This window comes from Streptomyces sp. NTD91, from assembly GCF_059510455.1.
Map to the genome: position 1 here is coordinate 228,872 of NZ_JCAJZW010000006.1, position 55,794 is coordinate 284,665.

The following is a 55,794-nucleotide window of genomic DNA, read 5'->3' on the forward strand; positions in this document are numbered from 1 at the left end:
GTCCGCGTGGACGAGGGCATCGAGGGTCTGGTCCACATCTCCGAGCTGGCCGAGCGCCACGTGGAGATCCCGGAGCAGGTCGTCCAGGTCAACGACGAGATCTTCGTCAAGGTCATCGACATCGACCTCGAGCGCCGCCGCATCAGCCTCTCGCTGAAGCAGGCCAACGAGTCCTTCGGTGCCGACCCGTCCGCGGTCGAGTTCGACCCGACCCTGTACGGCATGGCCGCGTCCTACGACGACCAGGGCAACTACATCTACCCCGAGGGCTTCGACCCGGAGACCAACGACTGGCTGCCGGGCTACGAGAAGCAGCGCGAGGAGTGGGAGCGCCAGTACGCCGAGGCGCAGACCCGCTTCGAGCAGCACCAGCAGCAGGTCATCAAGTCCCGCGAGGCCGACGCGGCTGCCGCCGCCGAGGGCGGCGAGGCCGCGGCTCCGGCCGCGACCGGCGGTTCGTACTCCTCCGAGGGTGCCGACCAGTCCGGCGCCCTGGCCTCGGACGAGGCGCTGGCCGCGCTGCGCGAGAAGCTGGCCGGCGGCCAGAGCTGAACGCTGCCGCTGAGGCCTAGCCGATAGCTGGTTCTGAGGGGCCGTACCTTTCGGGGTGCGGCCCCTCAGACGTGTTCGGGGATCTGCCGTCGTTCGGCCGCGGCTGGTCTGCGGCTGCGTGGCGCCCACGCGTCGCAGCCGCACGTCGATACGGCCCGCGCCCCCGGTGAATCGTCGCGTCCCCGCCGACGAGGCCGCCCGTGCAGGCGACCGCCCGTGAGATCCCTGATCAGCGGCGTGTCGCGGGAATGCGGTCGATCCAGGGCGCGTTGACCATGTCGAACACGAGGAGGAGCGGTCACAGTGCTTGATCCGCAGGGTTTGTACGCATGGGAGCCGAAGGGCCTCGCCGTGGTGGACATGGCGCTCGCCCAGGAGTCGGCCGGCCTTGTCATGCTCTACCACTTCGACGGATACATCGACGCGGGCGAGACCGGCGACCAGATCGTCGACCGGCTGCTCGACTCACTGCCCCACCAGCTCGTCGCCCGATTCGACCACGACCGGCTCGTGGACTACCGGGCGCGCAGGCCCCTGCTGACCTTCCAGCGGGACCGCTGGACCGACTACGAGGTCCCGGCCATCGAGGTCCGCCTCGTCCAGGACACCACGGGCGCCCCCTTCCTGCTGCTCTCGGGTCCCGAACCGGACGTGGAGTGGGAGCGTTTCGCAGCGGCCGTCCAGCAGATCGTGGAGCGGCTCGGTGTCCGCCTTTCCGTGAACTTCCACGGCATCCCCATGGGCGTACCGCACACCCGCCCGGTCGGCCTCACCCCGCACGGCAACCGCACCGACCTCGTCCCGGGCCACCGCAGCCCCTTCGAGGAGGCACAGGTGCCCGGCAGCGCCGAGTCGCTCGTGGAGTACCGCCTGATGGAGGCCGGCCACGACGTGCTGGGCGTCGCCGCGCACGTCCCGCACTACATCGCCCGCTCGCCGTACCCGGACGCCGCCCTGACTGTTCTCGAGGCCGTCACGGCCGCCACCGGGCTGGTGCTGCCGACGGTCGCGCACGCGCTGCGCGCGGACGCGTACCGCACGCAGACGGAGATCGACCGGCAGATCCGGGAGGGCGACGAGGAGCTGACCGCGCTCGTCCAGGGCCTGGAGCACCAGTACGACGCCGCCGCGGGCGCCGAGACCCGGGGCAACATGCTCGCCGAGCCCGTGGAGATCCCGTCGGCCGACGAGATCGGGCGCGAGTTCGAGCGGTTCCTGGCGGAGCGCGAGGGCGACGGCTGACCACCGCCGGGCCCGCTCTCGGTGGCAGCGCCTAAGCTGGCGCTCATGCTGAAGGTGGGCCTGACCGGTGGGATCGGCGCCGGCAAGAGCGAGGTGTCGCGGCTGCTCGTGGAGCACGGGGCCGTGCTGATCGACGCGGACCGCATCGCGCGCGAGGTCGTGGCACCGGGCACGGCCGGTCTCGCCGCCGTGGTGGCGGCCTTCGGCGAGGAAGTCCTCACCGCCGACGGCAGCCTGGACCGGCCCAAGCTCGGCTCGATCGTCTTCGCCGACCCCGAGAGACTCGCCGTCCTCAACTCGATCGTGCACCCCCTGGTCGGCGCACGTTCACGCGAGCTGGAGGAGGCCGCGGCATCCGGCGCCGTCGTGATCCACGACGTACCTCTTCTCACCGAGAACGGCCTGGCACCCCTGTACGACCTCGTGATCGTGGTGGACGCGAGCCCCGAGACCCGGCTCGACCGGCTGGTCCGGCTGCGTGGGATGACGGAGCAGGACGCACGCGCGCGTATGGCTGCGCAGGCGACCCGTGAGCAGCGCAGCAGGATCGCGGACATCGTGATCGACAACGACGTGCCGCTGGACGCCCTGCGCAAGCGCGTCGCCGAGGTGTGGGAGGACCTCGTACGGCGGGCGCGCGAGGACTCCGCGGACCCGCCGTCGGAATAGCGCCCCCCTCCGTGGGCGTTGAAACGCCGGAGCGAGGGAAGGACTCTGCCGTGCCCGAGACCAGCGGTTCCACCGGACGTACTCCGGAGACGCATGTCATCGACTTCCGCGCAGCCGAGCATCTGCTCAACTCGCGGGACCCGCGGGGCGCGGTGAAGCTGCTCGACGGAGTCATCGCCGCGTACCCGGAGAACACCGCGGCCCGGCTGCTGCGCGCGCGTGCGTTCTTCGCCGCGGCGCAACTGCGGCCCGCCGAATTGGAGTTCACGATCGTCCTGGAGCGTGAGCCGGACAACGCGTTCGCGCACTTCGCCCTGGCGCGCACATACGAACGCCAGGGCCGCCCCGACCAGGCCAAACGCCACTTCCGGCTGGCGGCCGCGCTGGATCCCAACCCGCAGTACCTGAAGGCGGCACGCTTCGACGACTGAGCCGTCACCGGCCGGGCCTCGCGCTGCGTGCCGGACCGGTCACGGATTCCGGTTCATGGTCCGGGATGCCGGACCATCGGCCCGGCCGGACCGCGATCCGCGAGCCGCCTGGGAGGCATGTCCGGAGGGCAGCGCGGCGTCACGGATGCCGGTGCCTGGGCGGGCGAGGAAAGGGCGTGTCGTCGTCCGGTGGCCGGTAGGGGGGCACGTCACGGCCCGGCTGGTAGTGCGGGCCCTGCCGGATGTGCCGGAGCACCATGGTCATGTCCGCGGTGACGACCAGCAACAGCACCCCGCAGGCCGCCGCCCAGCCGGGGCGCCCGGCCAGCGCGAACGCCGCCGTGCCGAATACCGCCCAGACCAGGCCCCACACGCACAGCCAGAACCGCGCCCGCAGCGGACTGCGCGCGGTCGCCGGCTCACTGCCCGTACGCATCGGACCATCACTCCTCCTTGCAACGTACTCTTCGAGGGCGCCGTTCACCAACGGCGCTCGTCCGCCGCTCGTCCGCCGCTCGTCGAAGGGGGAACCGGTGCTGCCGGACGCCGACGATCTGCCCGAACTGCTCCTCGACCTGGCCGTGCCGCACGAGGACATCAACGCACTGGTGGCCGGGCGGCGCCGGATGCCCGGTGACCCGGAGGTGCTGAGGCTCCTGGAGACGTGCGTCGAGGAATTGTTCCGCGTCCCGGAGGACACCGGCCGCACACCGGACCTGGCCGAACTCTTCGAGACGGCGCCGCCCGAGCTGGTCGGCATCTTCCCCGTGTACGTCTTCGTCGCGGCGGTCCCGCACACCCTCGCCCGGCACCGGGAGCGTGGCATCCCGACCGAGGTCTCCCGGCGCACCCTGGCCGACCTGGGCCGTCACATGGCGGTGCACCGCAGACGGCACGGCACGACCGGCGTGCAGTCACGGCGCTGGCTCGTCCGGCACTTCCGCGGTGAGCTGTACCAGCTGGGCCGGCTGCAGTTCGAGCGCGCGCGGCTCGGGCAGCGCACGCCGCCGGTGCTTGCGGCCGCCGGACTGGACGCGGCCCCCGGCACGCCCTGCCTCAACCTGCACATCCCCGACTTCCACGGCCCGCTGACCCCGTCCGCCTGCGACCGATCGCTGGAGTGGGCCCGTGAGTTCTTCGCCCGGCACTTCCCCGAGGAGCGGCCGGTGGCCGCGCTGTGCCATTCCTGGCTGCTGGACCCGCAGTTGAAGCGGTACCTGCCGACCGACTCCAACATCATCAGCTTCCAGGACCGGTTCCGTACCGCCCGCGAGGACACCGAGCCGTCCGACGCCGAACCCGTCCAGTTCGTCTTCGGTGACCCTGACCTGCCGGTCGCGCAGCTGCCCCGGCGCACGTCCGTGGAGCGGGCCGTGGGGGACCATCTGCGGGCGGGCGGCCACTGGTACATCGGGCACGGCTGGTTCCCGTTCCCGGGCGAACAGCGCCGCCCAGCCCCGCCTCACTCGAACGGGTGAACTCGCGGCGGAGGGGAACGGCTGTGCGGGGACCGGCCGTTGTCGGGGCATGACGGTCGAAATGCGTGAGGGCCACGAGGGCACCGGACCCGGTGCGATCACCCCGGACGGCTGCGCGGTCGAGCTGTACGAGCGGCTGCCGGTGGGCGGGGAACCGGACATCATCGCCGCGGCGGTACCGGCCGGGGCGCACATCCTGGAGTTGGGCAGCGGAGTGGGCCGGATGACCCGTCCCCTGATCGAGCGCGGCTTCACGGTGACGGCGGTGGACGAGTCCGCCGACATGCTGAGCCGGGTCCGCGGGGCACGCACGATATGCAGCCCCATTGAGCAACTGGACCTGGGCGGCGAGAGGTTCGAGGTGGTGATGCTGGCGTCGTTCCTGGTGCACGCCGGTGACGAGGAAGTGCGCAGAGGTCTGTTGCGCACCTGCGCCCGGCACGTGGCGAAGGACGGCTGCGTGCTCATCCAGCGCGAGGGCGAGGACTACCACACGAACGTGCCCAGGGAGCGGGTCGACCCGAGCGGCTTCACCGTACGGATCGTCTCGGCCGAGCCGCAGGGGAACGGGGCGAACTCGGTCCACGTCGAGTACGTCTTCCCGGACGCCCGCTGGACCCAGACGTTCCTGTCCCGGCCGCTGACCAAGGAACAGTTCGAGTCGGCACTGGAGGAGGCGGGACTGAAGGTGGACGCGTATCTGACACGCGACCGGATATGGGTGCGAGCGGTGCCGCAGGCCTGGGGTCCGCGGTCGAACCGGGTGCCCGGGGAGCGATGAGTTCCCGGACCGTGAGCCGTCTACCTCGGTGAAAGCAATCGACGATCGGCATCGCTTCCCAGGAGACCCTCATGTCCGAGTCCACCGCTCCCGTCGCCCGCACCGCTTCCGTCACCTCCGCCGGTTCTCCCAGCGGCCGTGGCCGCGCGGCCCGGATGGCGCTGCGGACCCTGCAGGTGCTGCTCGCGCTGTTCTACGGCATCGCGAGCGCGCTGCCCAAGCTCATCGCGCACCCCTCGGCCGTGGAGGCCTTCGACAGGATCGGCTGGGGCAGCGGGGCCATGTACACCATCGGCGCGCTCGAACTCGCCGGTGCGGTCGCCCTGTTGATCCCCGTGCTGCAGTCCGTCGCGGCGATCGCGCTGAGCGCGCTGATGGTGGGTGCGTTCCTCACCCAGCTCACGGTCTTCGACGGCCGGAACGCGGCGACACCGCTGATCCTCATGGCGCCGCTCGCCCTGATCGCCTGGACCCGGCGCGGGCACAACGCGGATCTGCTGCGGCTGGTCCGACGTCGCTGACCCGGCGAGCCGACACCGCCACCGCACGACGACCGGTGCTTCGCGCGACAGTGCAGGTGCCCCGGCTGACGGTGTCGGCGGGCGTCCGGCCGAGCCTTCGCTGCTCTCGGTCAGCGTCCTCGCGGGCGCCCGGTGGTGCCGCCCGAGCCGGACGCACCGCGCCTGCCGGATCCGCCGGAACCGCGGGGCCCGTCGGCTCCGCCGCGGCCACCGGACCTGGCGCGGCCGCCCGGCTCGGGGCCGCTCCGGCCCCCGGATCCACCGGGCGCGCCGGGTGCCCCGAAGCCGCCGGGGCCGCCTCCGGCAGTGCCGAACGCGGCGAAGCCGCCCGGGAGGCTCGGACCGGCGAGGCCACGGAGGCGTTCCATCTCGCGGCGGTCGCGCTTGGTGGGGCGGCCGGCGCCGCGGTCACGGACACCCGCGGGGGCGACGGCCTCGCGGGGCGGAGGCGGAGGGGAGTTGTCGATGTAGCACTGCGCGGCCACGGGCGCGCCGACCCGCTTGCGGATGAGGCGCTTGACGATCACGACCCGCTCCCGGCCCTCGTGCCGCAGGCGTACCTCGTCGCCGACGCGCACGGAGTAGGCGGGCTTGACCCGTTCGCCGTTCACATGGACGTGACCGCCCCGGCATGCGGTGGCACCCAGGGACCGCGTCTTGATCAGGCGCACGGCCCAGATCCAGCTGTCGATCCGGACCGTCTCGCCCTTGCCGGGTCCCGCGGCCTCGGCGGCGGCCACGGCGGCGGCGGTCCTCGGATCGACGGGCTGCTCGGCAAGGACCCCGGAGCCGTGGGAATCCTGGGCGTCCTGGGCGGGCTCGGGCCCGTCCGGTCCACCGTTTACCCGGGTCGCGTTCTCGTCCGCATCCTCGGAAGCCATGCCCCCGACCTTAACCCTCCGGGCGGTGTGAGCGGGGGGCGCTTTTCCCGGGGCCGGGGGATACGGCACCGCCCGCTGATCCGCGTATCCGCGCCGCCGAGGCACGGGTGCACCCCGAGCCGACGGGCATACGGTGGTCGTATGGACGACAGCAGCGCACTTGCCCGGCTCGATGGACGAGTCGCGGAGTGCCGGGCCTGTCCCCGGTTGGTCGAGTGGCGGGAGGAGGTGGCGCGGACGAAGCGGGCCGCGTTCGCCGACTGGACGTACTGGGGGCGGCCGGTGCCCGGCTTCGGTCCCGCCGACGCCCGGCTGATGATCATCGGGCTCGCCCCCGCCGCACACGGCGGCAACCGAACGGGCCGTATGTTCACCGGCGACCGCTCCGGAGACGTGCTCTACCAGGCGCTGTACGACGTGGGGCTCGCCTCGCAGCCCACCTCCGTCAGTGCCGACGACGGGCTGGAACTGTACGGCGTCCGGGTCACCGCGCCTGTGCACTGCGCCCCGCCCGCCAACAGGCCGACCCCCGGCGAACGCGACACCTGTCGGCCCTGGCTGGTGCAGGAGCTGCGGCTGCTGCGGCCGACGCTGAAGGCCGCGGTCGTGCTCGGCGCCTTCGGCTGGCAGGCCGCGCTGCCCGCGTTCGGCGAGGCGGGCTGGACCGTGCCCCGGCCCCGCCCGGCCTTCGCCCACGGTACCCGCGTCGCCCTCGACGGCCTGGACCTCTTCGGCTGTTTCCACGTCAGCCAGCGCAACACCTTCACCGGCCGCCTCACCGCGGAGATGCTCCGCGAGGTGCTGAGCACGGCGGCGCGGACGGCGGGGTTGCCGTGACGGCCTCCGGCACAGAGCACGGTTCGGTGAGAGGGCTCAGTCGTCGTCTCCCGGTTCGTCCCCGAACAGATGCCGTACCGTCGAGCGGTAGTTGGCTCGGACGTGGGCGAGGGCGTGGGTGCGGGCGCGGGTGGGGTCGCCGGAGGCGATCGCCTCGTACAGCTCGCGGTGTTCGGTGAGGAGTTGGGGCCACTCCTCGTTCCGCCGGGTGAGCCAGCGCAGACGGCCGTCGACCGGTTCCATGACCGAGATCAGCAGGCTGTTGCCTGCCAGGGCGCGGATGCGGTCGTGGAAGCGTGTGTTGACGTCCGTGATCGCCTCGGCGTCGCCCTCCTTCGTCGCCTCCGCGGCCTGGTCGAGCAGGTCCCGCAGGTCCGCCAGGGCCTCGGGGGTCACCCGGGACGCCGCCAGCCCCGCCGCGTACACCTCCAACGCCTCGCGCAGCTCGAAGAGTTCCCGGACGTCGGTCGGGGTCAGTCGGCGTACCACCGTACGGCGGGCGGACTCGAAGAGGACGAAGCCCTCGGCGACCAGTGCGCGGATCGCCTCCCGCACCGGCACCCGCGAGACGCCGAAGCGCTCGGCGAGTTCCCGTTCGACGAGCCGGTCACCAGGGGCGAGGCGCCCGGCGATGATGTCCTCCCGCAGGCTCGCCAGGACCCGTTCGCGCACCGCGCCCAGGGGTTCGATCTTCGTCATGGGCCCATCTTCGCCGACGCGAGGCGACTTTTACGGGGCCGTAACGGCAACGACATCGGTCCGAACGCTTGACGACGGCACCATGTCCGCAGTTTGGTATACCAAACGTGCCTTACTCCCCTGCCTGGCGCGCCGTTCCATCGGTCTGTCTGCCGATGGTCCGTCCGAGTTCCTGCGGAATGGCCCCTTCGTCCCCCGCTCAGGAGGCCCCGTGTCCCTCGCCGACCGCGCCGAAGCCACCGGCGCCCCCGCGTTCATCCCCGACCCCCGCCTCGTCAACGAGGACCTCGCCCCCGCGAAGCAGCGGAACTGGAAGGTCTTCGACCTCTTCGCCATGTGGATGTCCGACGTCCACAACCTCGGCAACTACACGTTCGCCGCCGGCCTGCTGGTCCTCGGCATGAACGTCTGGCAGGTCTTCACCTCCCTGCTCGTCGGCTTCGTGCTCATCTACGCGGGCATGAACCGGATGGGCCGGATCGGCCAGCGCCACGGCGTGCCCTTCCCAGTGGTCAGCCGCATCAGCTTCGGCGTCTGGGGCGCCAACATCCCCGCGCTGATCAGGGCCGTGATCGCCATCATGTGGTACGGCATCCAGACCTATCTGGCCTCCGTTGCCGTCAATGTGATGCTGCTGGCGGCCTGGCCGGGTCTGGAAGCCCTCACCCACCACTCCTTCCTCGGTCTGGACGCGCTCGGCTGGATCTCCTTCGTCTCGCTCTGGCTGCTCCAGGCGCTGATCATCAGGCAGGGCATGGAGGCCGTGCGGAAGTTCCAGGACTTCTGCGGCCCGGCGATCTGGCTCGTGATGATCGCGCTGGCGCTGTGGGTCCTCGCCAAGGCCCACTGGAGCATCTCGCTCACCTCCACCCCGCACCCGGTGTCCACGGCCGAGCAGTGGCGGCAGTGGTTCGGCGCGATCGGCCTGATCCTCGCCACCTACGGCACGCTGATGCTCAACTTCTGTGACTTCTCCCGCTTCGCCCCCGAGTACCGGACCGTCCGGCGCGGCAACTTCTGGGGCCTGCCCATCAACTCCACCGCCTTCGTCGTCGTGTCGGTGATCGTCACGGCCGGTTCGCTGAAGGCGTTCGGCCAGGCCATCACCGACCCGGCGGAACTGGTCGCCAAGGTCGGCAACACCTGGGTGCTCGTCGTCGCCGCGTTCACCTTCGCGGTCGCCACCATGGGCGTGAACATCGTCGCCAACTTCGTCTCACCGGCGTACGACCTCGCCAACGTCTGGCCGCAGAAGATCACCTTCAAGATCGGCGGCATGATCAGCACGGTGGCCGCGCTGGCCGTCACCCCGTGGAACCTCTTCTCCGACCCGACCGTCGTCGACTACTTCCTCGGCGGCCTCGGCGCCTTCCTCGGCCCGCTGTTCGGCGTGATCATGGTCGACTACTACTGGGTCAAACGCGGCAGGGTCGACGTCGACGGGCTGTTCGACGCCCGCCCGGGCACCCCGTACCACTACCGCAAGGGCGTCAACCCGAGGGCGCTGTGGGCGTTCCTGCCCTCCGCCGCGGTCGCCGCCGTGATCGCCCTGGTGAAGAGCTTCAGCGATGTCGCGCCCTACTCCTGGTTCATCGGCACTGCGCTCGCCGCCGCCCTGTACGCGCTGCTGGGCCGCCGGGAGCGCGCCACGACGGCGATGGAGGCCTGACCGGCGTGCGGATCATCGTCACCAACTGCAACACCACGCGGGAGATGACCGAGGAGATCGCCCGGGGCGCCCGGGCCGCCGCGGACCCCGGCACCATGGTGACCGGCCTGACCCCGGCCTGGGGTCCGGCGTCCGCCGAGGGCTGGCTGGACAGCTATCTCTCCGCGGCCGCCGTCCTGGACGCCCTGCGCACGTACGACGGCCCCGCGTACGACGCCGTCGTCCTGGCCGGGTTCGGTGAGCACGGCCGGGAGGGAGTAAGGGAGTTGGTGGACGTCCCGGCCGTGGACATCACGGAGGCCGCCGCCCACCTCGCCTGTCTCCTCGGCCGCCGCTACGGCGTCGTCACCACCCTCGACCGCTCGTGCGGCCAGATCGAGGACAGCCTGGAGACGGCTGGCGTGGCCCGGAACTGCGCCGCTGTCGTCGGCACCGGCCTCGGCGTCCTCGACCTTGCCGAGGATCCCGGCCGCACCGAGACGGCGTTCCTCATGGCGGCCGAGCGGGCCAGGGACGCCGGCGCCGAGGTCCTCGTCCTCGGCTGTGCCGGGATGACGGGACTGCAGGGGGCGGTGGGGGAGAAGCTCGGGCTGCCCGTGGTCGACGGCGTCGCGGCGGCGGTCAAGCTCGCCGAGTCCCTGGTCGCCCTGGGCCTGACCACCAGCCGGACGGGCAGCTACCGGCGGCCGCTCCCCAAGGAGAGGCGATGGGGTCGCCCGGCACGCTGAGCCCGCCCACCATGGCCCCCGTCCGCCACCGTGGCCGGGACGGGCCGGACCGCGGGGGCGTGCGGTCCCGCGCACACTCGGGGGGCGCCCGCGATGACGGTCACGGGCGGGCGGGGCTCACGCCCCCGTGACGGCCGCCGGCGTCAGCCGTCATTCGGGTCGGTGCGCACGGCCGCCGTGACGATCAGGGACACCAGGCATCACTCGGGCCAGGGCCCCCACCCGCCGTGACGATCAGGGACACCAGGCATCACTCGGGCCAGGGCCCCCACCCGCCGTGACGGTCACGGACGCCAGACGTACCGCACGTCCGGCTCCCGCTCCTCGTTGCCGCTGCCGTCGGTGAACTCGACGGCGGTGAAACCATGGCGCTCGTAGAAGCGGTGGGCGGGCTTGTTGACCTGGAAGGTCCACAAGGTCAGCCCGCCCGGACCGCGCTCCTTGGCCAGCGCGACGAACCGGTCGCCGACGCCGCGCCCCCGCCACTCGGGATCCAGGTACAGCTGCGACAGCAACTCCCCGTCGAGCACCATCAGTCCGACGATCGTTCCGTCATCGGCCTCGGCCACCCAGGTCTCCCGCAGCGGCACGACGACGTCCCGGATGTACTCCCGCACCTCGTCGTCGGTGCGCGGCCGGACGACGGTGGGCAGGGCGGCGCGGAAGGACCGCAGATACACATCGGCGGCGGCCGGAGCGTCCGCCGCCACGGCCCGGCGCAGCACGACGTCACCCGGCATCGCTTTCCCCCTCCCGCTCCGGCACCACGGCGGTTGCCGTGATCTCCACCAGCTGCCCGGTGTAACCGAGGCAGGCGACGCCGAGCAGCGTGGACGAATGCGGCCCCGCGCTCAGCCCGGAGGCCGCCACGACCTCCCACACCGCGGACAGCACTGCGGGCTCGCTGCTCACGACGTACACGTCCGTCGCCACCACATGGGCCAAGCCGCTCCCGACGGCGTCCAGTTGCTCTTGGAGGTTGGTGATCACCCGCTCCGCCTGCCGCACCGGGTCACCCGGACCGACGATCTCACCCTTCTCGTCCAGCGGCACGGCCCCGGCGAGAAAGGCCAGCTTCGTCCCGGCCTCGACGACCGAGGCGTGGGAGTAGGCGGGTGGCTGGAAGAGAACCGGGACGGTGACGCGCTGGATCATGAGGAGTGCTCCCCCGGGACGACAGTGAGCAACTTCCCGATGATGGCTCCCCTCCGGCCCGCCCGCATCCGAATTCTCGCGTGCTGCCCGGCGTCGGCGGATCCTCGTCCGCACCTCTCACGCGCCCGGCGGGTCGGGCCGCCGTCCGGTCGGCTGCCGCTCGCACCCCTGTGCGAGGTCCGGGTGGGCCGCGGCGGCGGCGCGGACCCGGCGGCACAGCAGATCCTCGGCCGCGGCACGTACCGTGCTCCCGTGCAGCCCGTCGAGGAGAGCGTCGTACCGAGTCGGCCGATGTCGCGGGCAGTCGCTTCCACCGGTCGAGCGCCCGGGCTGCGGACGCGGGAGTCGTCGCGTGCCCGGGTGCCTGCCACCGCCGCCGGTGCGTCCACTCCTCGGCATGCCGGGCGCGGTGCTCGATCACCCGTTCCGTGAGCCGGTGCGAGGCCGGGCGCGGCACGCCGATGGGCTCCGCCGCGATCCGCGCCACCACCTCACGCCTCCGGTGCAGCGCTGCGGCCCGCGTCGCGGCGGACCGGTGCCGCGGTTACCGAGACGGCCCGGAACTCCTCGTTCCGCTCGGCTGCCTCGACGCGAGGTGAGACAACCGGGTCGGCGGCGCCGAGGGGAGCGCGGGTTGCTCCGCCGCGGGACGGGTTCGCCGGGCGGATGCCGGACCATGCCCGGCGTCCGTCCCCGCACGCGTGGCCCAGCCGGCGAGAAAAAACGGGTGGCCCCAAGACGCCGCCGGGCGCTCCCATGAGACCCATGAACGACGACACCGATTTCCTCCGGAACGTCACCGACCGCCTCGCCGCCCTGCCCACGGTACGGGGGGTGGCCCTCGGCGGGTCCCGCGCCCAGGGCACCCACCGCCCCGACAGCGACTGGGACCTGGCGATCTACTACCGGGGCCCCTTCGCCCCGGACGATCTGCGCGCCGTCGGCTGGGAGGGCGAGGTGTCCGAGGTCGGCGGCTGGGGCGGCGGGGTCTTCAACGGCGGGGCGTGGCTGACGATCGACGGGCGCCGGGTCGACGTCCACTACCGGGACCTCGACGTGGTCGAGCACGAGCTGGCGGAGGCGGAGCGGGGCCGGTTCCGGGTGGAGCCGCTGCTCTTCCATCTGGCCGGTGTCCCCACCTACCTGGTCGTGGCCGAGCTGGCGCTCAACCAGGTACTGCGCGGCGAACTGCCCCGTCCGGCGGGCTACCCCGCCGAGCTGCGCGCCGCCGCGGCCGAGCGATGGCGCGACACCGCCCGGGCGACCCTCGCCTACGCCGCGGCCAACCACGCCCCGCACGGTCGCCTGACGGAAACCGCCGGCGCGGTCGCCACAGCCGCCGCACAGACGGCACACGCGGTGCTCGCGGCCCGCGGCGAGTGGGTGACGAACGAGAAGCGGCTGCTGGAACGGGCCGGGCTGCGGCGGATCGACGAGGTCGTCGCCACCCTGACCGCAGGGGCGGGACCGGGCCACCTGGCGCAGGCGATCGACCGGGCCCGGTCGATCCTGGATGAGACCAACGAGCCTCGGTCACCAGGGACTTGACCGGGCGTCGCACACGGGGCGCCGTGCGTCCGGTCCGCGGCCCGGCGATCGCGTTCATGAAGAATGCGGCCTTCGCGGCACCTTTCACACGGCTGAAACGTGTGCGTCCCGTTTCCCACTCGGCCTCCCCCTACCGTGGAGGCACCGCCCACCCGGCCGCCGTCGTCCGAAGGCGAGGCACACCTCGCCCGCGTACGACGGGAGGCCGGTGTCCCGGCCCGCGGCACCCCTCTGGCTCACCCATGCCCTGCGCGCCCGGCGCGCCGGCCGGATCCTGATGCTCGGCCGGCGGCTCCTGACCGGCGATGTGCTCGCCACCGTAAGGCAGTTGGAGAAGCGAGGGCACGCGCGGCGCACACCCGGTGCGGCAGCCGAGTCCCCGTAGGCTGGCCGTCATGGATCTCGCGGACGGCCTCATCACGCACCCCTACGACGTCTACCGGCGGCTGCGCGACACCGCGCCCGTGCAGCGCATCACGGGCCCCGACGGCACTCCCGCCTGGCTGGTCACCCGGTACGAGGACGTCCGGGCCGCGCTCGCCGACCCGCGGCTCTCGCTCGACAAGCGGCACGCCACCTGCGGCACCTACAAGGGTTTCTCACTGCCGCCGGCCCTCGATGCCAACCTCCTCAACATGGACCCGCCGGACCACACCCGGATCCGGCGCCTGATCGGCCGCGCCTTCACCCCGCGCCGGGTCCAGCGGCTCCGCGGGTCCGTGCGCCGTACCGCCGACCGTCTCCTGGACGCGCTCGGCCCGCACGGTGGCACCGACCTCATCGCCTCGTACGCCGCCCCGCTGCCGATCACCGTCATCTGCGACCTGCTCGGCGTGCCGGAGGAGCACCGACTGGACTTCCGAATCTGGACCGACGCCCTGATCGCACCCGATCCCGCACACCCCGAGGCCGGCCGGGAGGCGGTGGCGGCGATGGTCGGCTTCTTCACGCGCCTCCTCGCCGCCAAGCGCGCGCAGCCCGCGGACGACCTTCTCTCCGATCTGATCGCCGTCCGCGACGAGGGCGACCGGCTCAGTGAGGACGAACTGATGTCGCTGGCCTTCCTCATCCTCTTCGCGGGATACGAGAACACGGTCCAGCTCATCGGCAACGCCGTGCTCGCCCTCCTCCGGCACCCGGACCAGCTCGCCGCTCTGCGCAAGGACGTGACGCGGCTTCCGGCGGCTGTGGAGGAGCTGACCCGTTACGAGGGTCCGGCGCTGTTCGGCATCCGGCGCTTCGCGGTGGAGGACGTGACGATCTCCGGGGTCACCGTGCCGGCCGGGGAGACGGTCTGGGTGTCCCTGTCCGCCGCCAACCGCGACCCCGCCCGCTTCCCCGACCCCGACCGTCTCGACCTCTTGCGCGACCCCTCCGGCCATCTCGCCCTCGGCCACGGCATCCACTACTGCCTGGGCGCCCCGCTGGCCCGTGCCGAGACGGAGATCGCCCTCGCGGCCCTGCTGGAGCGCTTCCCCCGCCTCGCCCTCGGCGAGGGCGAGTTGCGGTGGCGGCCGTCGATGCGGGCCCGGGGGCTGCGGGCCCTGCCGGTGACCTACTGAGGGCCGTGAGGGAAAAATCTTCACGCCCGGCGATGAGTTCCGCTCCCGGCGACGGTCAGCACCACGAACCGACCGTCGGACAGGAGGGCCCATGTCGCTTCCGGAGATCGTCCGGCGCGAGCGGTGGTGCGCGGCGCGTGAGGAGTTGCTGCGCAAGGAGGAGGCGGTCAGACGGGCACGTGAGGCGCTCGGCGCGGAGCGGCGGCGGCTGCCCATGGTCGAGGTCGACACGGAGTACGTCTTCGAGGGCGGTGACGGCAAGGCCACCCTGCTGGACCTCTTCGAGGGCCGGGCCCAGCTCGTCGTCCACCACTTCGTGTTCGCCCCGGAGCGGGAGACCGGCTGCCCGTGCTGCTCGGCCTTCCTGGACCAGGTCGGTCATCTCGCCCACCTGCGCGCCCGCGACGCCTCCTTCGCGGCCGTCTCCCGGGCGCCGTTCACGAGGATCCTGCCGTTCAAGGCGCGCATGGGCTGGACGGTGCCCTGGTACTCCTCCTCCCACGGCGACTTCGACCTCGACTTCCAGGCCACCGTGGAGTCCGACGAGGGCTTGGCCGACGGGCCGGGCATCAGCTGCTTCCTGCGCGACCACGACAGCGTCTTCCACACCTACTCGGTGTACGGCGAGGGGGGCGACGGCCTGGGCGGCCCGGACGGCATCGGCACCCTCACGGGTCTGCTCGACCTCACCCCGCTCGGCCGCAACCCGTCCGGAAGTGACCGACTGCGCCTTCACGACGAGTACGACCACTGACACCCGGCGTACGGGTGTTGCCACAAAGTGAACGGATCCTCACGGTCCGCCCCGAACGGGTGTAGGTAATGTCTCAGTCCCGTCACCGAACGAGGCGTTTGGCTTCTCCAGGGCGTTAACTCCTATCGAGTACGACGCTTTCTGGAGGTGCGAGATGGTGAACGGGCGAACGGTGCTCGAACGCTTTCCCGCCGGTGGTCCGCGGGGATCCTGGCCCGCGGAGGAGTTCGCGCAGGCACGGCGTCAGGAAGGCCTGCCCGCCGAGGTCGTCATGGACCTCGCGACGGACGCGTTCCTCGTCATCGTGCGGGGGACCGAGGCCACCGAGTGACCGGCCCGGCGCCGTGGTCCGTGCTCGGGCGGGGCCCGCGTCGGCGGCCCGGTCGGTCCGCGGCAGGCACGGCCGGGCGTCGGCACCGCCCCTCGCCGACGGTTGCTCCGGACCGGACGGAGCAGCGTCAGGCGCGCCCCCCGGCGCGATCGACGAGATGAGCGCGCTGAGCACCCGGGTGTCGTAGGAGACAAGCGGGGCGCGGACCGGGCGCCGTTCTGCGCCGGTCGAGCGGTTGGGTGAAAGGCCCGCCCCTGGTCGGCTGCACGTGCGCCGCCACGGTGAGGCCCCAGCGGGGTACGGCGGCACCCAGCGGCCCTTCGCGAAACTCAGGCCGGCCGTGAAACGGACCCGGCACCCGCCACGGCGCGGTAGGACAGGCCCTACCGCGGGGGCGCTGCCCGAGACCAGTCCGGGGTCGTACCGGTCACCCGGCACAGGGCCAGGCAGAGCGGGATCGGCGGGGTGTACGGGACCGTGCCCTGCGGGCGGTGGATGAGCCGGGCGGTGCCGGTGACCAGGGCTCCGGGGGCGTAGTGTGCCGGGGCCGGCCAGGGGAGGGCGTAGTCGGAGTCCGACGGCACGATCCACCACCAGCGGGCACCGTCGGTGTACACACAGCCCAGCCGGGGCAGCCGGGGCACGACGAGCGGCCCGAGCCGGTCCGGCACGGCCACGGCGTCACAGCCGAGCGGCACGGTCATGTCCTCCGGCACCACGAGCCTGCGGGGCGCGTCCGGGGCGGTCCGGCGCCGCTGCAGCCGCACCAGGGTGTCCAGACCGAGGGGCCGCTCCGGGCCGCCCCGGCCGAAGGCACCCATGACACCGGGGGCGTGGGGCGGAGCGGGATCGGTGGAGCCGCGCCGGTCGCCGTCGAGAAGCCTCTCGGTGGCACCCGGCCGTTGGGGGTCGTGGCCGCGGGGAGCATGGCCGCCGGTCACGGGTGCTCCCCGGCGCGCGGCAGGTCGGGGAGGTGCTCCGCGGGCCGGCGCTGCTCGGGGGCGCGGTACTGCTCATGGCGGTGATCGCCGGTGTGATCCCCGGCGAGTTGCTGCTCGACGACCCAGTGCAGTTCCGGGTCGTGGTCGTCGGCGCGGTGCTGGTCAGCGGCCCGGGGTTGCTCGGGCCAGGGCTGTGCGGCCCGGTGCCGGTCGGGGACCCGGTGCTGTTCGGGCCGGTGGTCTTCCGTGCGGTGCTGATCAGGGCCCCGGTGCGCAGGCTGGTGCGCAGGCTGGTGCGGGGGGCGGTCCGGGGGGTGATGCCGGTGGGGCTCCGGTGCTGCGTGGCGGTGCGGATGCTCGGGTGCGTGATGGTGGACGCGCCCGGCAGCGCCCTGCCGGCCCTCCGGCGACTCGTCCTCGTCGGAGTCGCCCGGGCGGTCAGGCTTGGGGCGGGCGCCCCAGCCCAGGTCGCTCCGCGGAGCGGCGGTGTCGTGGGCGGGGTCCGTCCGGCGGGCCAGGTCGGCCCACACCACCAGTCCGGCGCCGTGCTCCTGGGCCCCCCAGGACAGGCACAGCGCGTCGACGAGGAGCAGTCCCCTCCCGTGCTCCTCCTCGGGGCGCTGCGGGGAGGGGTGGGGTTCGCCCGGGGCGCAGCCCTCGTCCCGTACGGCTATGCGCAAGGTGTCGTCCCGGTCGTGCAGTTCACACACGACCCGGCTGCTCACGGTGTGCACGATCGCGTTCGTGACCAGTTCCGACATGACCAGGGCCGCGCTGTCACACGTGTCCGCGCACACCGACCAGTCGGTCAGCCGGGCATGTGCGAGGCGTCTGGCCTGGGCGACGGAACCGGGATGCGCGGCCAGTTCGAAGCGGAACCGACGCTCGGCAGCGCCCCCGTCGGGGATTGCTCCCTGCCCCGTTCTCGAGCCGGCTCGCGCAGGGACACCGCCATCGGCGCCGAGACCGGAACGGTCTGCGACGGCGTCTGTTCCTAAGGGCGCGGACGGAATCACGCTTGCCACTATCTCCCTGCCGTGAACACTTGGCAAGTGTCACTCTGAAAATTGCAGAGTGCTGTGTGACGCGGTGGGGGGCCGTGGCACACTGCTCGCAACAGCACGTCGAACGGCGCCAATTGGGGGCATCGGAGACCACCCCGGTCTTCGAATGCATCTTCGAATGGCGCCGTAGGTCTGTCAGGGACGTCTGTCAGGAAACCGTTCGGTGGAGGCATCCGGTGAAGGTGAGAGCGTGAGCGAGCCGCGGTCCGCGCCGACGGTGGGCCAGGTGGTCCTCGGGCGGCGCCTGTTGGACCTGCGGGAACGCGCCGGACTGAAGCGCGAGGAGGCCGCCCGTGTGCTGCGCGTCGCGCCCGCCACCATTCGCCGCATGGAGACGGCCGAGGTCACCCTCAAGATCCCGTACCTGCAACTGCTGCTCAGGGCCTACGGCGTACCGGGCGACGAGGCCGAACTCTTCGTCAGGCTGGCAGAGGAGGCCAACAAGCCGGGCTGGTGGCAGCGTTTCCACGACATCCTGCCCGGCTGGTTCTCGATGTACGTCAGCCTCGAGGGCGCAGCCAGCCTGATCCGCTCCTACGAGCCGCACTTCGTCCCCGGCCTGCTCCAGACCGAGGACTACGCGCGTGGCGTACTCAGGTCGGGTGCCATCGGCCGGACCAGCCCGGAGGACATCGAGCGGCACGTCGCCCTGCGCATGCAACGCCAGCAGCTGCTCACCCGTCCCGACGCCCCCCGCTTCTGGGCGGTGATGGACGAGACCGCCCTGTGCCGCCCGGTCGGATCCCCGGAGGTGATGCGCGCTCAGATCGACAGGTTGCTCGAGGTCACGAAGCTTCCCCATGTGACGCTCCAGGTCGCCCCGTTCGAGAACGGGCCGCACCCGGGGACGTACGGGCCCTTCGTACTGTTCCGATTCGCCATGCCCGAGCTGCCGGACATGGTCTACAGCGAGTACCTGACCGGCGCCGTCTACCTGGACGCGCGCGCCGAGGTGGCGACCCATCTCGAGGTCATGGACCGCATGGCGGCGCGGGCCGCTACTGCACAACGCACGAAGGAGATCCTGCGCGATCTCCGCAAGGAGCTGTGAATGGATCGCATCACGCCGCACGGACTCGTCTACAACGGCATGCCCGCGCGGGAGTTGGGCAGCGAGGGCTGGCACAAACCCTGGAGCGGCGGCAACGGCGGAAACTGCCTGGAGGCGATGAAACTGGCCGACGGCCGGATCGCCGTACGCCAGTCCACCGACCCGGACGGGCCGGCGCTGATCTACACCACGGACGAGATGACCGCCTTCATCGAGGGCGCCAAGGCGGGGGAGGCCGACTTCCTGCTGTCCTGACCTCACTCGGCCGAGTGCTGCCACTCGCTCAACTTCCTTGTCCGGCCGACTTGATCATTGATTGCGTCAGACGTGCATCCAGACGTTCATGGGGTGCCGCATGACACGGGCAGGCCCCGACGGCCCTCTGATCGACACCGGCAAGCCGATCCGGCGCGGATGCACGACTGGTGTCTCGGCGGCAAGGACGACTGCCCCGTCGACGAGGACCCTCGCACCCGTAAGCCGGTGGGGGGGCCGGCGGATGCCGGCCCTCGAACCCCCGGTGCCGGTAATGGTCCGCGTCGGCCAACCGCGCGTTCATGCACCGCGCCGTCCGATGGCTCGCCCAGCGGGGCGCACGGCAGTTCCCCGGAGCCGGCACCGGGGTACCGGCGCGCCTGCGTGGTCTGCTGCGGGAACGACCCGATCGTCCTCGCCGCGCGGCGGTGCTCTGCGCGGCAACGCCGGCGGGCACGTCCGAGCATCTGCAGGCCGACGTGCGCGATCCGGACGCCGTCGTCGGCGCCCGGCGGCTCCTGGCCCTGGACCGGCCCGCCTACACCCGCATCGGCCGATCCCCCGGCGAGACCGGCGCCGGCAGCTGTGAACTCCCGGTCAGATAGCGGTCGACGGCCGCCGCCACCGCCCGCCCTTCCGCGATCGCCCAGACGATGAGCGACTGTCCGCGCGCCGCGTCACCGGCGGCGAACACCCCGGGCACGTCGGTGGCGAAATCATCGTCCCGGGCGATCGTGCCGCGCGGTTCCAGCGCCAGGCCCAACTGGCCGATCAGCCCGTCCTCCTGGTCCGGTCCGGAGAACCCGAGAGCGAGCAGTACGAGATCGGCGGGAAGCGTCCTCCCGCTGCCCGGCATCGGGCGCCGCGCCGCGTCGACCCCCACCAGATGCAGCGACCGCACCTGTCCGCCGTCGTCCCCGGTGAAGCGGAGCGTGGACGCTGCGAACAGCCGCGCGTCCGCGTCTGCCGCCGGTGCCGTACGCAGGTCACGTGCCTCCTCGTGCGCGGCCGACAGTCGGTAGAGCTTCGGGTACGTCGGCCACGGCTCGGCGTCCTCGTCGCGCTCGGCGCCCGGCTGTGCGTAGATGTCCAACTGGGTCACGGACGCGGCCCCCTCGCGCACCGCGGTTCCCAGACAGTCCGCTCCTGTGTCTCCGCCACCGACGATCACCACGTGCTTGCCGGCCGCGGAAAGCGGTGAAACCTCCAGATCCCCCTCACAGACTCGATTCGCCAGCGGCAGGTACTCCATCGCCTGGTGTATCCCCTTCAACTCCCGACCCATCACCGCGAGTTCCCGCCACGCCGTGGCCCCCGTCGCGATCACCACCGCGTCGTACCGCCCGCACAGCTCCACCGCCCCGACATCCCGCCCGACGGCGGTCGACGTACGGAACTTCGTGCCCTCGGCCCGCATCTGCCCGATCCGCCGCTCCAGATGCCGCTTCTCCATCTTGAACTCGGGGATCCCGTAGCGCATCAGCCCGCCGATCCGGTCGTCCTTCTCGTAGACGGCGACGGTGTGCCCGGCCCGGGTCAGCTGCTGCGCCGCGGCGAGTCCGGTGGGCCCGGAACCGATGACGACGACCGTCTTCCCGGACAGCCGCTCCGGCGGCGAGGCCGGGACGAAACCTTCCTCCCAGGCCCGGTCGGCGATCGCGCACTCGACGTTCTTGATGGTGACGGCAGGCTGGTTGATCGCCAGGACGCAGCCCGCCTCACAGGGTGCCGGGCACAGTCGGCCGGTGAACTCGGGGAAATTGTTCGTCGCGTGCAGCCGGTCGCTCGCCGCGCGCCAGTCCTCCCGCGAGACCAGGTCGTTCCACTCCGGGATGAGATTGCCCAGAGGACAGGTGTGGTGGCAGAACGGGATGCCGCAGTCCATGCACCGGCCGGCCTGCTTGCTGATGATGGGCAGCAGCGCTCCCGGGACGTACACCTCGTCCCAGTCCCGCACCCGCTCCCCGACGGGCCGTCGCGGCCACTCCTGGCGCGGCGTCGTCATGAACCCCTTGGGATCGGCCATGGTCGTCTTCCTCGCGTACGCAGACCATGCGGGTACCGGATGTACGACCGGCCGTATCTCATCGGGCGGCCTCCTCCGGCACCTTTTCGGCCACGATACGTCCGCGTCGACGGACCCGCAGAGTGGCTGACAGCGCTTACTGCCGGGTATGCCAGGGGCGGGGCGGGTGCGGGGACGCGTACCCGGCGGTCAGGCGAGGGCCAGCACGTAGACCAGGGCGGCTGCCGCGGAGGCGACCGTACGGACGTGGTTCCAGAACGTCCACTCCCGCACGTACGCCGGCCAGTACACGGCGGCCTCCGGCGCGCCCGGGGTCAGCCCTGCCAGCCGCTCGTTGCGCGGGACGCCGGCGACGATCGTCAGCACGAACGCGCCGAAGAGATACAGCGCGCTGCCCAGCAGCAGTTCGATCTTCCCGTCCTCCGGCCACACCACGAACGTCACCACAGCGATCATCGCGCTCAGCACCGCCGAGCCCGTGAACACCGTCATGAAGGCGGGCCGTACCGCGGCGGCGTTGATCGCGTTCATCGCGGCGACGCCCTGCGCGGGCGGCAGCGCGGCGAGCCCCCGCATCACAAAGACCGAGAAGGCACAGAACACCCCGGCCATCAGCCCGGTGCCGAGAATCCCCACCACGACCAGCACGAAGAACGGCCCGTCGATCATCTCCACGCCCCATCCTGTCTCGTCCCGCCGAGCGTCACCATCACATCTGGTGAGTGCCCGGGAACGGGTCCCGCCACGGCCCAGGAACGCGTCGGCGTACGCGAGCGTCCCTGCCCTCGTCTCCTTCTCCTGCGACTGTCTCCTTCTCCCGCAGCCAAGGTCCGTCCTCTTCCTCGGCCGGTGTGCGCTCGCTTCTCAGCCGACGTCCGCACCGGCGTTCTGCCAGGCCCGCAGCACGCTGTCCACCGCCGGGGCGACCCGCCGCCGTGCCTCGTACCGTGGTACCCCGCTCATCAGCAGATGGTCGTACGACGTGTCCACGTGCCGTACGGCCGCCACGACCGCCGAAACTACCGCTCCCTCCGAGAGCGCCCGCCCGGCCGCGCTGCGTCCGACCCGCCCGCTGCCCCGAACGGACGCGTGTGCCGCGACGGCCCGCGCGCGATCGGCGGGGCAGCCGGGAAACAGCCGCAGGATCTCGGCCGCGAACGCTCCCGCGAACCGTTCGTCCTCCAACGCCCGGCGCCGGGCGTCCCGTGCCCGTCGCCTGCGCCGCGCCTCCGCGTCCCTCAGACAGCGGGCCTCGGCCCTGGCCAGCGCCGCCTCCTCCACGAGCACACCCTGCCGCTCGTAACGGCTCTTGCGTCGGTTGAACCGGACCACCACGACCGACAGCCCGCTCTCCTCCCGCGACCTGCGGGTCAGCGCGGTGTCCCCGCGCGGCAGGAACACCAGGTGCCCGAGATCGGCGCAGTGCAGGCAGCGCGGAGCCCCGTCCTCCAGCACGAGCAGCGACAGCGGACCGCGCCGGCAAGCGGCACACCGCTTGCGCTTCTGCGCCTGGACGACGACAAGCCGGCCGGACGAACGGGGAGTCGGGGAATGCGCCATACGCGGTACTTTCCCCGCCGCCGCCCGCCTCTCCCGCACCGCGCCGACTCCTTCCTCACCGCTGCCTGCCCACGCACGGAGTCCTCGTTCCTGCCCCTCTGTCTCCTCCCACTTGTCGTCCCCGTTCCCGGGGGTCACCGGCAGCCGGCGTCACCTCATTTCCCCTCGCCCGGCATCATGGCCCTGTGCGACTCGAAGCGATCACCTGGGACCGGCTGGCGGAGTTGCTCGCCGATCGGCTGGCAGGGCTGGATCCGGCCGACGGGAGCGTCTGGCCGCGCGTCGGCTTCGACGGGGCCCCGGCGGCCCGGCCCGGCGACCTCGCCGAGCGGGTCGGGGAGGCCCTGCGGGTGCGGGGCCGGCCCTCCCTCGTGGTCGGCGCCGAGGGCTTTCTGCGTCCCGCCTCACTACGCCTGGAGCACGGGCGCCGTGACGCGGAGTCGTACTACGGCGGATGGTTCGACACCGGCGCCCTGTGGCGCGAGGTCTTCGGCCCACTCGACCCCGGCGGCAGTGGACGCGTCCTGCCCGACCTGTGGGATCCGGCCACCGACCGGGCCACCCGCAGCCCCTATGTCCAACTCCCGCCCGGCGGGATCCTGTTGCTTCATGGCCCCCTCCTGCTGCGGCACTGGTTCCCCTTCGACCTGACCGTGCACCTCCTTCTCTCGCCGGGCGCCCTGCGCCGCCGTACCCCCGAGGCCGATCACTGGACGCTCCCCGCCTTCGAGCGCTACGAAGCCGAGACCGACCCCGCCGACACGGCCGATGTGCTGGTCCGCGCCGACGACCCACGTCATCCCGCCTGGAGCGGTTGATCGAACGGCCCGGCAGGAGATGCCGGGCCCGGTGGCTCAGAGCCAGCCGTTGCGTCGGAAGCCCCGGTACAGCGCCAGGCACGCCACCGCCATGACGGCCATGACCAGGGGATAACCGAACCGCCAGTGCAACTCCGGCATGTGGTCGAAGTTCATGCCGTACACCCCGCACACCATCGTCGGCACGGCGATCACCGCGGCCCAGGCCGTGATCTTCCGCATGTCCTCGTTCTGCGCGACGGTCACCTGCGCGAGGTGGGCCTGCAGGATCGAGTTGAGCAGTTCGTCGAACGCGGCGATCTGTTCCTTGGCCCGTATCAGATGGTCGAGCACGTCACGGAAGTAGGCCTGTATCTCGGGGGCGACGACCCGTATGGGACGGGTGGCCAGGTCCTCCACCGGGCGGCCGAGCGGCACCACCGCCCGCTTCAGCTCCAGCAGTTCACGCTTCATCTGGTAGATGCGGCCGGGGTCGAGCCGTGCGCCGTTCTCCGAGAACACCTCCGTCTCGACCTGGTCGATGTCGGCCTGCACCGCGTCGGTGACGCTCAGGTAGTCGTCCACGACGTGGTCGGCTATCGCGTGCAACACCGCCGCCGGTCCCTTGGCGAGCTGATGCGGATGCGCCTCCAGCTCCTCGCGCAGCGGTCCCAGCGAGCCGTGCCGGCCGTGCCGCACCGTGATGACGAAGTCCTCACCGACGAACACCATGATCTCTCCGGTGTCGACCACCTCGCTGGTCGCCGTCAGTTGTTCGTGCTCCACGTAGCAGACGGTCTTGAACACCGCGAAGAGCGTGTCGCCGTAATGCTCCAGCTTCGGACGCTGATGGGCCTCGACCGCGTCCTCCACCGCCAGCGGATGCAGGTCGAACAGCTCCGCGATGCCTGCGAACTCACGGTCCGTCGGCTCGTGCAGCCCGAGCCAGACGAAGCCCTCGCCGGTCTTGCGTACCATACGCACGGCATCGACCAGGTCCGTGCACTGCGGCACGCGTACGCCGTCCTGGTACGTGACGCAGTTGACCACCGACGAGCCGAGCGGTGACCTGGCGGGATGACTCAGGTCCACGCGTGGCCGCCGCCGGGCCAGCCGTGCCACCTTGCGCAGGCCGCCGACCCTGCTCAGCCCCGTGACCTTCCGGAGATTCCCCGCCATGGACATCTGGATCTCCTCGTCTGGATCTCCTTGCGCGACGCTTTCGCGCCTTGCCCGGCAAGTCTGCCAGCCGAGGGCAAGCCGTGGGCAAGCCTGTGGGAACAGGATATTCCGCTTGGTTCCCGCCTGTGGACGCAGCGGTGGTGTGCGAACGGGCCACCAGGTGTGGGAGAAAGCCGGTGCGTGGGTGAGGCACAGGTTCGTGGATGGCGCATGATCGAGGCATGACCTCATCCGACGGGTACCTCCTGGACAACCGGCAGAACGAGGCCGGAGAGCGCTTCGACGCGTTCGCCACTCTCTTCGACCCCACGACCTTCCGGCACATCGAGGCGTTCGGCATCCGGCCCGGCTGGCGCTGCTGGGAGGTCGGCGCCGGCGGCACTTCCGTGGTGTCCTGGCTCGCGGAGCAGGTCGGCCCCACCGGCAAGGTCGTCGCAACCGACATCGACACCTCCCGGCTCCACTGCGCGTCCCGCCCTCCGGTGGAGGTCCGCGTGCACGACGTGGGCGCCGACGAACCGCCGGGCGAGGGTTTCGACCTGGTCCACGCCCGGCTCGTCCTCGTCCATGTACCGGACCGGGAAAGGGCGTTGCAGTCCATGATCCAGGCCCTGCGGCCCGGCGGTCGGCTGCTGGTCGAGGACGCCGACCCCGCACTCCAGCCCTTGACCTGCCCCGACGAGTACGGCCCCGAGCAGCGGCTCGCCAACCGGCTGCGCCAGGGCTTCCGCAAGCTGCTCGCCGAACGGGGCGCCGATCTCTCGTACGGTCGCAGACTCCCGCGTCTGCTCCGGGAATCCGGGCTGCGCGAGGTTCAGGCCGAGGCGTTCTTCCCGGTGACGTCACCTGCCTGCACCGCTCTCGAAGCCGCGACGGTCCGCCAGATCCGGGACCGGCTCGTCACGGCGGGGCTCGCGACCGACGAGGAGATCGACCAGCACCTGGCCAACGTCGAGGCCGGCGGCATGGACCTGGCCACCGCGCCGATGATCTCCGCGTGGGGGAGTAAGGACTAGGACAACCTGTCTGACCATTCGCGTCGTTGCCCGAAAGGCGGCCGCGGCGTCAGGTGCGTGCTCCCGGCATGCCGGCCCCCAGGCCCCTCGTACCGGACGTACCTGGGCATGGGGCCGGTGCGGCGAGTGGGGGCACCTCCCACGCCCTTGAGGCAGTGGGGGAGCGTGCACGGCGTCGCGCGGCGGACGGGAATGGTCGGACAGGCGCCGGAGGAAGGAAGGACCGGCCGGGCGCCGCCACGCCGACGCTCGTACCACCGCGGCCACGTCCGGCGCCGGTGTTGCGCGACACAGCGCGCACCGAGCCGCCGCTGCTGTTGCCTTCACGGCCGTCGGCGAGGCGCGTCGAGGGCGGCCGGGCATCGCCCCCGGATGCCGTGGTGGGGCTGAGCGCCTCCCGGGATGGGTCCAAGCCGCCCCGGGAGGCAGCGGTGGGTACAGGTGCCGCCCCGAGAAGGTTGCAGCGGTGGGTTTCAAGGTGTCGCGCCCGACCATCCGGCCCGGCAGTGCCGGGTGCCGGGTGCCGGGTGCCGGGTGCCGGGTGCCGGGTGCCGGTTCGCGGTGCTGCGGTGGGCCCGGGGATCGCGCCGGGATGCAGAGGGAGGATCCACGCGTTGCACGTGAGGCAACGGCCGAGGGCGGCATCGCCTTGGGCCTCGTCCCGGGACGCGGGGAGGGATCAACCGTCGCTCTGCGGATGCGGTGGTCTGCCGCCCAATCGTTCCACCGCCCTTGCACCCGCCCGGCAGCCGTGTGCCGCCGCCTCCTCGGGAGCCGCGCCCGCGAGCAGGGCGGCGAGGAACGCGCCGGTGAAGGCGTCACCCGCGCCCGTGGTGTCCTGGGGGACCGCCGGCGTCGCGGCGACCCGGGTCGGCGTGCCGCCGGAACGGACGACCAGCGCGCCGTCCGCCCCGGCCTTGACCACCACCAGCGGAACGAGACGGCTCAGCTTGACCGCCGCGTCCACCGGATCCGGCAGCCCCGTCAGCAGGCACGCCTCGTCGCGGCTGGGCAGCAGTACGTCCAGCTCCTCCGCGAACTCCAGGAAGCGGTCCACCCCCAGCCGTACGAGGAAGCCCGCCGACGCCGGATCCAGGCTGACCGGTACGCCACGCGCGTGTGCCGCGGCGAGTGCCGTCCGCGCCAGCTCCCGGCTCGGCTCCGTGAACAGCAGATAGCCGGACAGGTGCAGCCGGGCCACTCCGTCGAGCAACGCGTCCGACCAGTCGGCGGGTTCGAGCCGCAGCGACGCCCCGCTGTCCGTGAGGAACGTGCGCTCTGCCGCCGCGCCCGCGTCGACGAGGCAGATCACCGTCGCGGTGGCCGCCGCCTGATCGATGACCAGCCGCGGCCGCACCCCGGCGGCGACCAGCTCACGCTCGTGCCACGCGGCCGACTCCCCGCCCACCCGCCCGAGCAGCCGTACATCCGCACGGCCCGCATGCGCGGCCCAGCACGCCACGTTGGCGCCCGCGCCGCCCGGCAGCGCCCGGATCACGGCGGCGGTGTCGGTGCCGGCCGCGAGGGGCCCGTGGTGCCGGGCGACCACGTCCGTGACCACGTCACCGACCACCAGCAGGGCCCCGCCCCGGCCCGCGGTCACGCCCGGGTCCACGCCGCTGCGATCCGTGCCGCCAGCCGTACGTTGCCGCGCACGGCCGCAAGGTTGGCGCTCAGGGACGCGCCCTCGGTGTGCCGGACCAGGTGGTCCAGCAGGAACGGGGTCACGGCCTGACCGGTCACGCCCTGGTCCGCGCAGGCGCGCAGCGCGTCGGCCAGCACACGCGCGTGCAGGTCGGGATCGAGCTGCTCCGCCTCGGGGACGGGGTTGGCGACGATCAGTGCGGAGTGCGGCGTGTCCAGCGCGTCCTGGGCCCGCATGACGTCCGCGACCTGCTCCGGCGTGTCCAGCGTCCAGTCGACCGGATGCCCCGAATCGGACAGGTAGAAGCCGGGGAAACGGTCGGTGCCGTAGCCGGCGACGGCCACGCCCAGCGTCTCCAGCCGCTGCAGGGTCGCCGGGACGTCCAGGATCGACTTCACGCCCGCGCAGACCACCGTGATCCGGGTGCCTGCCAGCAGACGCAGGTCGGCCGACTCGTCCTGGGTCACCGTCCACTCCCGGTGCACCCCGCCCAGCCCGCCGGTGGCGAACACGCGGATGCCCGCGAGTGCGGACAGCTGCGCCGTCGCCGACACCGTGGTCGCCCCGCTCGCCCCCGTCGCCACGGCGAGCGGCAGATCGCGGTGGCCGAGCTTGCGGATGCCGTCCTCGCTCGCGACCCGCTCCAGCTGCTCCTTGTCCACGCCGACCCGGGGGCGGCCGTCGAGCACGGCTACGGTCGCGGGTACGGCACCCTCCCGGCGTACCGCGTCCTCGAGCTCCATCGCCACCCGAAGGTTGCGCGGGCGGGGCAGGCCGTGCGCGATGATCGTGGACTCCAGGGCCACCACCGGCCGCCGGGCATCGATCGCTTCCCGGACCTCTTCCGACACCATGAGCACCATGCGCACCGCCTCCTGTCCGCCGGGTACCGGCCTTTCCCCATCTCTGGCGGGCGCCGACCGTCGCTAAACGCTTGCGGCCTGTGGGGGACGCCACCAATCTGGGGCGCATGACGAACACCAGCATGCGTCTCGACCACGTCGTCCTGTGGGTGGCCGATCCGGTCGCCGCGGCCGGCTTCTACGAGACGGCCGTGGGCCTGGAACCGATCAAGGTCGCGGAGTTCGCCGAGGGCAAGGCGGCTTTCCCGTCCGTACGGGTCAACGAGGAAACCATTCTGGACCTCGCCCCGCTCACCTTCGCCACGTGCATGAAGATGCTCCCCGGGGCGGTCGAGAGCGCGGGCCACCCCGTCAACCACATCTGCCTGTCCCTGCCGGCCGACGCCTTCGACGCCCTCCGCGCCCGCCTGGAGGAGCACGGAGTCGCCGTGTCGGACATCGACCGCGACCTGTCCGGCGCCCGCGGCAACGCCACGCGCAGCTTCTACTTCCGCGACCCGGACGGCAACGTCTTCGAGGTACGGCACTACGACGCGTAGCGGGACCGGCCGGAGACGAGTGGTCATGGCCGACGGGCCGGCCGGGCCGCTCGTCGAGGCATGACCGGGCCGGGTCAGAACAGCGGCTCGGGCAGCACTCCCTCCAGGGCGAGCAGCTTCCGCTTGGTCTCCAGCCCGCCCCCGAAGCCGCCGATACCGCCGTCGCTCTCCACCACCCGGTGACACGGCACCACCACCGGCAGCGGATTGGCGCCCATCGCCGCGCCGACCGCCTGCGCACCGCCCGGCTGCCCGACCCGCCCTGCGAGGTCGCCGTACCCCACCACCGTGCCGTACGGCACACCGGCCGCCAGCTCGCGCAGCACGTGCCGGTTGAAGCCGGAGATCAGCGACCAGTCCAGCGGCAGGTCGAAGTCGTGCCGCTCACCCGCGAAGTACCCCCGCAGCTGGCGTATCGCCTCCGCCAGCACCGGCGCACCGGGATCCTCGACGGGAGCGGTGCCCAGCCGGGCCGCCAGCCGCTCAAGGGCACGGTCCCGCACCGCTTCTGTGGCGTGGAAGACGACGTTGACCAGGCCGTCACGGGTCGCCGCCAGCATCAGCGGCCCGATGGCGGAGCCGATCACGGCCCACACGACCTGCTGTTCATCCTGCCCATGGCTGTCCATGCGCCCACGGTACGGCCCGCCACCGACAACGACTGCCACGCTCAGTACGAGCCGAGTGCCGCCCGCACCATGTCCGGCTTGTTGGTGATGATCCCGTCGACGCCGTAGCCGGCGACCTTGCGCGCGGTGACCGCGTCGTTCACCGTCCAGGCGAACACCCTCAGCGGCCTGCCGTGCGGCCCGCGCACAGCGTGTGCGGCGGCGACGTACTTCTGGGAAAGCGATCCGTACGACGGGTTGACGAGATCGGTGAAGCGCGCGTACTGCTGCAGTCGCGCCACAGTGGGAGACCCGAGGAGCGCGGTGGTGATCGCGGGCTTCAGCTCGTGCACCGTGCGGATGCTGCCGGCGCTGAAGCTCTGGACGATCAGCCGGTTCAGGTGCTTGTGGTCCAGCCAGCCCTCGTTGCCGAGGAGCTTCAAGGTCTGCTGCTCGATGCCGGGATAGAGCTCCGGGTTCTTGATCTCCAGGAGCAGTTTCTCGTGGTTGTGCTCGATGCGGCGCATGTACTGCTTCAGCGTCGGCACGCGCGTACCCGCGTACGCGGGGGAGAACCAGCTGCCCGCGTCCAGCCGGGCGATCTCGGCCGCGGTGAAGTCCTTCACCTTCCACGGTGCCCGGCGGGGGAAGACCTTCTCGACGTTCGTGGTGCGTCGCAGGCTGTCGTCGTGGATGACGACCAGCTCGCCGTCCTTGGTGCGCTGGACGTCGTTCTCGACCCAGGCGAAGCCCAGCTGTGCGGCCTTGTCGATCGAGGCCAGGGTGTTCTCGGGAGCGTAGGCGGAGGCACCTCGGTGGGCGATCACCGTGGGCGCGCCGACGTCACGCGCCCGGGCGTCGGAGGTGGTGTTCAGCAGGGCCCCCGCCCCCAGGACCGCGGCGACGGCGGCGGCAACTACGCGCGCGTGCATGCAGACTCCTCGCATCGAGCGAATACGGACGGCAACCAGCCTGACAGCAGACGGCTCCCGGCACCCGTGCGCACGACGGCCAAGGCGGAATGATCTGTCCCAAGTCCGCACACGGGTGCCGCACAACTGAGGCAAGGCCGTGTTTCTTTGCCGGAAAATCGTTCGACCATTCCGGTGGGGGTCATACTCTCTGCGACAACCCTGACCGCCCCGGCGGTCCTGGGCCCGGGGACAATTTCGAGGATTCAGGGACGCAAGAGGGCGGAAGGGCAGCCGCGGATGCAAGGCACGGTCGACGGATTCAGCTACGGGGCCGTCACTCCAGTGGTGGCTTATCTGATGGCCTGCCTCGGTGGCGCCCTCGGCCTGCGCTGCACGACCCGGTCCTTGCTGGTCAGACACTCCCGGCGGCCCGGCTGGCTGGCCCTCGGCTCTGCCGCGATCGGCTCCGGCATCTGGACCATGCACTTCGTCGCCATGATGGGCTTCGCCATCAAGGAGACGCCGATCCACTACGACAAGCCGATCACCTACGCGAGTCTCGGCCTCGCCATCGTCATGGTGGGAGTCGGGATCTTCATCGTCGGCTACCGGGGCGCCACCGGCACCGCCCTGTTCACCGGCGGCACGATCACCGGTCTGGGCGTCGCCTCGATGCACTACCTCGGCATGGCGGGTGCGCGCTTCCACGGGCGGTTCACCTACAACACGCTCACCGTCGCCGCCTCCGTGGTCATAGCGGTCGTGGCCGCCACCGCCGCCCTGTGGGCCGCCGGGCGCGTGCGCGGCTTCATGTGGAGCGTCGGGGCGAGCCTCGTGATGGGGCTCGCCGTCAGCGGCATGCACTACACGGGCATGGCCGCCCTCGGCGTCCACCTCGACGGCACCTCCCACACGGGGGGAGGCGCGCCCGAGCCGTCGGTGCTCGCGCCGATGCTGATCGGCCCGCTCGCCTTCCTGCTCCTCGCGGGCGTCGTGGTGATCTTCGACCCGCTGACGGTCACCGGCCGGACCGTCCCCGGACCCGTCGAGCACCAACCGGGAGTCCCGGCCGCCGCCGTCGCCTCCCACCCGCCCCGCCGCCCCCTCGTGCACGGCGAGCACCGGCCCGAGCAGCATGCCTCCCGGACCCCGCAGAACCGCTGATCCGGACCCGTTGTCAGTGCGGCGTCGTACGGTTGATGGCATGCGGCCCGTTTCCCACATCGAACGCACGGTGGCGCCCTTCGAGGTCGTCAGCTCCTATCAGCCCAGCGGCGACCAGCCGACAGCCATCGCCGAGCTGGCCAAGCGCATCGAGGCCGGTGAGAAGGACGTCGTCCTGCTGGGCGCGACCGGCACCGGCAAGTCCGCCACCACGGCGTGGATGATCGAGAAGCTCCAGCGCCCCACGCTCGTGATGGCGCCGAACAAGACGCTGGCCGCCCAGCTGGCCAACGAGTTCCGCGAGCTGCTGCCGAACAACGCCGTCGAATACTTCGTCTCGTACTACGACTACTACCAGCCCGAGGCCTACGTCCCGCAGTCGGACACCTACATCGAGAAGGACTCCTCGATCAACGAGGAGGTCGAGCGGCTGCGCCACTCGGCCACGAACTCGCTGCTCACCCGCCGTGACGTCGTCGTGGTGGCCTCGGTGTCCTGCATCTACGGCCTCGGTACCCCGCAGGAGTACGTGGACCGGATGGTCCCTCTGAGAGTCGGCGACGAGATCGACCGGGACGACCTGCTGCGCCGCTTCGTCGACATCCAGTACACCCGCAACGACATGGCCTTCACCCGCGGCACCTTCCGGGTCCGCGGCGACACCATCGAGATCTTCCCGGTCTACGAGGAGCTGGCCGTCCGCATCGAGATGTTCGGCGACGAGATCGAGGCGCTGTCCACACTGCACCCGATCACCGGCGAGATCATCAGCGACGACCAGCAGCTGTACGTCTTCCCCGCCTCCCACTACATCGCCGGTCCCGAGCGCATGGAGCGGGCCGTCAACGACATCGAGAAGGAGCTGGGGGAGCGCCTGGCCGAGCTGGAGAAGCAGGGCAAGCTCCTGGAGGCCCAGCGGCTGCGGATGCGTACCACGTACGACATCGAGATGCTCCGCCAGATCGGCACCTGCTCCGGCGTGGAGAACTACTCGATGCACTTCGACGGCCGCCTGCCCGGCTCCCCGCCCAACACCCTGCTGGACTACTTCCCGGACGACTTCGTGCTCGTCATCGACGAGTCGCACGTCACCGTTCCGCAGATCGGCGCCATGTACGAGGGCGACGCCTCGCGCAAGCGCACCCTGGTGGAGCACGGCTTCCGCCTGCCCTCCGCGCTGGACAACCGCCCCCTGAAGTGGGAGGAGTTCCAGGAGCGCATCGGCCAGACCGTGTATCTGTCGGCCACCCCGGGCCCGTACGAGCTGTCGCGCTCCGACGGCGTCGTCGAGCAGATCATCCGCCCGACCGGCCTGGTCGACCCCGAGGTCGTCGTCAAGCCCACCGAGGGCCAGATCGACGACCTGGTGCACGAGATCCGCAAGCGCACCGAGAAGGACGAGCGCGTCCTCGTCACCACGCTCACCAAGAAGATGGCCGAGGACCTCACCGACTACTTCCTCGAGCTCGGCATCCAGGTGCGCTATCTGCACAGTGACGTCGACACGCTGCGCCGCGTGGAGCTGCTGCGCGAGCTGCGCTCCGGCGAGTTCGACGTCCTGGTCGGCATCAACCTGCTCCGTGAGGGCCTCGACCTGCCCGAGGTGTCCCTGGTGGCGATCCTGGACGCCGACAAGGAGGGCTTCCTGCGCTCGGGGACCTCGCTGATCCAGACCATCGGCCGTGCGGCACGCAACGTCTCCGGCCAGGTCCACATGTACGCCGACAAGATCACCCCGGCGATGGAGAAGGCCATCGAGGAGACCAACCGCCGCCGGGAGAAGCAGGTCGCCTACAACAAGGCCAAGGGCATCGACCCGCAGCCGCTGCGCAAGAAGATCAACGACATCGTCGCGCAGATCGCCCGCGAGGACGTCGACACCGAGCAGCTCCTCGGCACGGGCTACCGCAAGTCCAAGGACGGCAAGGGTGCCAAGGCACCCGTCCCGGCGCTGGGCGACAAGACGGCCAAGGGCGCGAAGGCCGGCAGGGCCGCCAAGGGCAGGGCGGTGGCCACGGTCCCCACGGATCGCCCGGCAGCGGAACTCGCCGAGCAGATCGAGGAGATGACCGAGCGCATGCGCGCCGCCGCCGCGGAGCTGCAGTTCGAGATCGCGGCCCGACTGCGCGACGAGGTGTCCGAGATGAAGAAGGAGTTGCGCCAGATGCGGGAGGCCGGCCTCGCCTGAGCCTCGCCACCCGGCCGGACCTCGGCATACGCGCCAAGTGTTGCAACACCGACACAAAGCGCCGACCGGGGTTCGGCACTGTCAGTGCCCCTGCGTAGGGTTCTTGGCAACCGCGCGGTGCGCGGCAACAGGGGGCCTTCGAGAGGGGATTCAGCGGTGTCCGTCAACTTGAGCAAGGGTCAGGCCATCAGCCTGGAGAAGAAGGACGGGGGCACCCTGACCGCGGTCCGTATGGGGCTCGGCTGGCAAGCGGCGAAGCGGCGCGGTCTGTTCGGCTCCCGCACGCGCGAGATCGACCTGGACGCCTCGGCCGTCCTGTTCGCCGAGGCCCAGCCGGTCGATGTGGTCTTCTTCCGCCACCTGGTGAGCGACGACGGCTCCGTCCGTCACACCGGCGACAACCTCGTCGGCGGCGCCGGACAGGGTGGTGACGACGAGGCGATCCTCGTGGACCTGCAGCGTGTTCCGGTCCACGTCGACCAGATCGTCTTCACCGTGAACTCCTTCACGGGCCAGACCTTCCAGGAGGTGCAGAACGCCTTCTGCCGCCTCGTGGACGAGACCAACGGCCAGGAACTCGCCCGCTACACGCTGGACGGCGGCGGCGACTACACCGCCCAGATCATGGCGAAGGTGCACCGCGCGGGCTCCGGTTGGACGATGACCGCCCTGGGCACCCCGGCCTATGGCCGTACGTTCCAGGACCTGATGCCGACGATCCAGCAGCACCTGTAGGACCGCCCGCTCGACCGGCGGGGCGCAGGGCAGCACGACCAACGGACGGGGGCGGCATGACGGCCGAGCTGGTGCGGGGGCAGAACCACCCGCTGTCCCAGGACCGGCTGACGATCCGGATCTCGGCCGGGGTGCCGGTCCTGGCCGGAGCCACGCTCAGCGACGAGAACGGCATGGTGCACGGCCCCCAGTGGGTCGCTCACCCCGGATCCCCCACTCTGCCCGGCGTGGAGGTGCCCCGGCAGGCCGCCATCGAACACCGGCTGAGCGTCGACCTGGGCGCCCTGCCCGAGGCCGTGCACCGCGTCGACGTCTTCGTCGCCCTGCCCACCGGGGTGGGGGCGCCGCTCCGCTTCGGTGTGGTGGCCGCCCCGCACACCACGGTCGAGGCCCCCGACGGCACCGGACTCGCCGGCTACACCCTGACCGGCCTCGACAGCGAGACGGCTGTGCACGCCCTGGAGCTGTACCGCAGACAGGGTGCCTGGAAGGTGCGCGCGGTGGGCCAGGGCTATGCGGCCGGACTCGCGGCACTCCTCGCCGACCGGGGGCTGCAGGCGGCCGCCGACCTCGCGGCCGCCGTCCAGGAGGCGGCGGCCCGCGCCCGGTCCGGCACCTCGCCGGCACCGTCCTCCGTCCCGCCCCCGCGCGAATCGTCACCGCACGGGGCGGCAGCCTCCGCCGCGCTCCTCGCCCCGGCTCCGGGACCGAACGACACCCCGGCGCCCCAGCCGCAGGACGTGTCCGGCCCGGCACCCTCGCACACCCCGCAGCAGCCGGACCCGGCGCCGTCGTACGAGACGCGGAACCCCCGTGACGCCCGGACATCCGGCGCCGCCCCACGAGATCCAGGCGCCAGGGTCGACTACACGCACCCCGGCCGCCGCCCGCACGGCGCACCACCCGCAGAGCCTCGGGCCTCAGACGACCGGCCCGCGCAGCCCGTCGCCGGGGACGCCGTGGGCTGGTCGATGGAGGAGCGGCTCTACAACCAGGTGTGGGGCATGTTCGAGGATCTGGCCCGTACGACCGCCGCCTACCGCAGCGCTGTCGACTTCGCCGACTCGCGCCTGGAGAGGGAACTCGACCGGGCCCTGACCGACCCGCGCGGCCGGCTCGGCGCCGCGGGCGACGCCGCACGTGAGGCCGCCCATGCCCGCCGGACGCAGTTGGTGGACCAGGCGCGCACCGTCCTCGACCGCGACCTCGCCCAGCTCACCGCCGAGTCCGAGGTGGTCGAGCCCGCGCTCCCGCCCGCCTACGCCCGCTGGGACAACCCCGTCTGGCACGGCTACCGCGTGCCCACCGAGCCGCCGATGGCCCTGCGCCTCGGCGACCTCCGTCTGCCCGAGAGCGGGCAGCTGAGCATCCCCCTGCTGGTCAGACTTCCGCTGGAAAGCGGCCTGTGGGTCGACAGCGGCCCGGCGGCGGCATCCGACGAATTCCCCGACCCCGCCCAGCTGCGGCACCTTGCCCTGGAGGCTGCGGCGGCGCTCGCGGCGCGGCTGCTCGCCGTGCATCCTGCGGGGGACTTCGCCGTGCAGATCATCGACCCGGCGGGCGCGGGGGCCGCGGCGTTCGACCCGCTCGCCCGGACCGGCGTGCTCGCCGCCCCTGCCGCGAGCGGCGCGGTCGGGGTGACGCAGACGCTGGAGCGGCTCACCCGACAGGTCGACCTGGTACAGATGGCCGTGCGCGGCGGCGCCCCCGAGTCGCTGCCTGCCGATGTCGACGCCGCGCGTCAGCTGCTGATCGTCAACGACTTCCCGTACGGCTTCGACGACCGGGCGGTGACCTGGCTGCGCTATCTCGCGGACGAGGGACCGGACGTCGGTGTCCACCTGCTGCTGGTGGCCGACCGCGAGGCTGCCGCCGACTACGACCCTCTGCTCGATCCGCTGTGGCGTTCGCTGATGCGACTCACCCCCGTGCCCGACGACCACTTCACCGACCCCTGGGTGGGGCACGCCTGGACCTACGAACCTTCGCTGGTGCCGGCCGGCAGCCAGGTCGTGGAACAGGTCCTCACCGAGGTGGCCAGAGCGCGGATCAAGTACAGGTAAAGGTGCTCGACCTGGCAGCTTGGTCATTCTTTTGCATTTCTCTTTACCTTTCCTTGGTGATTGGGGTACCGTTTTCCGTACGGAGGGGAGTACTCCCTGACAGCGGCGCACCCGTCAGCACGGACCGTTTCCGGTTCCGGGGCGCCGGCCCGACGCGGGCGGAAGAGACCTCCGGCAGCGACGACGCTGACATGTTTGCCGTTACGTAATGCCGGAGGTGCAGTGGAAGTCTCCGTGACCCTGTGGGTCCTGACCATCGTGGGCCTCGCCGCCCTGATCGCGCTCGATTTCCTCATCGGGCGCAAGCCCCATGAGGTGTCGGTCAGGGAAGCCGGTACCTGGACCGTCGTGTGGATCACCCTGGCCGGGCTGTTCGGCCTCGGTCTCCTCCTCTTCGGTGGCGGACAGCCGGCCGGCGAGTTCTTCGCAGGGTTCATCACAGAGAAGTCGCTCAGTGTCGACAACCTCTTCGTCTTCGTCCTGATCATGGCGAAGTTCGCCGTGCCCGCCCGGTACCAGCAGCGGGTCCTCCTCGTCGGTGTGCTCATGGCCCTCCTCCTGCGGGCTGCCTTCATAGCGGCGGGGGCCGCGATCCTCGCCAGCTTCTCCTGGGTGTTCTACCTCTTCGGCGCCTTCCTGATCTGGACCGCCTGGAAGCTGATCCAGGAGACCCGCGCGGACGAGGAGGACCAGGAGTACGAGGAGAACAAGGTGCTGAAGGCTGCGGAGCGCAGGTTCGGCGTGGCCGACCGGTACCACGGCACCAAGCTGTGGATCCAGGAGAACGGCAAGCGGGTCATGACCCCGATGCTGGTCGTGATGCTCGCCATCGGTACCACGGACGTCCTGTTCGCCCTGGACTCCATACCGGCGATCTTCGGCCTGACCCAGGACCCGTACATCGTCTTCACCGCCAACGCCTTCGCCCTCATGGGTCTGCGGCAGCTGTACTTCCTCATCGGCGGCCTGCTCAAGAAGCTGGTCCACCTCTCGTACGGCCTGTCGGTCGTCCTCGGCTTCATCGGAGTCAAGTTGGTGCTGCACGCGCTGCACGAATCCGGCGTCCACGTCCCGGAGATCAGCATCCCGGTCTCGCTCGGCGTGATCTGCGCGGTCCTGGTCGTCACGACCGTCACCAGCCTGATGGCCGGCAGGAAACAGGCGGCCGTCGAGGCGGCGCACACCGAAGGCGAAGCGACCGCGAAGCACAGCGTCGACGCCTGACCGAGCCCGGGGCGGGTACGGCCGGGCCGGGAGCGGGACTGCACAGCGGTCACCCCCGACGGCGCCGACCGAATCACGGCGGAAAGGACGAGAAGTATCCGGAAGGGGTGGAATGCGAAACCCGCACGGCTCTGCGAATATCGCGGCATGATCACCCGGCTCCGGTCGCTCACCCGGCCATGGACGATCCTCGCGCCCGTGCTCGCGGTCGTCCTCCTCGCCTTCACCTGGGGCCGTGGCCTGCCGGTGCCGGTGGTCGTCCTGGTGATCCTGGTGCTTGCCGCCTCCGTGCTGGCGGCCGTCCACCATGCCGAGGTCGTCGCCCACCGCGTCGGTGAACCGTTCGGCTCCCTGGTGCTCGCCATCGCCGTCACGGTCATCGAGGTGGCGCTGATCGTCACCCTCATGGTCGACGGCGGCGCCAAGAGTTCCACACTGGCGAGGGACACCGTCTTCGCCGCCGTGATGATCACCTGCAACGGCATCCTCGGGCTCTGTCTGCTCGTCGCCTCGCTGCGGCACCGCATCGCGGTCTTCAACCCCGAAGGCACCGGCGCCGCCCTGGCCACCGTGGCGACGCTCGCCACGCTCAGCCTGGTGCTGCCCACCTTCACCACCAGCAAGCCCGGGCCCGAGTTCTCCTCGTTGCAGCTGACCTTCGCCGCGCTGTCCTCACTGATCCTCTACGCACTGTTCGTGGCCACCCAGACCGTGCGCCACCGCGACTACTTCCTGCCGATCACCCGGCTGGGCGAGGTCGTCACCGCCGAGGAGCACGCCAGGCCCCCGTCCGCGCGCACCGCGTGGATCAGCGTCGGACTGCTCGGCCTGGCCCTGATCGGCGTGGTCGGGCTGGCCAAGGGTGTGTCGCCCGCCATCGAGTCGGGCGTGGCGGCGGTCGGCCTGCACCACGCCGTCGTCGGTGTGATCATCGCCCTGCTCGTGCTGTTGCCCGAGACGATCGCCGCGCTGCGCTCCGCGCGGCGTGACAGGGTGCAGACCAGCCTCAACCTCGCACTCGGCTCGGCCATGGCCAGCATCGGCCTGACCATCCCGGCCGTCGCCCTCGCCTCCGTCTGGCTGCCCGGACCACTCGTCCTCGGCCTGAGCCCGACCCACATGCTGCTGCTTGCGCTGACCGTGGTGGTCAGTTCCCTGACCGTGGTGCCGGGACGGGCGACCCCGCTGCAAGGTGGTGTCCATCTGGTGGTCTTCGCGGCGTATCTGGAACTGGCGATCAACCCGTAGCCCGCCGAGCCCGTCGGTCCCGGGCGGATCAGCCCGTCGCCGGCTCCACCGCCGCGACGGGCGCCGGCCGCGTCTCCGGAAGCAGCGCGAAGCACACCAGGCTGACCAGCGCGATCCCCGTCAGATACGCGCCCACGGCCCAGGGCACGCGCCCACCCTGCTCAGCGAGCGCCGTCGCCACGATCGGCGTGAGCGCACCACCGAGTACCCCGCCGAGGTTGTAGCCCACCGCGGCGCCCGTGCAGCGCACCCGCGTCTCGTACAGCTCCGGCAGATAGGCGGCGATCACTGCGAACATGGTGACGAAGGCGAGCAGCGCGCCCAGGATGCCGAGGAAGATCAGCACCGGCCGGCCGGTGGACAGCAGCGACACCATGGGGAGCATCCACAGCACGCAGGCCGTACACCCCGTCAGACACAGCGGCCGGCGCCCGAAACGGTCGCCGAGCACCGCCACCAGGGGCGTGAGTGCGCCTTTCACGACCACGGCGGCCATGACGCAGGTCAGCATCACCGTGCGGCTCACCCCGAGCCGCTGCGTCGCATACGCCAGCGACCAGGTCGTCACCGTGTAGAACACCGCGTACCCGACGGCCAGCGCGCCCGCCGTCAGCAGGACGAGCCGCCCGTGATGCCGTACGACCTCCACGAGCGGCACGCGCACGTGCTCCTCGAGCTCCAGGAACCGCGGGCTCTCGGCGAGCGACGAGCGCAGCCACAGCCCGGCGAGCGCCGGGGCACCGGCCGCCCAGAACGGCACCCGCCACCCCCACCGCGCGAACTCCGCGTCGGACAGCGCCGCCGACAGGGCGAGCATCACGCCGTTGGCGAGCAGGAAGCCGAACGCCGGCCCCACCTGAGGGAAGCTCGACCACAGCGCGCGCCGCGCAGGCGGGGCGTGCTCGGCGGTCAGCAGCACCGCGCCGCCCCACTCCCCGCCGAGCCCGAGCCCCTGCAGGAAGCGCAGGAGGAGCAGCAGCAGGGGCGCCGCGACGCCGATCGCGCCGTACGACGGCAGGCAGCCCACCGCGACCGTGGAGGCGCCCGTCACGAGCAGGGAGACGACGAGCACCGGCCGGCGTCCGCGCCGGTCGCCGAGATGCCCGAACAGCACCGAGCCCAGCGGCCGGGCCACGAACCCGGCTCCGAACGTCCCGAACGCCGCCAGCGTCCCCGAGACCGGCGAAAAGGTCGGGAAGAACAGCGGCCCGAGGACCAGGGCAGCGGCCGTGCCGTAGACGAAGAAGTCGTAGAACTCGATCGCGGTGCCCGCCAGGGCCGCGGCGGCAAGTCTCGGCATGGAGACGGTGCTGACGGCGCGTAGAGGCTGCATGCCGCGTCAACCATCCGGCGTGATCAACGGTTACGGGGCGCGTGGAGGCGACCGGCCGGCCATGGCGTACGCCGAAGCCACCGGCGCAAACGGCCCGTCGTGCGCTCCGGCCACCGTGATAGACCGGTGCGAGCAGCGGTCGTCGACGTACCGCCCCGAACGGACCGGAGGAACCGTGCCCCGCACCCTGGCCAACGCCCCGATCATGATCCTCAACGGGCCCAACCTGAACCTGCTCGGCCGGCGCCAGCCCGAGATCTACGGCACGGACACGCTGGCCGACGTCGAGGTGCTGTGCGCCGAGGCCGCGGCCGCGCACGGCGGCACGGTGGACTTCCGGCAGTCCAACCACGAGGGCGAACTGGTCGACTGGATCCACGAGGCACGCCTGAACCACTGCGGGATCGTCATCAACCCAGGGGCCTACTCCCACACGTCGGTCGCGATTCTGGACGCGCTCAACACCTGCGACGGCATGCCCGTGGTGGAGGTGCACATCTCCAACATCCACCAGCGCGAATCGTTCCGGCACCACTCCTACGTCTCGCTGCGCGCCGACGGTGTGATCGCCGGATGCGGCGTGCAGGGCTACGTGTTCGGCGTGGAGCGCGTGGCCGCTCTGGCGGGCGCGGCGCGGGCCGACGCCTAGGCGCCGGCGACGGCGCCGTTCACGCGGCTGCACATTCGGGCCGCCGGCCGAGGGCGGGGTTGGGGACCGGCGGGCCTGCCGCAAAGGAGCCGTCGTCCTCTGCGGGGCTGCCACCAGTTGACTGCGTGACACGGCGTGCGGGCACCGCGCACGCCCCTCCGACACGGGTGAAACATTCACACGGGGCGCACGGCGTACGGCGCGCCCGGTGACCGGGAGAAAGGCACGCCGGCCGGTCACCACCCGCGCGCGTGCCACTCCGGCAGATGCGGCCGCTCCGCGCCCAGCGTCGTGTCGTTGCCGTGGCCGGGATACACCCAGGTCTCGTCCGGCAGCACGTCGAAGATCTTCGTCTCCACGTCGTGGATCAGGCTGGCGAAGGCCTTCGGATCCTTGCGCGTGTTGCCGACGCCGCCCGGGAAGAGGCAGTCACCGGTGAAGACGTGGGGGTGGCCGTGCGGGTCGTCGTACACCAGCGCGATCGAACCCGGGGTGTGCCCGACGAGATGCCGTGCGGTGAGTTCCACCCGACCCACCCTGATGACGTCGCCGTCGTCCACGAGGACATCGGTGGGCACGGGGATGCCGGGGGCGTCCTGGCGGCCGGCGTACGTACGCGCGCCCGTCGCCGCGACGACCTCGGCGAGCGCCTGCCAGTGGTCGCCGTGCTGGTGCGTGGTGACGGCGGACGCGATGCCGTCGTCACCGATCATGCCGAGGAGCATGTCCGCCTCGTTGGCGGCGTCGATCAGGAGCTGCTCGTCGGTGGCCCGGCAGCGCAGCAGATAGGCGTTGTTGTCCATCGGGCCGACCGCGATCTTCGTGATCATCAGGTCTTTCAGCTCGTGCACGTCCGCCGGTCCACCGACCCTGACCTCTCCGGTGTACGTCATGGAGATCAGCCTATAGCCGAGAGGCGCACGCGGATCGTCGGCGGCCTACAACGGAGGCAGGGCCGGCAGTGTGCCGGACGCTGTGAGGCCGGAGCCGTCGCGCCGCCCGGCGAGCCAGCCGACCAGTTCCGCCGGGGCCCCGCCGATCGTGACCTCCGGCTCGTGCGCCTCCCGCCCGGTGCGCCATGTGCGCGTGCCGTCCGTGATCCGCGTCGCCGGCACATCGGGGTGTCCGGTGAACCGCCGGGTGAGGAAGTCGGTCTCGCGCTCCAGGAACTCCTCCGGAAGATCCTCCAGCTCGTGACCGACGCCGAGATCCACATGGTGCAGCTCCACCTCCGCCCACCGCCGGAAGGGTACCCGGGACGCCGAGTCGGTGACCCCGTTGCGCAGCTCCACCGTGCGCGACCAGTCCGCCGGCGCGTCCCCCGCCGCCTGGAAGCGGGCCGCGCTCTCGCGCAGGTCGGCGAGCTGGACGTCGAGCGGACGCGGAGCGTCCCGCTCGATGTCGGCGTCCCGCGCCTCGGCGCTCGCGTACATGGGGCGTCCCTCGAGGACGTTCACCAGCGCGTCCGCGTTGCGGGCGACGTGGGCGAGGACGTGTCCGCGGGTCCAGCCGGGAAGCCGTGACGGCTCGGCGAGCGACGCGTTGTCCAGTGCGGCGACCGCGCTGAGGAGCCGTTCGCTCGCGTCACGTACACATGCCAGGTCATGGGCGTGATCAATCATGGGCCTGACATTAGCCCCGCCACACCTTCGGGTGAAGGTGGCGGACTCCGTCCGCAAATCGAAAGCACGTGCTATATCGTCGGAAGCGGCGTCGGGCATGCTGGATGGCCGGAGGTTGTTATGCAACCGGGCAATCCGACCGGCGTTGTCAGTGGCTCCCCCTAGTCTGAAGAAGCACAGGGGCCCCGCCCCTGTCACTTCTCTCAAGAAAGGTGCGGACCGGCGTGGCCGACCGTCTCATCGTCCGTGGCGCGCGCGAGCACAACCTGAAGAACGTCTCGCTCGACCTGCCTCGGGACTCGCTCATCGTCTTCACGGGCCTGTCGGGGTCGGGCAAGTCCTCCCTGGCCTTCGACACGATCTTCGCGGAGGGCCAGCGCCGCTACGTGGAGTCGCTCTCCTCGTACGCCCGGCAGTTCCTCGGCCAGATGGACAAGCCGGACGTCGACTTCATCGAGGGTTTGTCCCCGGCGGTCTCCATCGACCAGAAGTCGACCTCCCGCAACCCGCGCTCGACGGTCGGCACCATCACCGAGGTCTACGACTACCTGCGTCTGCTCTTCGCGCGCATCGGCAAGCCGCACTGCCCCGAGTGCGGCCGGCCGATCTCCCGCCAGTCGCCGCAGGCCATCGTCGACCGGGTCCTGGAGCTGCCGGAGGGGAGCCGCTTCCAGGTGCTGTCGCCGCTCGTGCGCGAGCGCAAGGGAGAGTTCGTCGAGCTCTTCGCCGACCTGCAGACCAAGGGCTACTCCCGCGCACGCGTGGACGGCGAGACGATCCAGCTCTCGAACCCGCCCACGCTGAAGAAGCAGGAGAAGCACACCATCGAGGTGGTCGTCGACCGCCTCACCGTGAAGGACTCCGCCAAGCGCCGTCTGACCGACTCCGTCGAGACGGCCCTCGGTCTGTCCGGCGGCATGGTCGTGCTCGACTTCGTCGACCTCCCCGAGGACGACCCCGAGCGCGAGCGCATGTTCTCCGAGCACCTGTACTGTCCGTACGACGACCTCTCCTTCGAGGAGCTGGAGCCCCGCTCCTTCTCCTTCAACTCGCCCTTCGGCGCCTGTCCCGACTGCACCGGCATCGGCACCCGCATGGAGGTCGACCCCGAGCTGATCGTCCCGGACGAGGAGAAGTCCCTGGACGAGGGCGCCATCCACCCCTGGTCGCACGGCCACACCAAGGACTACTTCGCCCGTCTGATCGGCGCCCTCGCGGACGCGCTCGGCTTCCGCACGGACATCCCGTTCGCGGGCCTGCCGCAGCGCGCGAAGAAGGCCCTGCTCCACGGCCACAAGACCCAGATCCAGGTCCGGTACCGCAACCGGTACGGCCGTGAGCGCGTGTACACCACGCCCTTCGAGGGCGCGGTGCCGTTCGTGAAGCGCCGGCACAGCGAGGCCGAGAGCGACGCCAGCCGCGAGCGCTTCGAGGGCTACATGCGCGAGGTGCCCTGCCCCTCCTGCGAGGGCACGCGGCTGAAGCCGATCGTCCTCGCGGTCACGATCATGGGGAAGTCGATCGCCGAGGTCTCCGCGATGTCGATCAGCGACTGCGCGGACTTCCTGGGGCAGCTGAAGCTGAGCGCCCGCGACAAGAAGATCGCCGAGCGGGTGCTCAAGGAGGTCAACGAACGGCTGCGCTTCCTGGTCGACGTCGGCCTGGACTACCTCTCGTTGAACCGCGCGGCCGGCACGCTCTCCGGAGGTGAGGCCCAGCGCATCCGCCTGGCCACCCAGATCGGCTCCGGACTCGTCGGGGTCCTGTACGTCCTGGACGAGCCGTCCATCGGCCTGCACCAGCGGGACAACCACCGGCTGATCGAGACCCTGGTCCGGCTGCGCGACATGGGGAACACGCTCATCGTCGTGGAGCACGACGAGGACACCATCAAGGTCGCCGACTGGGTCGTGGACATCGGTCCCGGCGCCGGCGAGCACGGCGGCAAGGTCGTGCACAGCGGCTCGCTGAAGGAACTGCTCACCAATGCCGAGTCGCAGACCGGCGCGTATCTCTCGGGCCGCAAGGCGATCCCGGTGCCGGACGTGCGCCGTCCGCGTGATCCGTCGCGGCAGCTCACCGTGCACGGCGCGCGTGAGAACAATCTGCAGGACATCGACGTGTCGTTCCCGCTGGGCGTGTTCACGGCCGTCACGGGCGTGTCCGGATCCGGCAAGTCGACACTGGTCAACGACATCCTCTACACGCACCTGGCCCGCGAGCTGAACGGCGCGCGCAACGTCCCCGGCCGGCACACGCGCGTGGACGGCGACGACCTCGTCGACAAGGTCGTGCACGTCGACCAGTCGCCGATCGGCCGCACCCCTCGGTCCAACCCGGCGACCTACACCGGCGTCTTCGACCACATCCGCAAGCTGTTCGCCGAGACCACCGAGGCGAAGGTCCGTGGCTACCAGCCCGGCCGCTTCTCCTTCAACGTCAAGGGTGGCCGCTGCGAGAACTGCGCGGGCGACGGCACGATCAAGATCGAGATGAACTTCCTCCCGGACGTCTACGTCCCGTGCGAGGTCTGCCACGGCGCCCGGTACAACCGGGAGACGCTGGAGGTCCACTACAAGGGCAAGTCCATCGCCGACGTGCTGAACATGCCGATCGAGGAGGCCACCGACTTCTTCGAGGCCGTCCCAGCCATCTCCCGGCACCTGAGGACCTTGAAGGACGTCGGCCTCGGCTACGTCCGTCTCGGCCAGTCCGCCACCACCCTCTCCGGGGGCGAGGCCCAGCGTGTCAAGTTGGCCAGCGAACTGCAGAAGCGGTCCACCGGGCGCACCGTCTACGTCCTTGACGAGCCGACCACGGGCCTGCATTTCGAGGACATCAGCAAGCTGCTCAAGGTCCTCGGCGGCCTGGTCGACAAGGGCAACACGGTCGTCGTCATCGAGCACAACCTCGACGTGATCAAGACCGCCGACTGGATCGTCGACATGGGTCCGGAGGGCGGCGCCGGCGGCGGCCTCGTGGTCGCCGAGGGTACGCCCGAGGAGGTCGCGGGGGTTCCGGCCAGCCACACCGGCAAGTTCCTGCGCGAGATTCTCGGCGCCGACCGCATCAGCGACGCCGACACCGTGCCGGCGCAGCGTGCCGCCACGGCCAGGAAGACGGTCGCGGCGAAGGCGGTGGCGAAGAAGTCGGTAACGGCCAAGGCCAACAACACGGCGACCAAGAAGGCCGTCGCGGTGACGAAGAAGACGACGCCCGCGAAGAAGACGACGCGGGCCCGCAAAACCTGACACGACACCAGAAAAACGGCGCCCCGCGGGAACTCCCCGCGGGGCGCCGCTCGTTCCACCATCAGCACCCCGGATACGAGGTCCGGCAGCCCCCCGCACCGCGGTTCCGGCCGCACCTTGACAACACCACAGAGGGAAGCGGCAGAAAGGAAAGAGGGAAAAAGGGGGCGCTCACAGATCACCGAGTTCGGCCGCGTACGGCGGCTCGGCCCCCGCCCGCGAACAGGTGATCGCCGCCGCGCGTGCCGCGAAGCGCAGCAGCCGCGTCCAGTCCTGCGTTCCGAGGGCGGCGAGCGCTTCCTCCGACAGCGCGTCCAGGGCCGAAAGCCCGTGGAGCAAGGCTGCGTTCACCGTGTCACCGGCGCCGATGGTGTCCACCACGGCGACGTTCTCACCCGGTACGGAGTGCTCCGCCCCGTCCCGGGTGAACGCGGTCAGACCGTCCCCGCCCCGGGTCACCACGACCGCCGCCGGTCCCGCGGCCAGCCACTCGCGCGGGGTGCCGCCCAGCCACTCGGCGTCCTCCGCGGAGAGCTTCAGCAGCGTCACCGAGGGAAGCCAGCTCTTGAAACGCGCCCGGTAGGCGTCTGCGTCCGGGATCAGACCGGCCCGGATGTTGGGGTCGAGCGCGGTGAACAGCCCCTGTGCAGCCGCCGTGCGCATCAGCTCCTCATAGGCGCCGGCCCCCGGTTCCAGCACGAGCGAGCAGGTGCCGAAGGACACCGCGCGCGTGTCGGCGGGCAGCGCGGCGGGGGCGGTGAACAGCCTGTCGGCGGTGCCGTCGACGTAGAAGGAGTAGGCGGCCGACCCGCTCTCGTCGATCGTGGCCACAGCGAGCGTCGTCGGCTCCGCCCCGCGCTGCACGCCCGACACGTCGACGCCCGCGTGCCGCAGCCCGTCCAGCAGGGCCTCGCCGAAGGCGTCCCGCGAGGTCCGGGAGCAGAACGCGGTGCGCGAGCCGAGGCGGCCGAGGGCCACGGCGGTGTTGTAGGGGCCGCCGCCGAGCGCCGGCTTCAGTGCCGACAGGGCACCGGAGTCCTGCGGTACCAGGTCGATCAGTGCCTCACCGGTGACGACGATCACAGGGCGGTTCCCTTCTCCGACAGGGTGGACGATGCGGTGCGCCCGGCCTCCTCGGTCCCGCCCGGTTCCGTTGGGCACCCGCAGGACGTGCGGTGGACGAACGCACACGGCAGCCGCACCGTCCGGGTAGGCCGACGCGGCTCTTCCAGGCGGTCGAGGAGCACCCGCACGGCCTGTGTGCCCAGTTCCCTGCTGGGCTGGGCGATGGCGGTGAGCCGGGGTGAGAACAGGTCGGCCCAGGCGAAGTCGTCGAAGCAGCACAGCGCGATGTCGTCCGGGACGGACAGGCCATGCCGCCGCAGGGTGCGCAGTGCGCCGATGGTCATCGCGTTGTTGGCGGTGACGAGGGCCGTGGGCGGATCAGGGAGGGCGAGCAGGGCGGCCGTGGCCTGCTCGGCCCCCGCGGACTCCGAATTCCCGGACACGAGAAGCTTTTCGTCGAGGGCCAGGCCCGCTGTGGCGAGGCCCTCACGGTAGCCGGAGACACGTTCCCCGGTGGTGCTGAGGCCGGGCAGACCGGCGACGAGGCCGATCCGGCGGTGCCCCAGCCCGGCGAGATGGGTGACCAGACGCGCGGTCGGTGCGGCGCTCTCGGCGCAGACCTGGTCGTACCAGGGCGCGACCTCCGGGGTGGCGGCGCCACCACCCCCTTCCGTGCCCTCCGGTGCGTCCGCGCCGATCATCCGGTCCAGGAACACGGTCGGTACGGAGTGCCGGCGGAGGTAGCCGACCAGCTCGTGCGGACGTGCGGAGGGGGCGACGATCATGCCGTCCACCCGGCGTTCATGGAGCAGCTGCACGACCTTGCGTTCGTGCCCGGGGTCGTCGTGCGGGTCGGCGATGAGCAGGCTGTAGCCGGCGTCCAGGGCGGCGGCCTCGACACCCTGGAGGATCTCCGTGAAGTACGGGTTGCTGATCGCCGACACCGCGAGTCCGATGGAGCGGGTGCGGGAGGTCACCAGGGATCGGGCCAGGGTGTTGGGGGTGTAGCCCAGGGCGTCGATGGCGTCCAGTACGGCCTGCCGGGTGTGGGGCAGCACCGGGCGGGTGCCGTTCAGCACGTGGGAGACGGTCGCCACGGAGACCCCGGCGCTCCGCGCGACGTCGGCCATGGTGGACATCGCGTCTCCCTTCTCGTGCCATGGACCCTCGAGCGATCGAGCACAGTCCTTCCGTGCCGGGACGCTACCCCATCGACCCGCCTGACGTAAACGTTTGCGCAATCGTTTACGCCCGAGTTCGGCGCCCGTGCAGTCCCCGGACCCCCGGGTAGGCGGTTGTCCGCGGGGCCCTCGTCCCAAGATCTTTCGCCCCCGAGGGAACCGCCCCAGCCCCGGATCCGGCCCCCGCCCCGGAGCCGGTCCTTCTGCCCGGGTATCGTCGCCCTGCACACCCCTTGAGCCGTGGAGTCCCGGATGCCCGCCCGACCGTTCGCGAGCCGTCGTACCGTCCTTCGAGGGGCCGCCGTGGCCCCGGTCGCCGGGCTCGGCCTGGCCGCCTGCTCGGCGCCCGGCCAGGGTGGCGCGGGCGCGGCGGCCACTCCGACCGCGCCGGTCGACCTCGGCGCCGAGAGCGAGGTCTCGAAGGGCGGGGCCAAGCTCTTCCGCGATCACAACGTGGTCGTCAGCCGTGACGGGAACGGCACGCTGAAGGCGTACAGCACCATCTGCACGCACGCGGGCTGCCCCATCAACAAGCTGCAGGGGACCACTCTGATCTGCCCCTGTCACGGCAGTCAGTTCGATGCCGTGACGGGCAAGGTGGTCCAGTCACCGGCCACCGAGCCGCTGGCGGAGCTGCCGGTGAAGACGGCGAACGGCAGGATCATCGCGGGCCCGGGCGCCTGACCGGACGGCCGAGCGGGACCGGCCCCGGCGGCGGTCCGGCTCGACCGGCATGCGTACAGGGTGAGCTCACTCCCAGTCCCAGGCAATGCCGACGATGCCCGGACGGATGCGCGGTTCGACCACGTGGACGCACTGGTGCGGCCCGGTGAGCGGCAGTTCCTGGCGGCCGCTGCGAGGGGCCGCCGCAGAGTGCTGGGCGAAGCGGTGACAGCGGGCCGGCAGGGCGGCCGGGTCGAACCGGACCTGCAGGGCGTACTGGCCGCCGGGGAAGCCGAAGCGGTGGAGGTACTCCCGGGAGGGCCCGGCCGTGCCGTCCTCGATGGCGTAGCGGAAGAGGAAGGTGTCGCCGGCGCGCAGCCGGGTGCCGAAGAGCAGCTCCGCGACCAGCGCGCCGGTGTTCTGGTCCCAGCGGACGCGTCCCGTGCGGCAGTTCTCCAGCGCCCGCACCCTGATCTCGGCGGGACGGCAGCCGGGGTCGCCGTGATGAACGGCGACGAAGCGGTCGACGCCGTCGCTGTGGGCCCGCACGATGTGATGGGCCTCGCGGCCCGCCAGTTCGCGCCGGGTGCCGATGCGGACGCATTCATGGTGGCCCAGGGTGTGCAGTCCGCCGTCGAGGGACCAGCCCAGCTCGGCGCGGAGCCGGTCCAGGACGTTCGAGGCCTCGGTCAGGGAGCGGTAGGACCGCCCTGCCGGGCGGCCGGCCGCCGGGCGCTGGTCGGCCTCGCTGAGCAGCCGGATCAGTGACTCGTCCGGCAGCTGGAGGATCTCTTCCAGGGCCCGCACTGCCCGCAGCGACTCCGGGCGCTGGGGACGGCGGGCGCCCTGCTGCCAGTAACTCAGGCTGGTGACACCGACCTTCACCCCGTGCCGGGACAGATGGTGCTGGACGCGCTGGAGCGGCAGCCCTCGCGCGGCGATCGCGGCGCGCAGCGCCACATGGAAGGGGCCGCCCCGCAGGGCCGTGTCCAGTTCCGCGGTGGGAAGGTGCGCGTGCTCCGTGGCATGCCGCATACCGGGGCGCCTTTCTGTGAGGTGTCGCTACGGCTGGTCGGACCGCTGCGCTGGTGTCGGGGCCACCCCGTGGACGCTGTGGACGCCCGAGCCTGCGCGCGCCACGCCGGTACGCGTGCGTGCGTGGCCCCGAGTTCCCCCGCATTGAAGCGTGTTGACCAGACCCCGACAACACCTTGAACCCGCCACGCCCTCGGCCGCTGGCGGTGCCGCGGCCGGATCCCGGGCCGCCGGGCCGGCGGGCGACCCGGCCGTGCCGTTCGGCGGGGAAGACGGTGACGTGACGGAGACCTGGAGGTTCCAGGGCGATCACACGGCAGGAAGGACCCGAGCCGGGTGTCGCACCCCGGCCAGGACACCGTGCCGCTCTACGAGGCCTCAGCGCCGCTCGACGACGGCTCGGTTCGAACCGTTCCGTCCGGCGGAACCTCCGTGCACACGGCAAGGACCCGCACCGCCCGGCAGAGCCTCCGAGTCGCTCAGCCGGCCTTCTCCCGCCCGGCCGCCACACGATCGATACGGGGCCGTCCTGCCGTCGGCGAGTCCCGGCATCGGCCTGTGGACGGACGAGCCGCAGGGGCGTGGGCGTTGTCCACAGGCCCGACGCGGTGTCGGTGCTCGCCAGTAGGGTGTGAGACATGGCCGATCCCTCCAGCTACCGCCCCAGGCCGGGTGAGATCCCGGACTCCCCCGGGGTGTACAGGTTCCGTGACGAGCACCGCCGGGTGATCTACGTCGGAAAGGCGAAAAGCCTGCGCCAGCGCCTTGCGAACTACTTCCAGGACCTGGCGAACCTGCACCCGCGGACCCGGACGATGGTGACCACCGCCGCGTCCGTGGAGTGGACCGTGGTGTCCACCGAGGTCGAGGCCCTCCAGCTGGAGTACTCGTGGATCAAGGAGTACGACCCCCGGTTCAACGTCAAGTACCGCGACGACAAGAGCTACCCGTACCTCGCGGTGACGATGAACGAGGAGTTCCCGCGCGTGCAGGTGATGCGCGGTCACAAGAAGAAGGGGGTCCGGTACTTCGGCCCGTACGGGCACGCGTGGGCCATCCGTGACACCGTCGACCTGCTGCTGCGCGTGTTCCCGGTGCGTACCTGCTCGACCGGCGTCTTCAAGAACGCCGCCCGCACCGGCCGGCCCTGCCTGCTCGGCTACATCGGCAAGTGTTCCGCCCCGTGCGTCGGCCGGATCAGCCCCGAGGACCACCGGGAGCTGGCCGAGGAGTTCTGCGACTTCATGGCCGGCCGCACCGGCACCTATCTCCGCCGCCTGGAGAGGCAGATGACGGATGCGGCCGAGGAGATGGAGTACGAGCGGGCGGCGCGGCTGCGCGACGACATCGGGGCCCTGAAGAAGGCCATGGAGAAGAACGCCGTCGTGCTCGCCGACGCGACGGACGCCGACCTCGTCGCGGTCGCCGAGGACGAGCTGGAGGCGGCCGTGCAGATCTTCCACGTGCGTGGCGGCCGGGTGCGGGGCCAGCGCGGCTGGGTGACCGACAAGGTCGAGGAGATCACGACCGGAGCCCTGGTCGAGCACGCCCTGCAGCAGCTCTACGGTGAGGAGACCGGGGACGCCGTCCCCAAGGAGGTCCTGGTCCCGGCGCTGCCCGAGCCGGTCGAACCGGTCCAGGAGTGGCTGACCGGCCGCCGCGGGTCCAACGTCTCGCTGCGCATCCCGCAGCGCGGCGACAAGAAGGCACTGATGGAGACGGTGCAGCGCAACGCCCAGCAGGCCCTCGCGCTGCACAAGACCAAGCGCGCCTCCGACCTGACCACGCGCTCGCGCGCCCTGGAGGAGATCGCCGAGGCCCTCGACCTGGACAGCGCCCCGCTGCGGATCGAGTGCTACGACATCTCGCATCTCCAGGGGGACGACGTGGTCGCCTCGATGGTCGTCTTCGAGGACGGCCTGCAGCGCAAGAGCGAGTACCGCCGCTTCCAGATCAAGGGCTTCGCCGGCCAGGACGACGTTCGCTCCATGCACGAGGTGATCACCCGTCGCTTCAAGCGTTACCTCGCGGAGAAGGAGAGGACGGGGGAGTGGGCGGACGGCTCCGAGGACGCCCTCACCGGCGGTGACGGCGAGCTGGCCGGCACGGACGCTGTCACCGACTCCCTCAAGGACGACGACGGCCGCCCCAGGAAGTTCGCGTACCCGCCGCAGCTGGTCGTGGTCGACGGCGGGCAGCCCCAGGTCGCCGCGGCCCGGCGCGCGCTGGACGAGCTGGGCATCGACGACATCGCCGTCTGCGGCCTGGCCAAGCGCCTGGAGGAGGTCTGGCTGCCCGGCGACGACGACCCGGTGGTGCTGCCCCGCACCAGCGAGGGCCTGTATCTGCTCCAGCGCGTTCGGGACGAGGCCCACCGGTTCGCGATCACCTACCAACGCACCAGGCGGGCCAAGCGCTTCCGTGCAGGCCCCCTGGACGAGGTCCCCGGCCTCGGCGATACCCGCAAACAAGCGCTCATCAAGCATTTCGGCTCGGTGAAGAAGCTGCGGTCCGCCACAATCGAGCAGATCCAGGAGGTGCCGGGCATAGGCCGGAAGACGGCCGAGACCATCGCCGCGGCCCTCGCCCGGGCGGCCCCGGCCGCACCCGCCGTCAACACGGCGACTGGAGAGATCATGGATGACGAGGAACCCGGTACGGCGGCGGGTGCCTCGCGGGAGCCCGTAACCGCGGGCCTCCCGGACGAACGACGGGGGCAGGAGCCATGACCGAGCACGATGCACAGCCCACAGCGGACCGAGATCCGGCCCACAGGGAAGCAGAGCAGGATCAGCCACGGGCCGCGGCCGGTCAGCAGCCCGCGGCCCAGGAAAACGGAGCACAGGTGAGCACGGACGGTACACCGGCTTCAGGCCCCGACGCGGCCATCCCCGAGCTGGTGATCATCTCCGGCATGTCCGGAGCGGGAAGGTCGACGGCGGCAAAGTGTCTGGAGGACCTCGGCTGGTTCGTCGTGGACAACCTCCCGCCCGCCCTCATCCCCACCATGGTGGAGCTCGGCGCCCGCTCGCAGGGCAACGTGGCGCGGATCGCGGTCGTCGTGGACGTGCGCGGCCGGCGCTTCTTCGACAATCTGCGCGAATCCCTCGCCGACCTCGACACCCGCGGCGTCACCCGGAGGATCGTCTTCCTGGAGTCCTCCGACGAGGCCCTGGTGCGCCGCTTCGAGTCGGTGCGCCGTCCGCACCCGCTGCAGGGCGACGGCCGTATCGTCGACGGCATCGCCGCCGAGCGCGAGCTGCTGCGCGAGCTGCGCGGCGACGCCGACCTGGTGATCGACACCTCCAGCCTCAACGTGCACGAGCTGCGCGCCAAGATGGACGCGCAGTTCGCAGGTGAGGAGGAGCCCGAGCTGCGGGCCACCGTGATGTCCTTCGGCTTCAAGTACGGGCTGCCGGTCGACGCCGACCTGGTGGCGGACATGCGGTTCCTGCCCAATCCGCACTGGGTCCCGGAGCTGCGCCCGTTCACCGGCCTCAACGAGGAGGTCGCCGCCTATGTCTTCAACCAGCCCGGCGCGAAGGAGTTCCTCGACCGGTACGTCGAGCTGCTGCGGCTCGTCGCGGCCGGCTACCGGCGCGAGGGCAAGCGGTACGTGACCATCGCCATCGGCTGTACGGGCGGCAAGCACCGCTCGGTCGCGATGTCGGAGAAGCTCGCCGCGCGGCTCGCGGCCGAGGGCGTGGAGACGGTGGTCGTACACCGGGACATGGGACGGGAATGACGGAACGTACACGGCGGCTGGGCAGGCTGCGCCGGATGGTGCCCGAGGGCCGTTCGGGCCGTGCCGCGGCCGAGGCCCGGGCGGCGGCCCGCCCCGCCGAGGCCCGCGGTGGGCGGCCCCGCCGCCGGGGCACGCAGCCCAAGGTGGTCGCACTCGGCGGCGGCATGGGCCTGTCCGCCTCGCTCGCCGCGCTGCGCCGGATCACCGGCGACCTCACGGCCGTGGTCACCGTGGCCGACGACGGCGGCTCCAGCGGCCGGCTCCGCGACGAGCTGGGCGTGCTGCCGCCCGGCGACCTGCGCAAGGCGCTGGCCGCGCTGTGCGGCGACGACGAGTGGGGGCAGACCTGGGCGCGGGTCATCCAGCACCGCTTCCAGTCCAAGGGAGATCTGCACGAGCACGCGGTCGGCAATCTGCTGATCGTCGCGCTGTGGGAGCAGCTCGGCGACCATGTGCAGGCTCTGGACCTGGTCGGCAAGCTGCTCGGCGCGCACGGGCGCGTGCTGCCCATGTCCGCCGTGCCGCTGGAGCTGCAGGCCCTGGTCAAGGGGCACGACCCGGACCGCCCGGACGACGTGGACACGGTGCGCGGTCAGGCGAACGTCGCCCTCACGCCGGGCGAGGTCCAGTCGGTGCACCTGGTCCCGAACGACCCGCCGGCCGTGCCCGAGGCCGTGGCGGCGGTGCTGGACGCGGACTGGGTGGTGCTCGGCCCCGGTTCCTGGTTCTCCTCGGTGATCCCGCACCTGCTCGTCCCCGAGCTGCTGGACGCCCTCACCGAGACCAAGGCTCGCAAGGTGCTGTCCCTGAACCTCGCCCCGCAGCCAGGAGAAACCGAGGGCTTCTCCCCGCAGCGTCATTTGGAGGTTTTGGGGCGACACGCCCCTAAACTCGCCCTGGACGTGGTGCTGGCCGACGAGGCCGCCGTGCCCGACCGCGACTCGCTCACCGAGGCCGCCAAGAGGCTGGGAGCCGCGATCGAGCTGGCGCCGGTGGCCCGGACCGACGGAAGCCCCCGGCATGATCCGGAGCTGTTGGCCGCCGCGTACGACCGTATTTTTCGGATGCATGGAAGGATCGGCCCATGGCGATGACGGCAGCGGTGAAGGACGAGATCTCCCGGCTCCCCGTCACCCGGACCTGCTGCAGGAAGGCGGAGGTCTCCGCCATTCTGCGGTTCGCCGGCGGCCTCCACCTGGTGAGTGGGCGCATCGTGATCGAGGCGGAGCTGGACACCGCGATGGCGGCGCGACGTCTCAAGCGGGACATCCTGGAGATCTTCGGCCACAGCTCCGAGCTGATCGTGATGGCGCCCGGCGGGCTGCGCCGCGGCTCGCGTTACGTCGTCCGGGTCGTCGCGGGCGGGGACCAGCTGGCCCGTCAGACGGGACTCGTGGACGGCCGGGGCCGTCCCATCCGGGGCTTGCCCCCGCAGGTGGTCTCGGGGGCCACGTGCGATGCGGAGGCGGCCTGGCGCGGGGCCTTCCTGGCGCACGGTTCGCTGACCGAGCCCGGCCGATCCTCCTCCCTGGAGGTGACCTGCCCGGGGCCCGAGGCCGCGCTGGCGCTGGTCGGTGCGGCGCGTCGGCTGTCGATCGCCGCGAAGGCGCGAGAGGTGCGCGGCGTGGACCGGGTGGTCGTCCGTGACGGCGACGCGATCGGCGCGCTGCTGACCCGGCTGGGCGCGCACGAGTCCGTGCTGGCCTGGGAGGAGCGCCGGATGCGCCGTGAGGTGCGGGCCACGGCCAACCGGCTCGCCAACTTCGACGACGCCAACCTGCGCCGCTCGGCCCGGGCCGCCGTGGCCGCCGGTGCCCGGGTGCAGCGGGCGCTGGAGATCCTGGGCGACGAGGTCCCCGAGCACCTCGCCGCGGCGGGGCGCCTGCGCATGGAGCACAAGCAGGCCTCCCTGGAGGAGCTGGGCGCGCTCGCCGACCCGCCGCTGACCAAGGACGCGGTCGCGGGCCGGATCCGCCGGCTGCTGGCCATGGCCGACAAGCGCGCCGCCGACCTGGGCATCCCGGGCACGGAGGCCAACCTCACCGAGGAACTGGCGGACAACCTGGCGGGCTGACCGCCTCGCACGTCGACAGGCCGGTGCCGAGGCCCAGTTGGAGGTCGGCACCGGCCTTCGTGCACCTGATGCCGCCTCATGCGCACGTCTCGTGAAGCGCTCTCGGCCCGATCAAGAGATGCCGTGGGCGCATCGCCTCACAGGCACCATCGACCTCACCGGTATCACCGCCGACAAGCCGGGGCAGGTGTCGTCGGCGGGGCTTGCCGGCAGCTCTGCCGGGGAAGGCGTCCGGTGCGTTCGACGGGTGAGGAC

General features: G+C 71.5%; 54 protein-coding genes and 1 pseudogene (1 of these 55 running past the window's edge). 34 read left to right on the top strand and 21 right to left on the bottom strand.

Annotated elements, in window-relative coordinates; genetic code table 11:
• The 4 genes from rpsA to AC5WRT_RS09945 all read left to right on the top strand — a co-directional run.
• A protein-coding gene (gene rpsA, locus AC5WRT_RS09930) for a 30S ribosomal protein S1 (RefSeq protein ID WP_496092591.1) crosses the window boundary here: on the top strand, positions 1-552 show its final stretch. 939 nt of this gene lie to the left of the window's left edge; the window shows 552 of its 1,491 coding nt (coding positions 940-1,491); the start codon falls outside the window, past its left edge; it ends in the stop codon at positions 550-552.
• A gap of 303 nt (positions 553-855) precedes the next feature.
• Complete coding sequence (locus AC5WRT_RS09935; RefSeq protein WP_496092592.1) at positions 856-1,794, top strand: PAC2 family protein; 939 nt, start codon at positions 856-858, stop codon at positions 1,792-1,794.
• Positions 1,795-1,839: 45 nt separating this feature from the next.
• Complete coding sequence (gene coaE, locus AC5WRT_RS09940) at positions 1,840-2,463, top strand: dephospho-CoA kinase (protein WP_496092593.1); 624 nt, start codon at positions 1,840-1,842, stop codon at positions 2,461-2,463.
• Positions 2,464-2,513: 50 nt separating this feature from the next.
• The gene (locus tag AC5WRT_RS09945; RefSeq protein WP_496092594.1) at positions 2,514-2,894 is read left to right on the top strand and encodes a tetratricopeptide repeat protein; all 381 of its coding nucleotides are present in this window, start codon (positions 2,514-2,516) and stop codon (positions 2,892-2,894) included.
• 139 nt (positions 2,895-3,033) lie between these two features.
• On the opposite strand, the gene AC5WRT_RS09950 is transcribed toward AC5WRT_RS09945, so the two are convergent.
• Entirely contained in the window at positions 3,034-3,330 is a 297-nt protein-coding gene (locus tag AC5WRT_RS09950) for a DUF6343 family protein (protein ID WP_496092595.1), read from the bottom strand.
• 97 nt (positions 3,331-3,427) lie between these two features.
• Here AC5WRT_RS09950 and AC5WRT_RS09955 point away from each other — a divergent pair, with 97 nt between their 5' ends.
• The 3 genes from AC5WRT_RS09955 (at position 3,428) to AC5WRT_RS09965 (ending at position 5,674) form a co-directional block, all read left to right on the top strand.
• Positions 3,428-4,372, top strand: coding sequence for an acyltransferase domain-containing protein (locus AC5WRT_RS09955; protein WP_496092596.1), 945 nt, complete (start codon positions 3,428-3,430; stop codon positions 4,370-4,372).
• 49 nt (positions 4,373-4,421) lie between these two features.
• Positions 4,422-5,153 (top strand): class I SAM-dependent methyltransferase, encoded by a 732-nt coding sequence (locus AC5WRT_RS09960; protein ID WP_496092597.1) that lies wholly within the window; start codon positions 4,422-4,424, stop codon positions 5,151-5,153.
• A gap of 71 nt (positions 5,154-5,224) precedes the next feature.
• Positions 5,225-5,674, top strand: coding sequence for a DoxX family protein (locus AC5WRT_RS09965; RefSeq protein ID WP_496092598.1), 450 nt, complete (start codon positions 5,225-5,227; stop codon positions 5,672-5,674).
• A gap of 110 nt (positions 5,675-5,784) precedes the next feature.
• Here the strand turns inward: AC5WRT_RS09965 and AC5WRT_RS09970 are convergent, their stop codons facing one another.
• Positions 5,785-6,555, bottom strand: a complete 771-nt coding sequence (locus AC5WRT_RS09970) for an RNA-binding S4 domain-containing protein (protein ID WP_496092599.1) — start codon at positions 6,553-6,555, stop codon at positions 5,785-5,787.
• 141 nt (positions 6,556-6,696) lie between these two features.
• Between AC5WRT_RS09970 and AC5WRT_RS09975 the strand changes: the two genes are divergently transcribed.
• Positions 6,697-7,392, top strand: a complete 696-nt coding sequence (locus AC5WRT_RS09975) for a uracil-DNA glycosylase (protein WP_496092600.1) — start codon at positions 6,697-6,699, stop codon at positions 7,390-7,392.
• Positions 7,393-7,428: 36 nt separating this feature from the next.
• Here the strand turns inward: AC5WRT_RS09975 and AC5WRT_RS09980 are convergent, their stop codons facing one another.
• A complete protein-coding gene (locus tag AC5WRT_RS09980; protein WP_496092601.1) occupies positions 7,429-8,091 on the bottom strand; it encodes a GntR family transcriptional regulator in 663 nt (220 codons plus the stop codon).
• A gap of 211 nt (positions 8,092-8,302) precedes the next feature.
• On the opposite strand from AC5WRT_RS09980, the gene AC5WRT_RS09985 reads away from it, so the two are divergent.
• Positions 8,303-9,760, top strand: coding sequence for an NCS1 family nucleobase:cation symporter-1 (locus AC5WRT_RS09985; protein WP_496092602.1), 1,458 nt, complete (start codon positions 8,303-8,305; stop codon positions 9,758-9,760).
• Positions 9,761-9,765: 5 nt separating this feature from the next.
• A complete protein-coding gene (locus tag AC5WRT_RS09990; RefSeq protein ID WP_496092603.1) occupies positions 9,766-10,488 on the top strand; it encodes an aspartate/glutamate racemase family protein in 723 nt (240 codons plus the stop codon).
• A gap of 284 nt (positions 10,489-10,772) precedes the next feature.
• Here AC5WRT_RS09990 and AC5WRT_RS09995 read toward each other — a convergent pair whose 3' ends face one another.
• Together AC5WRT_RS09995 and AC5WRT_RS10000 are read right to left on the bottom strand one after the other, a co-directional pair.
• Positions 10,773-11,228: a GNAT family N-acetyltransferase gene (locus tag AC5WRT_RS09995; protein ID WP_496092604.1), complete on the bottom strand. Its 456-nt coding sequence runs from the start codon at positions 11,226-11,228 to the stop codon at positions 10,773-10,775.
• Positions 11,218-11,643, bottom strand: a complete 426-nt coding sequence (locus tag AC5WRT_RS10000) for a RidA family protein (protein WP_496092605.1) — start codon at positions 11,641-11,643, stop codon at positions 11,218-11,220. Before AC5WRT_RS10000 ends, AC5WRT_RS09995 begins: the two co-directional genes overlap by 11 nt.
• Positions 11,644-12,408: 765 nt before the next feature.
• Here AC5WRT_RS10000 and AC5WRT_RS10005 point away from each other — a divergent pair.
• The 5 genes from AC5WRT_RS10005 to AC5WRT_RS10025 all read left to right on the top strand — a co-directional run bounded on the left by AC5WRT_RS10005 (position 12,409) and on the right by AC5WRT_RS10025 (position 15,838).
• Positions 12,409-13,191: a nucleotidyltransferase domain-containing protein gene (locus tag AC5WRT_RS10005; protein WP_496092606.1), complete on the top strand. Its 783-nt coding sequence runs from the start codon at positions 12,409-12,411 to the stop codon at positions 13,189-13,191.
• A gap of 208 nt (positions 13,192-13,399) precedes the next feature.
• Positions 13,400-13,576 (top strand): hypothetical protein, encoded by a 177-nt coding sequence (locus AC5WRT_RS10010; protein ID WP_496092607.1) that lies wholly within the window; start codon positions 13,400-13,402, stop codon positions 13,574-13,576.
• Positions 13,577-13,586: 10 nt separating this feature from the next.
• On the top strand, positions 13,587-14,753 hold the full coding sequence (locus tag AC5WRT_RS10015) for a cytochrome P450 family protein (protein ID WP_496100129.1): 1,167 nt from the start codon (positions 13,587-13,589) through the stop codon (positions 14,751-14,753).
• A 91-nt stretch (positions 14,754-14,844) separates the two neighbouring features.
• Positions 14,845-15,507, top strand: coding sequence for a DUF899 domain-containing protein (locus AC5WRT_RS10020; RefSeq protein ID WP_496092609.1), 663 nt, complete (start codon positions 14,845-14,847; stop codon positions 15,505-15,507).
• Between the two features lie 154 nt (positions 15,508-15,661).
• On the top strand, positions 15,662-15,838 hold the full coding sequence (locus tag AC5WRT_RS10025) for a DUF8839 family protein (protein WP_496092610.1): 177 nt from the start codon (positions 15,662-15,664) through the stop codon (positions 15,836-15,838).
• Between the two features lie 383 nt (positions 15,839-16,221).
• On the opposite strand, the gene AC5WRT_RS10030 is transcribed toward AC5WRT_RS10025, so the two are convergent.
• Both AC5WRT_RS10030 and AC5WRT_RS10035 read right to left on the bottom strand, forming a co-directional pair.
• Positions 16,222-16,659, bottom strand: a complete 438-nt coding sequence (locus AC5WRT_RS10030) for a hypothetical protein (protein WP_496100134.1) — start codon at positions 16,657-16,659, stop codon at positions 16,222-16,224.
• 500 nt (positions 16,660-17,159) lie between these two features.
• A pseudogene (locus tag AC5WRT_RS10035) lies at positions 17,160-17,831 on the bottom strand (ATP-binding protein); the annotation flags it as partial.
• 202 nt (positions 17,832-18,033) lie between these two features.
• On the opposite strand from AC5WRT_RS10035, the gene AC5WRT_RS10040 reads away from it, so the two are divergent.
• From AC5WRT_RS10040 to AC5WRT_RS10050, 3 genes are all read left to right on the top strand, one after another.
• Positions 18,034-18,894, top strand: a complete 861-nt coding sequence (locus tag AC5WRT_RS10040) for a Sco1979 family transcriptional regulator (protein ID WP_496092611.1) — start codon at positions 18,034-18,036, stop codon at positions 18,892-18,894.
• Positions 18,895-19,149 carry a DUF397 domain-containing protein gene (locus AC5WRT_RS10045; RefSeq protein WP_496092612.1) on the top strand — a complete coding sequence of 85 codons (255 nt, stop codon included), beginning with the start codon at positions 18,895-18,897 and terminating at the stop codon, positions 19,147-19,149.
• Positions 19,150-19,451: 302 nt separating this feature from the next.
• Entirely contained in the window at positions 19,452-19,754 is a 303-nt protein-coding gene (locus tag AC5WRT_RS10050) for a hypothetical protein (protein WP_496092613.1), read from the top strand.
• Here AC5WRT_RS10050 and AC5WRT_RS10055 read toward each other — a convergent pair.
• The 3 genes from AC5WRT_RS10055 to AC5WRT_RS10065 form a co-directional block, all read right to left on the bottom strand.
• The gene (locus tag AC5WRT_RS10055; protein ID WP_496100130.1) at positions 19,688-21,175 is read right to left on the bottom strand and encodes a glutamate synthase subunit beta; all 1,488 of its coding nucleotides are present in this window, start codon (positions 21,173-21,175) and stop codon (positions 19,688-19,690) included. The two genes, AC5WRT_RS10050 and AC5WRT_RS10055, sit on opposite strands and share 67 nt — an antisense overlap.
• Before the next feature lie 189 nt (positions 21,176-21,364).
• A complete protein-coding gene (locus AC5WRT_RS10060) occupies positions 21,365-21,844 on the bottom strand; it encodes an anthrone oxygenase family protein (protein WP_496092658.1) in 480 nt (159 codons plus the stop codon).
• A 195-nt stretch (positions 21,845-22,039) separates the two neighbouring features.
• Positions 22,040-22,735: a DUF2293 domain-containing protein gene (locus AC5WRT_RS10065; RefSeq protein WP_496092615.1), complete on the bottom strand. Its 696-nt coding sequence runs from the start codon at positions 22,733-22,735 to the stop codon at positions 22,040-22,042.
• Between the two features lie 185 nt (positions 22,736-22,920).
• Here AC5WRT_RS10065 and AC5WRT_RS10070 point away from each other — a divergent pair, with 185 nt between their 5' ends.
• Positions 22,921-23,553: a nucleoside/nucleotide kinase family protein gene (locus tag AC5WRT_RS10070; RefSeq protein WP_496092616.1), complete on the top strand. Its 633-nt coding sequence runs from the start codon at positions 22,921-22,923 to the stop codon at positions 23,551-23,553.
• Between the two features lie 36 nt (positions 23,554-23,589).
• On the opposite strand, the gene corA is transcribed toward AC5WRT_RS10070, so the two are convergent.
• Entirely contained in the window at positions 23,590-24,717 is a 1,128-nt protein-coding gene (corA, locus tag AC5WRT_RS10075; RefSeq protein ID WP_496092617.1) for a magnesium/cobalt transporter CorA, read from the bottom strand.
• Positions 24,718-24,935: 218 nt separating this feature from the next.
• Here corA and AC5WRT_RS10080 point away from each other — a divergent pair, with 218 nt between their 5' ends.
• Positions 24,936-25,730, top strand: a complete 795-nt coding sequence (locus AC5WRT_RS10080; RefSeq protein WP_496092618.1) for a methyltransferase — start codon at positions 24,936-24,938, stop codon at positions 25,728-25,730.
• A gap of 679 nt (positions 25,731-26,409) precedes the next feature.
• Here the strand turns inward: AC5WRT_RS10080 and AC5WRT_RS10085 are convergent.
• A complete protein-coding gene (locus AC5WRT_RS10085; RefSeq protein ID WP_496092619.1) occupies positions 26,410-27,333 on the bottom strand; it encodes a carbohydrate kinase family protein in 924 nt (307 codons plus the stop codon).
• The gene (locus tag AC5WRT_RS10090; RefSeq protein WP_496092620.1) at positions 27,330-28,238 is read right to left on the bottom strand and encodes a pseudouridine-5'-phosphate glycosidase; all 909 of its coding nucleotides are present in this window, start codon (positions 28,236-28,238) and stop codon (positions 27,330-27,332) included. Before AC5WRT_RS10090 ends, AC5WRT_RS10085 begins: the two co-directional genes overlap by 4 nt.
• 107 nt (positions 28,239-28,345) lie before the next feature.
• Between AC5WRT_RS10090 and AC5WRT_RS10095 the strand changes: the two genes are divergently transcribed.
• Complete coding sequence (locus AC5WRT_RS10095; protein WP_496092621.1) at positions 28,346-28,777, top strand: VOC family protein; 432 nt, start codon at positions 28,346-28,348, stop codon at positions 28,775-28,777.
• Between the two features lie 74 nt (positions 28,778-28,851).
• Here AC5WRT_RS10095 and AC5WRT_RS10100 read toward each other — a convergent pair whose 3' ends face one another.
• Both AC5WRT_RS10100 and AC5WRT_RS10105 read right to left on the bottom strand, forming a co-directional pair.
• Positions 28,852-29,406 carry a methylated-DNA--[protein]-cysteine S-methyltransferase gene (locus tag AC5WRT_RS10100; RefSeq protein ID WP_496092622.1) on the bottom strand — a complete coding sequence of 185 codons (555 nt, stop codon included), beginning with the start codon at positions 29,404-29,406 and terminating at the stop codon, positions 28,852-28,854.
• A gap of 41 nt (positions 29,407-29,447) precedes the next feature.
• A complete protein-coding gene (locus tag AC5WRT_RS10105) occupies positions 29,448-30,317 on the bottom strand; it encodes a glycerophosphodiester phosphodiesterase (RefSeq protein ID WP_496100131.1) in 870 nt (289 codons plus the stop codon).
• A gap of 279 nt (positions 30,318-30,596) precedes the next feature.
• On the opposite strand from AC5WRT_RS10105, the gene AC5WRT_RS10110 reads away from it, so the two are divergent.
• The 6 genes from AC5WRT_RS10110 (at position 30,597) to AC5WRT_RS10135 (ending at position 38,921) form a co-directional block, all read left to right on the top strand.
• Positions 30,597-31,463 carry an MHYT domain-containing protein gene (locus AC5WRT_RS10110; RefSeq protein ID WP_496092624.1) on the top strand — a complete coding sequence of 289 codons (867 nt, stop codon included), beginning with the start codon at positions 30,597-30,599 and terminating at the stop codon, positions 31,461-31,463.
• Between the two features lie 40 nt (positions 31,464-31,503).
• Positions 31,504-33,651 (top strand): excinuclease ABC subunit UvrB, encoded by a 2,148-nt coding sequence (gene uvrB, locus AC5WRT_RS10115; RefSeq protein WP_496092625.1) that lies wholly within the window; start codon positions 31,504-31,506, stop codon positions 33,649-33,651.
• A 156-nt stretch (positions 33,652-33,807) separates the two neighbouring features.
• Positions 33,808-34,386, top strand: coding sequence for a TerD family protein (locus AC5WRT_RS10120; RefSeq protein WP_496092626.1), 579 nt, complete (start codon positions 33,808-33,810; stop codon positions 34,384-34,386).
• 56 nt (positions 34,387-34,442) lie between these two features.
• Positions 34,443-36,449 (top strand): TerD family protein, encoded by a 2,007-nt coding sequence (locus AC5WRT_RS10125; RefSeq protein WP_496092627.1) that lies wholly within the window; start codon positions 34,443-34,445, stop codon positions 36,447-36,449.
• Between the two features lie 222 nt (positions 36,450-36,671).
• Entirely contained in the window at positions 36,672-37,673 is a 1,002-nt protein-coding gene (locus tag AC5WRT_RS10130) for a TerC family protein (protein ID WP_496092628.1), read from the top strand.
• Positions 37,674-37,820: 147 nt separating this feature from the next.
• The gene (locus tag AC5WRT_RS10135) at positions 37,821-38,921 is read left to right on the top strand and encodes a calcium:cation antiporter (protein WP_496092629.1); all 1,101 of its coding nucleotides are present in this window, start codon (positions 37,821-37,823) and stop codon (positions 38,919-38,921) included.
• A 28-nt stretch (positions 38,922-38,949) separates the two neighbouring features.
• On the opposite strand, the gene AC5WRT_RS10140 is transcribed toward AC5WRT_RS10135, so the two are convergent.
• Positions 38,950-40,221, bottom strand: coding sequence for an MFS transporter (locus tag AC5WRT_RS10140; RefSeq protein ID WP_496092630.1), 1,272 nt, complete (start codon positions 40,219-40,221; stop codon positions 38,950-38,952).
• A 208-nt stretch (positions 40,222-40,429) separates the two neighbouring features.
• Here AC5WRT_RS10140 and aroQ point away from each other — a divergent pair, with 208 nt between their 5' ends.
• Positions 40,430-40,903 (top strand): type II 3-dehydroquinate dehydratase, encoded by a 474-nt coding sequence (gene aroQ, locus AC5WRT_RS10145; RefSeq protein ID WP_496092631.1) that lies wholly within the window; start codon positions 40,430-40,432, stop codon positions 40,901-40,903.
• Positions 40,904-41,139: 236 nt separating this feature from the next.
• On the opposite strand, the gene AC5WRT_RS10150 is transcribed toward aroQ, so the two are convergent.
• Together AC5WRT_RS10150 and AC5WRT_RS10155 are read right to left on the bottom strand one after the other, a co-directional pair.
• Positions 41,140-41,796: an MBL fold metallo-hydrolase gene (locus tag AC5WRT_RS10150; protein WP_496092632.1), complete on the bottom strand. Its 657-nt coding sequence runs from the start codon at positions 41,794-41,796 to the stop codon at positions 41,140-41,142.
• 45 nt (positions 41,797-41,841) lie between these two features.
• Complete coding sequence (locus tag AC5WRT_RS10155) at positions 41,842-42,525, bottom strand: maleylpyruvate isomerase family mycothiol-dependent enzyme (RefSeq protein WP_496092633.1); 684 nt, start codon at positions 42,523-42,525, stop codon at positions 41,842-41,844.
• Between the two features lie 224 nt (positions 42,526-42,749).
• Between AC5WRT_RS10155 and uvrA the strand changes: the two genes are divergently transcribed.
• Entirely contained in the window at positions 42,750-45,776 is a 3,027-nt protein-coding gene (gene uvrA, locus AC5WRT_RS10160) for an excinuclease ABC subunit UvrA (RefSeq protein ID WP_496092634.1), read from the top strand.
• A 171-nt stretch (positions 45,777-45,947) separates the two neighbouring features.
• On the opposite strand, the gene AC5WRT_RS10165 is transcribed toward uvrA, so the two are convergent.
• Together AC5WRT_RS10165 and AC5WRT_RS10170 are read right to left on the bottom strand one after the other, a co-directional pair.
• The gene (locus AC5WRT_RS10165; protein WP_496092635.1) at positions 45,948-46,859 is read right to left on the bottom strand and encodes a carbohydrate kinase family protein; all 912 of its coding nucleotides are present in this window, start codon (positions 46,857-46,859) and stop codon (positions 45,948-45,950) included.
• Positions 46,856-47,980 carry a LacI family DNA-binding transcriptional regulator gene (locus tag AC5WRT_RS10170; RefSeq protein ID WP_496092636.1) on the bottom strand — a complete coding sequence of 375 codons (1,125 nt, stop codon included), beginning with the start codon at positions 47,978-47,980 and terminating at the stop codon, positions 46,856-46,858. Before AC5WRT_RS10170 ends, AC5WRT_RS10165 begins: the two co-directional genes overlap by 4 nt.
• A 294-nt stretch (positions 47,981-48,274) precedes the next feature.
• Here AC5WRT_RS10170 and AC5WRT_RS10175 point away from each other — a divergent pair, with 294 nt between their 5' ends.
• Complete coding sequence (locus tag AC5WRT_RS10175; RefSeq protein WP_496092637.1) at positions 48,275-48,706, top strand: Rieske (2Fe-2S) protein; 432 nt, start codon at positions 48,275-48,277, stop codon at positions 48,704-48,706.
• Between the two features lie 66 nt (positions 48,707-48,772).
• Here the strand turns inward: AC5WRT_RS10175 and AC5WRT_RS10180 are convergent, their stop codons facing one another.
• Positions 48,773-49,720, bottom strand: coding sequence for a hypothetical protein (locus AC5WRT_RS10180; RefSeq protein ID WP_496092638.1), 948 nt, complete (start codon positions 49,718-49,720; stop codon positions 48,773-48,775).
• A 638-nt stretch (positions 49,721-50,358) separates the two neighbouring features.
• Here AC5WRT_RS10180 and uvrC point away from each other — a divergent pair.
• Genes uvrC through whiA form a run of 4 tightly spaced genes read left to right on the top strand, consistent with a single transcriptional unit; the run spans position 50,359 to position 55,539 of the window.
• Positions 50,359-52,449 (top strand): excinuclease ABC subunit UvrC, encoded by a 2,091-nt coding sequence (gene uvrC, locus AC5WRT_RS10185; protein ID WP_496092639.1) that lies wholly within the window; start codon positions 50,359-50,361, stop codon positions 52,447-52,449.
• Positions 52,446-53,465, top strand: coding sequence for an RNase adapter RapZ (rapZ, locus tag AC5WRT_RS10190; protein WP_496092640.1), 1,020 nt, complete (start codon positions 52,446-52,448; stop codon positions 53,463-53,465). Before uvrC ends, rapZ begins: the two co-directional genes overlap by 4 nt.
• The gene (locus AC5WRT_RS10195; protein ID WP_496092641.1) at positions 53,462-54,559 is read left to right on the top strand and encodes a gluconeogenesis factor YvcK family protein; all 1,098 of its coding nucleotides are present in this window, start codon (positions 53,462-53,464) and stop codon (positions 54,557-54,559) included. The genes rapZ and AC5WRT_RS10195 overlap by 4 nt, the downstream gene beginning before the upstream one ends.
• The gene (gene whiA / locus AC5WRT_RS10200; protein ID WP_014672011.1) at positions 54,550-55,539 is read left to right on the top strand and encodes a DNA-binding protein WhiA; all 990 of its coding nucleotides are present in this window, start codon (positions 54,550-54,552) and stop codon (positions 55,537-55,539) included. The genes AC5WRT_RS10195 and whiA overlap by 10 nt, the downstream gene beginning before the upstream one ends.
• Positions 55,540-55,794: the final 255 nt, after the last annotated feature.

Coding starts and splice junctions, on each gene's coding strand:
- AC5WRT_RS10195 (WP_496092641.1), top strand. CDS start 53,462: ATGACGGAACGTACACGGCGGCTGGGCAGGCTGCGCCGGATGGTGCCC.
- AC5WRT_RS10135 (WP_496092629.1), top strand. CDS start 37,821: ATGATCACCCGGCTCCGGTCGCTCACCCGGCCATGGACGATCCTCGCG.
- AC5WRT_RS10125 (WP_496092627.1), top strand. CDS start 34,443: ATGACGGCCGAGCTGGTGCGGGGGCAGAACCACCCGCTGTCCCAGGAC.
- AC5WRT_RS10150 (WP_496092632.1), bottom strand. CDS start 41,796: ATGACGTACACCGGAGAGGTCAGGGTCGGTGGACCGGCGGACGTGCAC.
- AC5WRT_RS10175 (WP_496092637.1), top strand. CDS start 48,275: ATGCCCGCCCGACCGTTCGCGAGCCGTCGTACCGTCCTTCGAGGGGCC.
- AC5WRT_RS10105 (WP_496100131.1), bottom strand. CDS start 30,317: ATGCACGCGCGCGTAGTTGCCGCCGCCGTCGCCGCGGTCCTGGGGGCG.
- AC5WRT_RS10100 (WP_496092622.1), bottom strand. CDS start 29,406: ATGGACAGCCATGGGCAGGATGAACAGCAGGTCGTGTGGGCCGTGATC.
- AC5WRT_RS09980 (WP_496092601.1), bottom strand. CDS start 8,091: ATGACGAAGATCGAACCCCTGGGCGCGGTGCGCGAACGGGTCCTGGCG.
- coaE (WP_496092593.1), top strand. CDS start 1,840: ATGCTGAAGGTGGGCCTGACCGGTGGGATCGGCGCCGGCAAGAGCGAG.
- AC5WRT_RS10170 (WP_496092636.1), bottom strand. CDS start 47,980: ATGTCCACCATGGCCGACGTCGCGCGGAGCGCCGGGGTCTCCGTGGCG.
- uvrB (WP_496092625.1), top strand. CDS start 31,504: ATGCGGCCCGTTTCCCACATCGAACGCACGGTGGCGCCCTTCGAGGTC.
- AC5WRT_RS10000 (WP_496092605.1), bottom strand. CDS start 11,643: ATGATCCAGCGCGTCACCGTCCCGGTTCTCTTCCAGCCACCCGCCTAC.
- AC5WRT_RS09965 (WP_496092598.1), top strand. CDS start 5,225: ATGTCCGAGTCCACCGCTCCCGTCGCCCGCACCGCTTCCGTCACCTCC.
- AC5WRT_RS10025 (WP_496092610.1), top strand. CDS start 15,662: ATGGTGAACGGGCGAACGGTGCTCGAACGCTTTCCCGCCGGTGGTCCG.
- AC5WRT_RS10065 (WP_496092615.1), bottom strand. CDS start 22,735: ATGGCGCATTCCCCGACTCCCCGTTCGTCCGGCCGGCTTGTCGTCGTC.
- AC5WRT_RS09975 (WP_496092600.1), top strand. CDS start 6,697: ATGGACGACAGCAGCGCACTTGCCCGGCTCGATGGACGAGTCGCGGAG.
- corA (WP_496092617.1), bottom strand. CDS start 24,717: ATGTCCATGGCGGGGAATCTCCGGAAGGTCACGGGGCTGAGCAGGGTC.
- uvrC (WP_496092639.1), top strand. CDS start 50,359: ATGGCCGATCCCTCCAGCTACCGCCCCAGGCCGGGTGAGATCCCGGAC.
- AC5WRT_RS10055 (WP_496100130.1), bottom strand. CDS start 21,175: ATGGCCGATCCCAAGGGGTTCATGACGACGCCGCGCCAGGAGTGGCCG.
- AC5WRT_RS10060 (WP_496092658.1), bottom strand. CDS start 21,844: ATGATCGACGGGCCGTTCTTCGTGCTGGTCGTGGTGGGGATTCTCGGC.
- AC5WRT_RS10030 (WP_496100134.1), bottom strand. CDS start 16,659: ATGGGTGCCTTCGGCCGGGGCGGCCCGGAGCGGCCCCTCGGTCTGGAC.
- AC5WRT_RS10045 (WP_496092612.1), top strand. CDS start 18,895: ATGGATCGCATCACGCCGCACGGACTCGTCTACAACGGCATGCCCGCG.
- AC5WRT_RS10090 (WP_496092620.1), bottom strand. CDS start 28,238: ATGGTGCTCATGGTGTCGGAAGAGGTCCGGGAAGCGATCGATGCCCGG.
- AC5WRT_RS10005 (WP_496092606.1), top strand. CDS start 12,409: ATGAACGACGACACCGATTTCCTCCGGAACGTCACCGACCGCCTCGCC.
- AC5WRT_RS10015 (WP_496100129.1), top strand. CDS start 13,587: ATGGATCTCGCGGACGGCCTCATCACGCACCCCTACGACGTCTACCGG.
- AC5WRT_RS09995 (WP_496092604.1), bottom strand. CDS start 11,228: ATGCCGGGTGACGTCGTGCTGCGCCGGGCCGTGGCGGCGGACGCTCCG.
- AC5WRT_RS10140 (WP_496092630.1), bottom strand. CDS start 40,221: ATGCCGAGACTTGCCGCCGCGGCCCTGGCGGGCACCGCGATCGAGTTC.
- AC5WRT_RS09950 (WP_496092595.1), bottom strand. CDS start 3,330: ATGCGTACGGGCAGTGAGCCGGCGACCGCGCGCAGTCCGCTGCGGGCG.
- AC5WRT_RS10110 (WP_496092624.1), top strand. CDS start 30,597: ATGCAAGGCACGGTCGACGGATTCAGCTACGGGGCCGTCACTCCAGTG.
- AC5WRT_RS10155 (WP_496092633.1), bottom strand. CDS start 42,525: ATGATTGATCACGCCCATGACCTGGCATGTGTACGTGACGCGAGCGAA.
- AC5WRT_RS10180 (WP_496092638.1), bottom strand. CDS start 49,720: ATGCGGCATGCCACGGAGCACGCGCACCTTCCCACCGCGGAACTGGAC.
- AC5WRT_RS09960 (WP_496092597.1), top strand. CDS start 4,422: ATGACGGTCGAAATGCGTGAGGGCCACGAGGGCACCGGACCCGGTGCG.
- whiA (WP_014672011.1), top strand. CDS start 54,550: ATGGCGATGACGGCAGCGGTGAAGGACGAGATCTCCCGGCTCCCCGTC.
- AC5WRT_RS10050 (WP_496092613.1), top strand. CDS start 19,452: ATGCACCGCGCCGTCCGATGGCTCGCCCAGCGGGGCGCACGGCAGTTC.
- AC5WRT_RS10020 (WP_496092609.1), top strand. CDS start 14,845: ATGTCGCTTCCGGAGATCGTCCGGCGCGAGCGGTGGTGCGCGGCGCGT.
- AC5WRT_RS09970 (WP_496092599.1), bottom strand. CDS start 6,555: ATGGCTTCCGAGGATGCGGACGAGAACGCGACCCGGGTAAACGGTGGA.
- rapZ (WP_496092640.1), top strand. CDS start 52,446: ATGACCGAGCACGATGCACAGCCCACAGCGGACCGAGATCCGGCCCAC.
- AC5WRT_RS10080 (WP_496092618.1), top strand. CDS start 24,936: ATGACCTCATCCGACGGGTACCTCCTGGACAACCGGCAGAACGAGGCC.
- AC5WRT_RS10095 (WP_496092621.1), top strand. CDS start 28,346: ATGACGAACACCAGCATGCGTCTCGACCACGTCGTCCTGTGGGTGGCC.